This window comes from Streptomyces sp. NPDC097617 (genome assembly GCF_044761485.1).
Lineage (GTDB): Bacteria > Actinomycetota > Actinomycetes > Streptomycetales > Streptomycetaceae > Streptomyces.
Window position 1 is genome coordinate 1 of the sequence record NZ_JBIWCL010000019.1, and the last position, 57671, is coordinate 57671.

A 57671-nucleotide genomic window follows, 5' to 3' on the forward strand; every position below is an offset into this window, starting at 1 on the left:
GGGGCGCCCGCGCCCGACCCGTGCCCCTAGCCGCGCTGCGGGGCCCCCGCCCGCGCCCCCCCCCCCCCGCCCGGCGCCCCGGGGGGGGGGCCCCCCCCCGGGGGGGGGGGGCCCCCCCCCCCCCCCGGGGGGGGGGGGCGCCCGCCGCCGATCCGTACGCCCGGGCAGGAGCCGGGCGTCAGTGGGCCGGCACCGGGTCCGGCGCGGCCCCCGAGGCCGCGCCCTTCCTGACGCCGAGGTGGTTGAAGGCCAGGTTCAGCAGGATGGCCACCACGCAGCCGGTGCTGATCCCGGAGTCGAGGACGACCAGCAGGTCCTTCGGGAAGGCGTGGTAGAAGTCCGGCGCGGCGATCGGGATCAGGCCGATGCCCACGGAGGCGGCGACGATCAGGGCGTTCTCTCCCTTCTCCATGGCCGCCCCGGCCAGGGTCTGGATGCCGCTGGCCGCGACCGAGCCGAAGAGCACGATGCCGGCGCCGCCGAGGACCGGCAGCGGGACCACTCCGATGACGGAGGCCGCCATCGGGCACAGGCCCAGCAGGATCAGGATGCCGCCGCCCGCGGCGACGACGAAGCGGCTGCGCACCTTGGTCATCGCGACCAGCCCGATGTTCTGGGCGAAGGCGCTGCACATGAACCCGTTGAAGAGGGGGCTGAGCGCACTGCCGAGGGTGTCGGCCCGCAGGCCGCCCTCGATGGTCCTCGCGTCCGCCGGACGGCCGACGATCTTGCCCAGCGCCAGGATGTCGGCGGTGGACTCGGTCATGCAGACCAGCATGACGATGCACATGGAGATGATGGCGGCGACCTGGAACTGCGGGGCGCCGAAGTGGAAGGGGGTCGGGAAGCCGACCACCGAGGCGTTCTTGACGGCGTCGAAGCTGGTCATGCCGAGCGGCAGTGCGATGAGGGTGCCCGCGACGAGGCCGAGCAGGATGGATATCTGCTGGAGGAAGCCGCGCAGGAACTTGCGCATCAGCAGGACGATGACCAGGGTGGCGGCGGCCATGCCGATGTTCTGCATGGATCCGTAGTCGGTGGCGGTGCGGTTCCCGCCCTGCGACCAGTTGAAGGCGACCGGCAGGAGCGAGACGCCGATGAGGGTGATGACCGTACCCGTCACGACCGGTGGGAAGAAGCGGACGAGTTTGCCGAAGTAGGGGGCGGCGAAGAAGCCGAGGATCCCGGCGACGATGATCGCGCCGAAGATGACGGGGATGGCGTTCGCCCCCTCCCCCTTGCCGATCGCGATCATCGGGGTCACACCGGCGAAGGAAACGCCGTTGACGAAGGGGAGTTTGGCGCCGATCTTCCAGAACCCGAGGGTCTGCAGGAGGGTGGCGAGGCCGGCGGTGAAGAGCGAGGCGCCCATCAGGAAGGCGGTCTCGGTGGCGGAGAGTCCGACGGCGGGGCCCACGATCATGGGCGGGGCCACGACACCCGCGTACATGGCGGCCACGTGCTGGAGACCGCTCGTGAACATTTTCAGGGGAGGCAGGGTCTCGTCGACCGGGTGCTTCTCCTCCGGTACTACGACTGCGTCTTTGCGAAACCTGGGCGCCTGGGCCACGGCTTCCTCCGTTCGGTTGAACACGTCGGCAGGGACGTGGTGTCTTGGAGGTGGTGCGAAAGCGGTGCGAGTCGAGCCTGTATTCGGTTGTGGGTGGTGCTACCGCTGGTCCCTCGGCGTGCGGAATCGATTCGCCCAATCAATCGGTCCGCGCTGCGGTCCGGCTCCGGGTGCCCGGCCGGAGCCGGATCGTGAGCTGGAGGTGCCGTGGCAGTGGCGCGAGATGCGCGCCGCACGGCTGGTGGCACGAGTCACCGCACCCGGGGCGCCTTCGGATTTCCTCAGGCGCTACCCGGGAACGGCTGCCACGGACCCCGCTCGGGTCCGCGACTGCCGGCCGGGGGCCGTCCCCCCCGGCCGGACTCCGTGGGATCAGGCCTGCGCGGAGATCCGCGCGAGGCGCTGGGCCTCTTCCCGGGTGGACACGGCGATGGCGTCCTCGTCGGCGAAGAGGAGACGGTTGTTCTCGACGATCTGCTTGCCGTTGACGAACGACGCGGTGACCGGGGCCGCCGCACCGAAGACCAGGGCGGTGACCGGGTCGGCGATCGAGGAGTGCAGGAGGGTGTTCAGGTTCCACAGCACGAGGTCGGCGCACTTGCCGGCCTCCAGCGAACCGATGTTGTCGGCGCGGCCGAGGACCTGGGCGCCACCGTAGGTGCCGAGGCGCAGGGCCTGGCGCGCGTTCAGGGCGCGCTCGCGGTGGACCGGGTTCAGACGGTTGATCAGCAGCGCGTTGCGCAGCTCGGTGTGCAGCTCACCGGACTCGTTGGAGGCGGTGCCGTCCACGCCGAGACCGACCGGGACACCGGCGGCCAGCATGTCCGGGACGCGGGCGATGCCGGCGGCCAGACGGGCGTTGGAGGACGGGCAGTGCGCGACACCGGTCTTGGTACGGGCGAACGCGGCGATGTCGGAGTCGTTCATGTGGACGCTGTGCGCCATCCACACGTCCTCGCCGAGCCAGCCGGTCGACTCGAAGTAGTCGGTCGGGCCCATGCCGAACAGTTCCTTGCAGAACTGCTCTTCCTCGACGGTCTCGGAGCCGTGCGTGTGCATGCGCACGCCCAGGCGGCGGGCCAGCTCGGCGCCCTGCTTCAGCAGCTCGGTGGAGACCGAGAAGGGGGAGCACGGGGCCACGGCGACCTGGGTCATCGCGTCGAAGGAGGCGTCGTGGTACTTCTTCACGGTCGCCTCGGTGTCGGCGAGCGCGCCCTCGAGGGTCTCCACCGCGTGGTCCGGCGGCAGGCCGCCGTCCTTCTCGCTGCGGTCCATCGAGCCGCGGGCGAGGGTGAAGCGGACACCCATCTCGGACGCGGCGCGGATGATCGAGCCGGACAGGTCGCCGGAGCCCTTGGGGAAGACGTAGTGGTGGTCCATCGCGGTGGTCACACCGCCCTTGGCCATCGCGGCGAGGGAGCCCTGCGCGGCAGTGTACGTCATCTGCTCGTCGATGCGCGCCCAGGTCGGGTACAGCGAGACGAGCCAGTTGAAGAGGTTGTGGTCGGTGGCCAGCCCACGCGTGATCCACTGGTAGAAGTGGTGGTGGGTGTTGACCAGACCGGGGGTCACGAGGTGCCCGGTGCCGTCGATACGGCGAACCACGTTCTCGAGGTTCTCGGGGGCCTTGCCCGCGCCGATGAACTCGATCTTGTTGCCGGCGACTACCACGTGACCCGAGGCGTACTCGGTGTCGTTCGCGTCGACGGTCGCGATCGCACAGTTCTCGATGACGATGCGCTCGACCGCGCTGTCAAGGGCTGCCGATGCTGCCATGGGACTTCCTCGTGCTTTCAGTGGCGGTGGGGGCACGGCAAGGCCCGGGAGATTTGAGTGCCGGAGCCGGGGGCCTTGACAGCTGACAGTACTGCCGCCCCGTGTGATACGTCCGGGTGCCGATTCAGGAAGCTGGGTGGGTGTCGCCCGGTCCCGGGGCCACTGCGGAGCTCCGGGACCGGGCGGACCGTGTCAGAGGTTGGTCATGTCCACGGGGATGCGGGCGTCCACGCCGTCCCGGAGGACAGTGGCCTCGATCAGACCGTAGGGACGGTCCGCGGCGAAGTACACCTCGTTGTCGTTCTTGAGGCCGAAGGGCTCCAGGTCGACGAGGAAGTGGTGCTTGTTCGGGAGCGAGAAGCGGACCTCGTCGATCTCCGAACGGTGGTTGATGATGCGCGAACCCATCTGGTACAGGGTCTGCTGGAGCGACAGGGAGTAGGTCTCCGCGAAGGCCTGGAGCATGTGCTTCCTGGTCTCGGCGTAGGACTTCTCCCAGTTGGGCATCCGCTGCTCGTCGTCCGACCAGTTGAAGCGCCAGCGAGCCGACACCTGGGTGGCCAGGATGCGGTCGTAGGCCTCCTTCAGGGTCGTGTACTTGTCCTTCACGTAACCCCAGAACTCGGAGTTCGTGGAGTTCATGACGACGAGGTCCTTGAGGCCGGAGATGACCTCCCAGTTCGTGCCGTCGTACGTGATCTGGGTGACGCGGGTCTCCATGCCCTCGCGGACGAAGGAGTGGTTCACCTCGTCGGCGCCGATGAACTTGGAGTTCGCGTCCGAGGTCGCGATCCGGGACCAGGAGTACTCCTCGATCCGGATGCGCGCCTTCTGGATCGGCTCCTGGCTGCCCACGAACCAGCGCGCCAGGTGAATGCCGAACTGCTCGGCGGACTCGATGCCGTGCTCCTTGGCGAAGGCGTACACCGTGTTCTTGGTGGTGTCCGTCGGCAGGACGTTGGCGTTCGAGCCGGAGTAGTGGACGTCGTCCATGTCGCCGGAGAGGGCGACCGATACGTTCAGGTCCTTGATGTGGTGCGTGTCGCCGTCCCGCGTGATCTTGACGACGCGGTTCTCTGCTTTGCCGTACTGGTTCTGGCCCAGAATCGTGGCCATGCTAGCTCCCTCGGTAAACGGAGTAGCCGAACGGGTTGAGCAGCAGCGGTACGTGGTAATGCTCGCCCGGGTTCACCGCGAAGGTGATGGTGACCTCGGGGAAGAACGCACCGCTGTCCCTTACGCGGGGGGCGTCCTGCTGCGCCTCGGCTTGCTTCTTGAAGAAGTACGTCTCGGTCTCGAAATCGAGACGCACGTGAGTGGTGCCCTCCGGCAGCGCCGGCAGGTCCTTGCAGCGCCCGTCCGCATCGGTGGCGGAGCCGCCCAGGGCCGCCCACTCGCCGAAGAGGCCCGTGCGGGCCGACAGGGAGATGGCGACGCCCTCGGCGGGCTTGCCGATGCTGGTGTCCAGGATGTGCGTGGACACCGACGCGGTGGTCTCGGTGCTCATGATCGGGTTCACTCTCCTTCTACGAGTCGGGTCAGGCGGATCTTGTTGATCTTGACGAGCTCGCCGCGGGCGGTTTCCCGCTCCTGCTCCGGCGAGTTGTCGATCCGGACCTTGACCGCGTCCCGCATGAACTCACCGGTCGCACCGGTGGCGCAGATGAGGAAGACGTGGCCGAACTTGTCCTGATAAGCCAGGTTCAGCTCGAGGAGTTCGTTCTTGAGCTCCTCCGAGGCACCGGCCATGCCACGCTGCTCGCGGGCGGAGGTCGGGTCTCCCGGCTTCGGCCGGCCGATCGGCGCGTGGCCTCCCATCGCTTCGCCCAGGTCTTGCGCGGTGAGCTCCGCCATGGCGGCCTCGTTCGCGGCGAAAAGGGACTCTGCGGTGGTGAAGGGGCGCTGGGCGAGCAGTTTGCTCCCCCACGCCGAACTGGCGCACACCTCGTGCAGCTCGGCCGCGGCCGCGCTGTCGTCCAAGGTGTTGAACCGGGTGAGACCCGGGGTCGGACTCGAAGTCACGGTAGGCCTCCGTGGCCTGTTGTTGCTTTGACGGGCTGCGCATAGCTAACGCCCTCGACAACACGGCGTCAACACTTTGTTGAAACTTCCCGTACACAAAAGCCGCCGCCCGGGTGAATTGGGCGGCGGCTCGTCACATTGGGTCAGGCGGCGTTCACTCCTGGCTGCTCTTGCCCGTGTTCTTCGGAGTGCCGGAGTCCCTGTTCAAGTAGTTGTAGACGGTGAAGCGGCTCACGCCCAGGGCGCCCGCGACCGTTTCCACACCGTGCCGCACGGAGAAGGCGCCCCGCGCCTCAAGTATCCGTACGACGTCCTGCTTGGACTTCCGGTCGAGCTGCGCCAGCGGTACGCCGTACCGGCGCTCCAGGGCCGCCAGGATGTGGTCCAGCGAGTCCGAGAGCTGCGGCAGGCGCACGGCCAGCAGGTCCTGCCCCTCCCAGGCGAGCACGACGTCGTCGGGCTGCGCGAGGGCCGGGTCCATCAGCTCGCCGCCCATGGCGTCCACCAGCGGCTTGACCGCTGTGACGAAGGGGTGGTCGCGGGGCTCGGTCATGACACCTCCTCCCCGATCACATTGACCTGGAGCGAGACACGCGTGGCGCCGGCCTCCAGGGATTCGCGCAGCAGCGCCTCCACCGCGGCCAGCACCCGGTCGGCCTCACCCTCGGCGGTATTGCCGAACGGGCCGACGTCCACCGCGTCCAGCTGAGCCTTCCGGATGACCTCTCGGGCCGCCACGGCATGGGCAGGAGCCTCTTCAAGATCGAAGGGCTCGGTCGTGAACTCCACTCTCAATCGCACGCCGTCAAGCTACCCGGGCAGGAAGGGGCGGCGCGACAGCGCCTCCTTGAGGGGTGGCGGTCGGGCGACGGGCGGGGAGGATTTTTCGGGAGTCCGCACTTGACATCGGCGCGGAACCCCATGCAATCTTCCATCAGACAGAAAATAACTTCCGCAATACGGAAGGAGCGCACACCCCTCATGGGATACACGGACCAGCGCTTCGATGTGAACCTGTCGATCCTCTTCACGGAACTCCCGCTCCTGGAGCGCCCCGCGGCTGCCGCCGCGGCGGGCTTCACGGCGGTCGAGCTGTGGTGGCCCTGGATCGAGACACCCACCCCCGCACAGGAGGAGCTCGACGCTCTCAAGAAGGCTCTTGAGGACGCCGGCACCCAGCTCGTGGGTCTGAACTTCTACGCCGGCCGACTGCCGGGCCCGGACCGCGGTGCGGTCTCGGTCCCCGGTGCGGAGTCGGAGCGCTTCAACGCCAACATCAACGTGGCCGCGGACTTCGCGGCCTCGGTCGGCTGCAAGGCGCTGAACGCCCTCTACGGCAACCGCGTCGAAGGCGTGGAACCGGCCGTTCAGGACGAGCTCGCGCTGAAGAACCTGGTCGTGGCCGCTCAGGCCGCGGACCGCGTCGGCGCGATCCTCCTGATCGAGACCCTCAACAAGCCCGAGTCGCCGCTCTACCCCCTGGTGAGCGCGCCGGCCGGCATCGAGGTCGTGGACAAGGTCAACGAGGCCACCGGCCTCGGCAACGCCAAGTTCCTGCTCGACCTCTACCACCTGGCGATGAACGATGAGGACCTCTGCGAGGTCATCGAAAAGTACGCCGCCAAGACCGGGCACGTCCAGATCGCGGACAAGCCGGGACGCGGTGCCCCCGGCACCGGCGAGCTGCCCCTCGAGGAGCTGCTCGACCAGCTGAAGAAGGCCGGGTACGAGGGCTACATAGGCCTCGAGTACAAGGCCGCCGACGCTGCCGCCTCCTTCGCATGGCTGCCGGCCGAGGCCCGCGCCGCTCAGTAGGCGGACAAATTCCGGGCGATCAGCCAGGCATGTCACGCACTTTTCGTACAAAGCATTAAGAGAAGGACCCTCATCATGAGCAACCCCACTGCGCTCCCGTCCATTGCCTGGATCGGGCTCGGCATCATGGGCTCCCCCATGGCCGAGAATCTCCTGAAGGCCGGCTACCCGGTCACCGGCTTCACGCTGGAGCAGGACAAGCTGGAGCGCCTCGCCGCCGCCGGCGGCACCGCGGCCGGCTCGATCGCCGAGGCCGTCAAGGACGCCGACGTCATCATCACGATGGTGCCCGCATCCCCGCAGGTCGAGGCCATCTCCTACGGCGAGAACGGCATCCTGGAGAACGCGAAGTCCGGCGCCCTGATCGTCGACATGTCGTCGATCACCCCGCAGACCTCGATCGACCTCGCGAAGAACGCCGCCGCCAAGGGCATCCGCGTGATCGACGCCCCGGTGTCCGGCGGCGAGGCCGGCGCCATCGAGGCCGTCCTGTCGATCATGGTGGGTGGCGAGCAGGCCGACTTCGACGAGGCCCTGCCGGTCCTCGAGACCCTCGGCAAGACCATCGTGCTCTGCGGCCCGCACGGCTCCGGCCAGACGGTGAAGGCGGCCAACCAGCTCATCGTCGCGGTCAACATCCAGGCGTGCGCCGAGGCCGTCGTCTTCCTCGAGAAGTCGGGCGTGAACCTCGCCGCCGCCCTGGACGTCCTCAACGGCGGTCTGGCCGGCTCCACGGTCCTGACCCGCAAGAAGGACAACTTCCTGAACCGCGACTTCAAGCCCGGTTTCCGGATCGACCTGCACCACAAGGACATGGGCATCGTCACGGACGCCGCCCGCAACGTCGGTGCGGCCCTCCCGGTCGGCGCGGTCGTCGCCCAGCTGGTCGCCTCGCTGCGCGCCCAGGGTGACGGCGGCCTGGACCACTCGGCCCTGCTCCGTGCCGTCGAGCGCCTCTCCGGCGCTCAGATCTGAGCACTTCCCCTCCACCGGGGGACCTGAGTTTCCGGATGGCGCCGGCGCTGACACCTGTCCTGTCGCGCCCAAGCGTCGGCGCCGTCCGGATTACCACTCACTCTTCAACTTCGTTCAACAAACTGTTGACGTTTAGTTCTTGCCGAAATTAGGCTGTTCCGCATGACGGAAGACGCTTTCCGTCAGCAGTTACCCCGTACGGAAGGTCACCATGTCGAAGCGCACGCTGACGACCGAGTCCGGCGCCCCGGTCGCCGACAATCAGAACTCCGCCACCGCCGGCGTCGGTGGCCCGCTCCTGGTCCAGGACCAGCAGCTCCTGGAGAAGCTGGCCCGCTTCAACCGCGAGCGCATCCCGGAGCGCGTGGTGCACGCCCGCGGCTCCGCCGCGTACGGCCACTTCGAGGTGACCGACGACGTCACCGCGTACACCAGCGCCGCGTTCCTGAACACGGTCGGCAAGAAGACCGAGACCTTCCTGCGGTTCTCCACCGTCGCCGACTCCCTCGGTGGCGCGGACGCGGTCCGCGACCCGCGCGGCTTCGCGCTCAAGTTCTACACCGAAGAGGGCAACTACGACCTCGTCGGCAACAACACCCCGGTGTTCTTCATCAAGGACCCGATCAAGTTCCCCGACTTCATCCACTCGCAGAAGCGCGACCCCTTCACGGGCAAGCAGGAGCCGGACAACGTCTGGGACTTCTGGGCGCACGCCCCCGAGGCCACGCACCAGATCACCTGGCTCATGGGTGACCGCGGTATCCCGGCGTCGTACCGCCACATGAACGGCTACGGCTCCCACACGTACCAGTGGACGAACGAGCAGGGCGAGGCCTTCTTCGTCAAGTACCACTTCAAGACGAACCAGGGCATCCGCTGCCTGTCGGGCGAGCAGGCCGCCGAGCTCGTCGGCAAGGACGCCAACTCGCACCAGACCGACCTGCTCCAGGCCATCGAGCGCGGTGTCAACCCGAGCTGGACCCTCTACGTCCAGATCATGCCCGCCGCCGAGGCCGCCGAGTACCGCTTCAACCCGTTCGACCTCACCAAGGTGTGGCCGCACAGCGACTACCCGCTGCAGCGCGTGGGCCGCCTGGTCCTCGACCGCAACCCGGACAACGTCTTCGCCGAGGTCGAGCAGTCCGCCTTCTCCCCGAACAACTTCGTCCCGGGCATCACCGCCTCGCCGGACAAGATGCTCCAGGGCCGCCTCTTCGCCTACGCCGACGCCCAGCGCTACCGCCTCGGTGTGAACCACACCGTGCTGCCGGTCAACGCCCCGAAGGCGACGAAGGCCGACAACTACGGCCGCGACGGTGTCATGGCGCTGCGCAACGGCTCGCGCCACGACAAGAACTACGAGCCCAACTCGTACCGCGGTCCGGCCGAGACCGGTCTGGCGCTGGGCGCCCCGAAGGCCGTCTCCGGCTACACGGGCACCCACGAGGCCCCTGCCCACACCAAGGACGACGACTTCTTCCAGGCCGGTGAGCTCTACCGCCTGATGTCGGAGGCCGAGAAGCAGCGGCTGGTGGCGAACATCGCCGGCGGCCTGTCTCAGGTCACCCTCGAGGACGTCATCGTGAAGAACCTGGCTCACTTCCACGCCGCCGACGCCGACTACGGCAAGCGCGTCGAGGAGGCCGTCCGCGCCCTGCGCGACGCCTGAGCCGAATGGATGTACCGGGGGCCTGACGGGAGGTCAGGCCCCGGGTGCTGAGCCCGACCCGTGGACCCGGATGAGGGGTGGTACGCGGCGAGGGCAGGACGAGGACCGTGGCGAGCGTGCGAGCCAGTGCGGTGGTAATGGGTTCCGAGGCCCGTCTCTTGACCTGAGGGAGACGACGCCGGAGTTCTCGTCGCCCGCCCGCCACGGTCCCAGCCAATCCTCTCCGTGCAGGGGCTGCGCACAGAGCCCCTGCACGCGGAGGCACTTCCTCCCCACACACTCCGCCCGGCGGTGCGAACGTCCTGTCGCGCCAGCCTCGCACCGTCGGGCGGTAACAAACCAGAGCGCCGCGTCACGGACGGTCCCGTGACCCGGCGCTTTGTCATGTCCGGCGCCGCGCTGCGGCGTGCCGGATCCGGCCGTGGTCCGCGCGGGCCTGCTCGCCGAGGTCGCCGAGGACATCGGTGGCGGGCTCCTGGACGGCGGCGGCACCCTCCTCACCTCGGACGAGCCGCGGCACACGCCGTTCGCGACGGCATACGAGGTCACGGACGTACGGGACGCACCCGCGGCACCCCGGGCTCCCGAGATGCCCGAGGCACCTGAGGCACCCGGCACGACCCGGGAGTTCGTCATCGCCGCGACGGCCGGACCGACGACACTGAGGGCCGTACCCGTCGTCTCGTGGTGAAGAGACGCGCAAGGCCCCCGTTCCTCCTGGTGGAGGGACGGGGGCCGCTCTGTGGTGCGGGGTGATCAGACCTGCAGGGCCTTGATCGCGGTCGGGGCGTGGCCCGGCTCCGTCGCGAGCTCCTCGAACTCCGTGACGTCGCTCATGTCGACCGTCTTGCTCATCGCGATGTTGGTGATGCGCTCCAGGATCGCCTCGACGACAACCGGGACCTGGAACTCCTGGGCCAGCTTCTTGGCCTCCTCGAAGGCCTCGCCCAGCTTGTCCGGGTCGGTGACGCGGATGGCCTTGACGCCCAGGCCCTCGGCGACCTTGACGTGGTCGACGCCGTAGACGCCCAGCTCGGGGGTGTTGATGTTCTCGAACTCGAGGTTGACCTCGAAGTTGATGCCCAGGCCGCCCTGCGCCTGGCGGATCAGACCGAGGTAGGCGTTGTTCACGAGGACGTGGACGTAGGGGACCTTGTGCTGGGCGGCGACCGCCAGCTCCTCGATCATGAACTGGAAGTCGTAGTCGCCCGAGATCGCGACGATCGGGGTCTCCGGCTCCGCGGTGGCGGCGCCGATCGCGGCCGGGATGGTCCAGCCGAGCGGGCCGGCCTGGCCGCAGTTGATCCAGTTGCGCGGGCGGTAGACGTGCAGGAACTGCGCCGCCGCGATCTGGGAGAGGCCGATGGTGGTGACGTAGCGGGTCTCCGGGCCGAACGCCTTGTTCATCTCCTCGTAGACGCGCTGCGGCTTCAGGGGGATGTTGTCGAAGTGCGTACGGCGCTGCAGGGTCGCCTTGCGGTCCTGCGACGAGGCGGTCCAGGCGGAGAAGTCCGGCAGCTTGCCCTCGGCCTTGAGCTCCTTGGCGACCTCGATGAAGAGCTCCAGCGCGGCCTTGGCGTCGGAGGCGATGCCGAAGTCCGGGGCGAAGATCTTGCCGAGCTGGGTGGGCTCGATGTCGACGTGGACGAACTTGCGGCCCTTGGTGTACGCGTCGAGGTTGTAACCGGTGTGACGGTTGGCCCAGCGGTTGCCGATGCCGAGGACGAAGTCCGACTCCAGGAACGTGGCGTTGCCGTAGCGGTGCGCGGTCTGCACACCGACCATGCCGGCGGCCAGCTCGTGGTCGTCCGGGATGGTGCCCCAGCCCATCAGGGTGGAGATGACGGGGACGTTGACCAGCTCGGCGAACTCGACCAGGAGATCGGAGGCGTCGGCGTTGATGATGCCTCCGCCGGCGACGATCAGCGGTCGCTCCGACTCCAGCAGGAACTGCAGGGCCTTGGCGGCCTGGGCACGGGTGGCCTGCGGCTTGTAGACCGGCAGCGGGGAGTAGGTCTCCGGGTCGAACTCGATCTCGGTCAGCTGGACGTCGATCGGGAGGTCGATCAGGACCGGGCCCGGACGGCCGGAGCGCATCAGGTGGAAGGCCTCCTGGAACACGCCCGGGACCTGCGCGGCCTCCAGGACGGTCGTGGCCTTCTTGGTGACGGGCTTGGCGATCGAGGCGATGTCGACGGCCTGGAAGTCCTCCTTGTGGAGCTTCGAGACCGGGGCCTGACCGGTGATGCACAGGATCGGGATCGAGTCCGCGATCGCCGAGTACAGGCCGGTGATCATGTCGGTGCCGGCCGGGCCCGAGGTGCCGATGCAGACGCCGATGTTGCCCGCCTTGGCGCGGGTGTAGCCCTCGGCCATGTGCGAAGCACCCTCGACGTGGCGGGCCAGGGTGTGCGCGATGCCGCCCACGTTCTTGAGCTCTCGGTAGAACGGGTTGATCGCAGCACCGGGGACGCCGAACGCTTGTTCGACACCTTCGAGCTTGAGGATCTCCACTGCAGCGGCGGCGGCTGTCATACGAGGCATCGAGTTCTCCTGCGGGTCTGACGGTCAGGCTTTTCCGTAATCCGGAAGTTTTGTTCTGCTATACGGAACAAACTAAGCGGCGGCTCCTGCGACGTCAAGGCGGTAGGGGACCCCGGAACCCACCAAAAGCCGCATCCCGCTCGACGACTTGTACAAATCACTGATCCACCGGCGGGAATCCCGCGGAAATGGAGCGCATGCTCCCCCGGCGGTCGCCGGTGGTGGAGCATGTACCTACGCACAGCAACGGAGGGGGTCCAGGTCTCATGGCGGAAGCGGTACCGGTGCGCTGTCCGGCGTGCCTGCGCGAGAACGGCTACACCGCCCCGGTCTTCCCCTGCGCCTGCGGGAGCCCGGTGCATCCCCCGCTGGACCTGTCGGCGCCGCCGGTGCAGCTGACCCACCGGACCTGGTCGGACACCTGGGTGACGGTGCGCTGCACGTCATGCAGGCGGGAGAGCGAGTGGCCGCATCCGGAGCTGGGCTGCGGATCGTGCGGGACGGTGGTGCTGATTCCGGTGCATCCGCTGGAGCGGGTGGAGTCCGGGGGCGGCCCTGGGACGCAGACCCCGGCGGGTACGGCCGACCCGGCTACGGCGGATACGGCTCCGGCGGGTGCGGGCGGATCGGCGGCGGCCGCCGCCCGGCCGGATCCGGGGCAGGGGCCGGGGTCCGCGCCGGGGCAGGGGGCGGGGTCCGGGCCAACCGGGGCCGGGCCCACGGGCGGGCGCCACGCGCACATCCCGCCTCCGCCGGCCGCGCCGGTGCCGCGCCCCGCGTTCCGGCCGGTGACCATCCGTACCGCCCGCGACGCGGTGGCCACGGCCGCGCTGTACCTGCGCTGGCTCGGCTTCCGGGACGTACGGCAGCCCGACGGGCGTCCGATCCCCTCGGCGGCCGTGGACCTACGGGCCCCGGGCCTGGTCGCCCAGGTGGACCCGACCACCGCTCCGGCCGGCCTGCGGGCCGTGGAGTGCGTCTGGCTGAACGGGCTCACCGCCTCCGCGACCAGCGTCTACTTCTCCCTCGCCGGGTACACGAAGGACGCCCGGGCCCGCGCGGACGAGCTCGGCATACCGCTGTTCGTCATGGACCTGACCGGCATGCCGCAGCCGGTCAACGACCCGGCGGATGCCCTGGTCGGACCGGACGCGTAGGTTCCGCCCGGGGTGAGCCCGGCAGGATCAACGAGCTACCCCCTAAGCTCGGAGGCATTGCCTACTTCCTGCCCAGGAGAGCCCGATGAGCCTGTACGACATCCCGCTGACCACGCTGTCCGACGAGCCCACCAGCCTCGCCGCCCACAAGGGCAAGGCGATCCTCCTGGTGAACACCGCCTCACAGTGCGGGCTCACCCCGCAGTACTCGGGACTGACCCGCCTGCAGTTCGCGTACGAGGCAAAGGGCTTCACGGTCATCGGCGTGCCCTGCAACCAGTTCGGTGAGCAGGAGCCCGGCACCGCCGAGGACATCCAGACCTTCTGCGCGGCCGGTTTCGGCGTCACCTTCCCGATGCTGGAGAAGTCCGAGGTCAACGGCGAGAACCGGCACCCGCTCTACCAGGAGCTGGTGAAGACCCCGGACGCGGACGGCGCGACCGGGGACATCCAGTGGAACTTCGAGAAGTTCCTGATCTCCCCCGCCGGCGAGGTCGTGGCGCGCTTCCGCCCGCGCACCGAGCCCGAGGCTCCCGAGGTCATCGCCGCGATCGAGGCGCAGCTGCCGGCGTAGCTCCGCACGCCGTACGCGGCTGCCGTGCGCGGACGCCGTCCACGTACGGCAGCCGTGTACGGCGCCGCACGGGCTGCCGGCATCGATCGACAGCCCGTGGTCATCGGCGTGCTCCCTGCTCAGGCGAGGTCGGCCTCGTGGTACTCCGCCGAGGACCCGGCCGCGGTGAGTTCCCGCAGCTCCACCCGACGGATCTTGCCGGACACGGTCTTCGGGAGCTCGCCGAACTCGATGCGGCGGATCCTCTTGTACGGGGACAGCACCGCGCGGGAATGCTCGAACAGCACCCGGGCCGTCTCCGGCCCGGGCTCCCAGCCGCCCGCGAGCGTGACGTACGCCTTCGGGACCGCCAGCCGCAGCTCGTCCGGGGCCGGGACGACGGCGGCCTCGGCCACCGCCTCGTGCTCGAGCAGGGCGCTCTCCAGCTCGAACGGGCTGATCTTGTAGTCCGAGGCCTTGAAGACGTCGTCGGAGCGCCCGACGTAGGTGAGGTAGCCGTCGGCGTCGCGCGCGGCGATGTCCCCGGTGCGGTAGAGCCCGCCCGCCATGGCCTCGGCGGTGCGCTGCGGATCGTCGCGGTAGCCGGTGGTCACCCCGGCGGGCCGGGTGCGCAGGTCCACGCAGAGCTCCCCCTCGTCGGCGGACTCCTTGCCGGTGACCGGGTCCAGCAGCACGATCTCGTAGCCGGGCGCCGGACGGCCCATGGAGCCGGGCTTGACGGGCACCCCGGGGAAGTTCCCGACCTGGAGGGTGGTCTCGGTCTGGCCGAAGCCGTCGCGGATGGTGACGCCCCAGGCCGCGCGGACCTTCTCGATGACCTCCGGGTTGAGCGGCTCCCCGGCGGCGACGGCCTCGCGCGGGGGCCTGGCCAGGGCGGAGAGGTCGGACTGGATCAGCATGCGCCACACGGTGGGCGGGGCGCAGAAGGTCGTCACGCCGTGCCGGTCCATCTCGGCCATCAGGCGCTCGGCGTCGAAGCGGGTGTAGTTGTGGACGAAGACGGTGGCTCCGGCGTTCCACGGGGCGAAGAGGTTGGACCAGGCGTGCTTGGCCCAGCCGGGCGAGGCGATGTTGAGGTGCACGTCGCCGGGGCGCAGCCCGAGCCAGTACATGGTGGAGAGGTGCCCGATGGGGTACGAGGCGTGCGTGTGCTCGACGAGCTTGGGGCGGTCGGTGGTGCCGGAGGTGAAGTACAGCATCAGCGGGTCGGTCGCGAGGGTCTCGCCGTGTGGCGTGAAATCGCTGTCGGCGGTGTCCATGTCCGCCAGCCGCAGCCACCCGTCGGGGACCTGGCCGCCTGCGGCGATCCGGGTGTAGTCGCCCGGTACCTCGTCGAACTTGGCGGTGTCCTCGGTGCGCGCGATGACGTGGCGGACCTCGCCGCGCTCGACCCGGTCGCGCAGGTCGGCGGGGCCGAGGAGGGGAGTGGCGGGGATGACGACGGCGCGCAGCTTCATCGCGCCGAGCATGACCTCCCACAGCTCGCGCTGATTGCCGAGCATGACCAGGATCCGGTCGCCGGGAGCGACGCCCAGGTCGCGGAGCCAGTTGGCGGCGGCGCCGGACCGTGCGGAGAGCTCCTCGAAGGTCAGGCTGCGGCTGCTGCCGTCCTCCTCGACGATGCGCAGGGCGTCGGCGCCGTTCCCGGTGGCGATGCGGTCGAACCAGTCCAGGGCCCAGTTGAAGCGGTGGGGGCGGGGCCAGGTGAATCCGGCGTGTGCGGCCTCGTAGTCGCCGCGGCGTTCCAGGAGGAAGTCCCGCGCTGCCAGGAACTGGGCGGTGGCGCTGTCCCGCGTACTTTCGGTCGTCATGACAGGCATCGTGCCGCGTTCGGTGTACGGACCACCAGTGCGGCGTCAGCCGCGAGTTGACCGCTCACGGGCGGGCGAAGGACGGGGCGGGGCGGGCGCGGCGGGGTGGGCGGGCTGGGCAGGGCGGGCTTCAGGACCTGATCGCCCCGAACCGCACGCCCGCACCGGCCCCCTTCTCCCCCTCCTTCTCCCCCTCCTTCTCCCCCTCCTTCTCCCCCTCCGTCATCTCTTCCACCATCAGCCGGCCCTCGGCGACGATCTCCTCCTTGACCGACTTCGACACGCGGCCGAACAGCTCGACGGTCAGCTCCTGCCCCTCCAGCTTCCACAGGCCCGCGAGGAAACCGTCCACGAGCAGGGTGCGGTGCGCCTGGTTCCCGGTCCACGAACGTCCCTTGACCTCGGGCGCGACCACGCGGGTGCGGTCGGCGTGCGAGAGCAGCAGGTTGTCGAACTCCGGCAGGAAGCGCGGCGGCGCCGGGGTGTCCGCGTCGGGGCGGGGCGCGTCGGGGAGGTCGAAGAGCTCCACGCCGTTCTCGTCCTGGAAGACGGCCAGGCCCGGGCGCAGCCGCTCGAAGGCCTCGCGCAGCCGGGTCAGTCCCGCCCAGGTCTGCATGTCCTTGACGGAGGCCGGCCCGAAGGCGGCGAGGTAGCGCAGTACGACCTCGTCCACGGGCTGCGCCGCATCGCGGGCGGGCTGCGCCGCGCGTCCGAGCCAGTTGTCCACGGTGGTGAGCCGGACCTGGCCGCTGCGCCCCCACACCCCGCGGGGCGTGACCTGGACCAGCGGCAGCCGGCAGCGTGCGGCCACGGACAGGGACTGCGGGTCGGCGTCGGGCCATTCCCGGAGCAGTTCCTCGCGGATCTCGCCCATGCTGCGGGGCTCGTTCTCGACGAAGGCGCGGGCGCGCTCCGCCAGCCGGTCGAGGTCCACACCTACGAGCCCCTTGCGGAAGTAGGCGACCTCCCGGTCGCGGGCGGGCTGGACGAGGGGCCGCAGCGTCAGGGCGTCGTGCGCGGTGTGCGTGTGGATCGTCGACCGCATGGTGACCATCCGGACGACCTCGCGGGACTCCATGAGCCCGGCCAGCTCGGCGGGGCGGAAGCCGGCGAGCCGGGCGTGCAGCTGGAAGTACGGCGGCTTCGCGTTCTGCGCCTGCAGTCCGAGGAGGTGCGCGACCGCGTCCCGGGCGGACATCTCGGCGCGGCTCAGCAGCAATTGCCGGGCGAGCGTGGCACGGTTCAGAGCGCGGGTGCCGAGTACGGGATGTGTCGTCCTGGAAGCCATACCCACAAGCTAATACCCCTTGCGGACAGTTTCTGTCCGCAACTTCACCCCGAAGCCGGGGCGGCCGACATCAGGCGCCCTCCTCACCGGGCCTCCTTTTCCCCCTATATCCTGCCCCTTGCCCTTAAACACCCGTTCGACCGGGAGCTGACCTGCGATGTCGGAGCGCCCAGACCACCGCCCCTCGCCGTCCGCCGCGAAGCGCGCGGGGTGGCGCCGCACCGCCGCACCGCCCTCCGCCACCCCTCCGGAAGGACCCCCGGCCACAGCGCAGCCCGCACCCGCGGCGGCCGCCACTCCCCCGGACCACCGCAGCGTGATCGACTCGGCCGTCTACCGCGACGGCCGCCGGGTGGCCTCCCCCGCCACCCTGGCCGACACCTTCCGCAAGCTGCGCGAGGAGCCCGACGGGATGGCCTGGATCGGCCTGCACCGGCCCACCGAACCGGAACTCCACTCCCTGGCAGCCGAGTTCAACCTCCACGAACTCGCCGTCGAGGACGCCCTGGAAGCCCACCAGCGCCCGAAACTGGAGCGCTACGGCGACACCCTCTTCGTCGTCCTGCGGGCCGCCCGCTACCTCGACGCCCAGGAGGAGGTCGAGTTCGCCGAGCTCCACATCTTCGTCGGCCCTGACTTCCTGATCACGGTCCGCCACGGCGGCGCCCCGGACCTCTCGGCGGTCCGCCGCCGCATGGAGGCCAACCCGGACCTCCTCTCGCTCGGCCCGGAGGCCGCCCTGTACGCCATCCTCGACACGGTGGTCGACGGCTACGCCCCGGTCGTCGAGGGCGTCCAGACCGACATCGACGAGATCGAGACGGAGGTCTTCCGCGGCGACCCGTCGGTCTCCCGCCGCATCTACGAACTCTCCCGCGAAATCGTCGAGTTCCAGCGCGCCACCCGCCCCCTGGTCGGCATGCTCCACGGCCTGATGGCGGGCTTCGCGAAGTACGGCACGGACGAGGAACTCCAGCGCTACCTCCGCGACGTGGCCGACCACGTGACCCACACGAGCGAGCGCGTCGACGGCTTCCGCCAGGCCCTGACGGAGATCCTCACGGTCAACGCAACCCTGGTCTCCCAACAGCAGAACGCCGAAATGCGCGCCCTGGCCGAAGCCGGCTTCGAGCAGAACGAGGAAATCAAGAAGATCTCCTCGTGGGCGGCCATCCTGTTTGCACCCACACTCGTGGGAACCATCTACGGCATGAACTTCGAGGACATGCCGGAACTACGGTGGGCGGCCGGCTACCCCTTCGCAATCCTGCTGATGGCAGTGGTCTGTGTAAGCCTGTACGTCATCTTCAAGAAGCGCGACTGGCTGTAGCGATCCACCGCGCGAGCTTGATCGACTTAGCGCAAGCGAACCATGGAACAAGGCCTCAGAGGCCCCGTGGGGAGAATCTGGGGAGAATGCGCGGCAGAGGGTCGACCACGCTCAGCATCGCCGCCTCAACGGGGCGGCGCCCGGCGTAGTCGTCGCCTGCCGCGCTCCGCAGGAACTGGCCATTCGGTCCGCCCTGCATTTCCGCTACGTGACACACAGCCGGAAAGCCTAGGCGCAGGCCAGCGGGCCATCCGGTCAGTCGGCGAATCGCGAAGGCATGGCCGACTTGCACCCTTGTCGCCTGCACGATCATGACGATGCATCAGGTTCTGTCAGTGGCCGCAGCTACAACCAATCTGGAGGTTCGCATGGCGCGGACCGATGGGGAGGGAATCAGCATGCCGAAGGTTCCGGACGGATACGTGCGCGTACGAAGCCACCTCCGCCGCAAGCCGGGTCCGAAGTCCGCCAAGGGCCTGAGCGTCTGGGCCGTGGCCGGCCTGTGCGCGGTGGTGTGGCTCTGGGGCCAGGTCTTCGGGTTCGGCGGCAGCAGCACCGAACAGCAGCCTGCGCCGAAGCCCGCAGTCTCCGCGCCAGCGGCCGGGCAGTGACGGCCAGGCGGCGGCGAAGGATCCGCTGGCGACCGCGCAGTACCGCAGACCTACTGGGTGGGGCAGCCGTTGCCCTCGCGCTCACGGTCGCCCTGGCGCAGGCCGCATCGCGCCTCCTGACGAGGGCCGCCGCAGCCTGGCCGGTGCTCGTCCTGATCGGTCTCGCCCTCGCCGTCGGCTTGGCCTGCCTCCGGGTACGGGGCTCCCGTCGGCATCGCGCGGACAGCGCGAGGCTGGCCCGTCTACGCATCAGCTTGTCCGAATTGGACGCGATGGACGACCAGCAGTTCGAGTACGCGCTGCGCGACCTCCTCGTCCGCGACGGCTGGGCGGCCAGGAGGGTGGGAGGCGGCGGGGACCAGGCCGCGGACGTGATCGGCGTCCGGATGCCCCTCGGACGGATCGTGGTGCAGGCGAAGCACACCCGCGTCGGCGGCAAGGTCGGCTCGTCGGTGATGTACCAGGTGAACGGAACCGCGGGTCCCGCACACAGGGCGGACCACGCGGTCGTCGTCACCAACGGCGCGTTCACCCGCGACGCCATGGCCTGGGGCGACCGTCACGGCGTGCGGTGGGTGGACCGCGACCGACTGAACCACTGGGCCCACGAGGGCAAGGCGTTGCACGAACTCCTCGGCCTGCCCGCAAGACGCGCGCGCCTGCTGTGGCGTCGAGCGGCATGAGACTCAGCGGGTGACCCGCCAACGAGAACGGGTGGCACAGCATGTGCTGTGCCACCCGTTCTCAGGCAAGGGCAAGGTCTTCCGGGACGTACTGAGGGGCCACTCCGAGCAGTGCATCGACTGCCGCGCGGCCCTTGCCGCCGGCCTCGGGCATGAAGTGGGCGTAGTGGTCGAGGGTGATGGTCGGGCTGGAGTGGCCAAGCCACCGGGCGAGGGTGACCACGGACTCGCCCGCCTCGAGGATCACGGAGGCGTAGGTGTGCCGGAGGACGTGGAAGCCGTCCTTGCGGGACGCCTTCCAGCGCTGGCCCTTCTCCCGCGCGGGGATCACTCCGGCCTTCGCGAGGGTGGGCTTCCACACCTCGTCGTTGAAGATGTTGGCGCGGATCGCGTTGCCGTAGGTCGTGGCAAGGACCAGCGGGAAGGAGCGCTTCTCCCGATCGGCTTCGGGGCCGCCCCAGGGCAGCTCGACCTCAACAGCCGGATGCTGCAGAAAGTGTGCGCGCAGCTCGCTGGCCACCGAAGGCGGCATGTCGACGACGCGGGTCTTCCCGCCCTTGGGAAGGGTGAAGTACAGGCGCCCGTATAGGAGCTGGACCTGTCGACGGACGCGGATGAGGCCGCGCTCGAAGTCGACGTCCGCCGGCGACAGCCCGAATACCTCCCCCTGGCGCAGCCCACACCCGAGGGCGACGACGACAGCGATCCGGTACCGCTGGTTGATGACGTCCCGTACCCGCTGCGCGGTCTCCAGCAGCCACGCCTCCCGCTGGTCCTCCGGAGCCTTCGGCCAGCGCACCGACTTGGCGCGCATCGGATTGCGGACCAGACGCTTGTCGTCGATCGCCGTCTCGAAGACGTTCGAGAGGGTGGTGAGGATCTGCCGGGCGTAGCGCGGTGCGCACTCGCCTTCGAGCGTGGCGATGTAGCCGCGCAGGACGGACGCGGAGACGTCCCGCAGCGCCACCTCGCCGATGTGCGGAAGGACGTGGAGGCGCACGCGCTCGTCAACCCGCTTGACCGTGCCCGGTGCGCCCCGTACGCCCGCCTGCCAGTGGCGCGTGACGTAGTCGGCGAGGATGATGGAGCCGTCGCGCGGGTCGACGAACTCGCCCCGCTCGCTGTCGGTGCCCGCCCGCCGGAGCCACGCCTTGGCGTCCTCCAGGGTGTCGAACGACATGCCCCTGACGCCCGGGATGCCCGCGACCCGGTAGCGACTCCCCTTTCCGTACCGGGCGGTGCGCTCGCGCTTGCCGGTGACGGGGTCCTTCTTCTTGTTGATCCAGCGGTCTTCGATGTAGCCGGCCAAGTGTTTCCTTGCAGCTAGGACTCACCATCACGACCCCGGAATCCACGAGCGAGGGAGCTTGCCCAGGGTTCCGTCCCCGGCGTGAGGATCACCCTGCATATGTACCGCCGTCACCTGAGTGCGCGGAGCATGGTGGTGTACACCGGGGCGTCGGGGAACGGCTGCTGGTCACCGATGTGCTGGTACCCCCACCCCTCATAGAGGGCCTTCACCTTCGGGTGTCCGGGCTCGACGAGCAGCGTGACGCGTTCCTCGGTGCGGCCGGCCAGCAGTTCCTCGTGGATTCGGTGGGCCAGACCCGTGCCCCTCCAGGGAGCACGGACCATGATCTCGAAGAGGGCGAGGGTTCGGGTGCCGTCCTCGGTCGTGTCCGCCTCGGGAAGCGGCTGGAGCATGTGGGCCCACCAGCCGGTGTTCTGGGGCAGGGCCGCGGCGTAGGCGTAGCCGGCGGCCTCGCCACCGTCGTAGGCGACCACCGCCTCCCAGGACGGGCGGGAGGAGTGGCCGGTGAGACGACCCTCGAAGCGGTCGACGGAGAAAAACGGGTCCTCGCCGATCTCCTTCTCGTACACCTCGGCGTACACACCGACCAGGGTGGGACGGATGGCGGGCAGCCGGTCGGTGCCGTAGCGGTGGAGGGTGATCTCCGGGGCGGGCATGGTGCTCCTTGTCGCGTGACGGTTCAGGCGGTGCGGGTGCGGTCGTTCCACTGGCGGGTGACGGCGGACTTGGGGGCCGCCTGGTTGAGGGCGGAGGTGAAGCTGCCCAGGAGGTGGGGGACCCGGCCCGAGTCGGCGCCGGTCGGGGCGATGACGCGGGTGGCGGTGGCCACGGCCTGCTCGACATCACCCTGCGCGACCTGCGCGAGAGCCGCCTGGGACAGGTAGTAGGCGCGGTTGCGGTGCTGGTCGTCGCGGAGGTCGGCGATGCACCGGTGGGCATGGAACTCGGCCTTCTCAGCCTCGCCGAGCCGGTAGTGGGTGATTCCGGTCAGGCCGTGGAGCTCGCCCCGGGTGTAGAAGGCGACGGAGGACGGACGGGCCTCGGCGGGATCGGCTCGGTCGTAGGCACCGTGGGCCCGGTCCAGGGCGCGGAGTGCCCGGGTCTTGTCACCGAGGCTGGCGGCGGTCAGGGCGATGCGGGAGTGGGTCAGCGAGGCGTAGAGGGGGTCGGTGCGGTGTGGCCGGGTGCCGGTGCAGGCTTCGGCCGCGGCGAGGGCGTCGGCGTACCGGCCGCGCTGTCCGGCGAGCATGGCGGCGTACCGCCAGGTCTGGTGCTGGACCTGACCGTCTCCGGAAAGTCCCGCGAGCGTGACGGACTGCTCCAGGTAGCGCTGGGCCTCCCCCAGCCGGCGGGCGTCGATGGCGGAGAACATGGCGAAGGCCGTGAAGGACGCGGCGACGGCATAGAGGCGGGAGCGGACGCGCTGGCTGGCGGAGCCGTGCTGCTGGAGGCTGAGCGTACGGGCGGCGAGGTCGGCGGCGCGCTTCTCCAGAACGGGGCCACCGCCGTTCTGGTCGTCCAGGAGCCACAGTTCGGCCAGGAGGACGCGCAGGCGGTCGACGTCGGAGTGTCCGACGGTGGGTCGGGTGGCTGCGGTCGCGGTGCCGGTGGACACGGCGACGGCGGCGCCCGTGGCTACGGAAATGAAGCTTCGACGGCCAAGCACAGGGTCCTCCAGTCGTGCTGAGGGCGTTGCGGGGCGGGAGCGGGCACGGGGCACGAACCCCAGGTCGGTCCCAGGAAGCCCGGAGACGGCCTCCAGGGCCTGCCACTGGCGGTCCTGGGGTGAGCGGTTCTCTCCCGACAGCCATCGGTAGACCGTCCGTTCGGTGACGGCGCCGCGGTGGCCGGTGAGATCCGCCATCGCGTCGTTGACCTGCTCGGCAAGAGCGCCGGCACTGAGCCCGTGTTCCTTCATCCAGGTCTCTAATTCCGCGTTCCGCTTCCGCACCATGCAGTCACGGTAGAGGCGGGGCCGCCATCCGAGGTAGCGCAGGTCGGGATTTTTCGTCAGTGGTCACGCGAGTAGCTGCGAGCGGATTCGTCATGTCCAACACGGCTCGCACACGGGTTACTTGTCCGCACAGCCGAACCGGCAGCAGGCGGATGGGAGCGGAATCGTGACCGTACTCGCGCACGAAATGGCGGCAACCCCGGCGGAGGTGCCCACGGTCACCTCCGCCAACCAGAAGACCGTGATCGCCTCCGCGGCTGCCGCCGTCGCCGGGGACGTCGAGGCCGCCCTCACCCTCGCCGACCACCACCCGGCTGGGGAGGCGGCCGTACGGCTGCGGGAGCGGCTGCGCGGGCACATCCATACCCTCGCGGTGCCCGCCGAACGGTACGCGGACCTGCTGCCGGAGAGCCGGGAGAAGGACATCGCGGCCAGCACCGTGCGGTTCGCCCGCAAGGTCGCCCGGGACTGCGGGAGCGATCCGGCGATAGCGCTGCGGCTGCTGGCCAAGTCGGTGGCCCACCTCGCCCGGAACACGGACCTCCTGCGGCTTGTCTGAACCGCCTCCGGCGCCGGCCTGCCTGGGGCGTCGGCGCCGGAAGCCCTCCACCTGCCCGGCCGCAGCAGGTGACCGCAGCACCTCGCCGACACCGGTGAGGCGGGTCGGCTCCCCCGGATACGGGCGAGGAGCCGGCCACCATGCCCCGGCCCTGTCGGCCAGCCCCGTCCAACCTCGCCCTGGAGGCACCCGCGTGTACGCGATCGGCATGTGCGTCGATGCCCGCTACCTGCTACCCGCCCTGGTCACGCTCGGCTCGGTCGCCGACCACCTGCCGGTGGCCGACCGCCGCGAGAGCGCGGTACGGGTATTGACCAACGGCCTGTCCCCGGGGCAGGCCGCCGCGATGGAGTCCTTCGCCCGCCGCTGCGGATTCGGCTCCTTCGACCTGCGCTGGCAGGCCCCGCCGCCCGAGAGCGTCATGTCGGACACCGCCTACATCTCCGTCGCCACCTACCTGAGGTTCGGGTTCACCCCCGGCTTCCTCGACCGGCCGTTCCTGATCTACGTGGACGCAGACGTCCACGTACGCGCCGACGTCTCCGCGCCTCTGGACGGTCTGCCTGCGGACCGAGTCGGCGCGGTGCAGGACGAGTTCAACCTGGCCGTCGGCCAGTGCCCGGCACTGCCCGGGGCCGCCGAGCGCTGGCCCCACCTGGTCGGGCGCACCTACTTCAACGCCGGGATGCTGTGGGTCCCCGCGCCGATGCTCGCCCCCATGCGGGCAGGGGTCCAGGGGGCCCTGGTCTGCGGGCGGGAGTACATCAAGCACAACGACCAGTGCGCCCTGAACCTGTGGCTGCTGTCCTCCGGGACCGCGCACCCGGTCGGGCCGGTGTTCAACCGGTTCGAGGTGGACCGGTTCCTCCAGCGGGGGGACTGGGTCCGCCGGGTCCTCCGCCGCCCGGTCACCCGCCGGGACGGGCACGTGGTGCACTTCGTCGGGGGCCAGAAGCCGTGGATGCGTTCCTGCCCCGGCACGGAGGACGTGCGCACCTATCGGCAGCAGATGCATCGCACGCTGCGGCACCTGGCCGGGGCGGGTGCACGGTGACCGGCGGCACGGTCCTGGCGGTGGAGCGGGCCTGCGCTGAGCTGGCCGGGTCGGTTCCGGCCGAGACGGTCCGGGTCCGCAACGGACCAAAAACGGCCGTCTACCGCGTCCGTCTCGCCGACGGCCGCCCGGTGGTGGTCAAGCTGTTCGCGGTCGACGGCACCCACGGCGCTGTCGACGAGGCCCGCCTCCTGGCCGCCGTCACCGCCGCCGGACGGGTGCGGGTGCCAGCCGTGATCGGGTACGGGCCGGTTCCCGGCCTGACCGTCTCCGCCCTGGTCACCACCGATGCCGGAACGAGCACCTTGGGGGATGCCGTCCGAGCCGGGCAGATGCCGCGTCCGGCGGCACTGCTGAGGCTCGCCCTGCTGATGGCTGCCTTCCACAGCGTCAAGGCCCCGGCCGGGGTCCCCCTGGCTCCAGGCATCGGCCAGCAGGTCAGCGCTCTGGCCGCCCACTGCCCCAAGCAGGTCTTCGTCCGGCTCGCTCCCGCCCTGGAGGTCATCGCGGCCGGGGCACGCCTGGAACGACTCGTGTGGTGCCACGGAGACCTGCACCTGGAGAACGTGATCCGCGGAGGCGACCGACGCCTCACCCTCGGCGAACACGGCCAGCCCCGCCTCCCCGACTACCTCTTGGACTTCGAGGCCGCGACCGTGGAGGTCCCCGAGTACGACGTCGCCCAGACCCTCGTGACCTGCGACGCCCTGGAGCCGTCCGACCGGGTGTTCGTGGCCGCTGCCTACGGACGGCCCGTCGACACCCAGCTCCTCGACGCCTACGTGGCCTTCCAGGCCGTACGCGGCTGGACCTATGCCGCCCACCAGGAAGGCCGCGACCGTGACGCCTGGGCGGCCCGCCTGCACCTTGCCCTGTCCCCGCAATCAGGAAGGACCGCGCTGTGACCGACCCCGATCTGTCGGTGATCATCCCCGCCTACAACGAGGCCAAATACCTGCCCCGCTACCTGCCCACCGTCTTCGCTTCCCTCCGGGCCTGGGAAGCCCTCTCCGGCCTCGTGGGGGAGGTGATCGTGGTGGACAACGCCTCCACCGATGGCACCGCGACCGTCGCGAAGGAACTGAGGGTCAGGGTGGTGACGGAGCTGGTCCGCAGCATCGGCCTGGCCCGGAACACCGGAGCCCGCGAGGCCGAGGGCCGGATGCTGTTCTTCGTCGACGCCGACGTGGCCCTGCCGCTGGAGGGGATCACGGCCGCCGTCGCCGCTATGGACACCGGAGCCGTCGGCGGGGCGATCCCACCGCTCTACACCCCCGCCCGGTTCGGGGCCCGTCTGCTGTGCGCCTACTGGGACCACCACCGCTCCCGTCACGGGGGCGCCCAGGGCGTCAACCAGTTCTGCACCCGGGACGCCTTCAAAGCGGTACACGGCTACCGGCCGGACTACTTCATGAGCGAGGACATGGAGTTCTTCGCCCGCCTGACCGCCTACGGCCGCCGCACGGGCGGGCCGGTCGCGGTCCTCGAAGACCTCCGCGTGCGGCCCTCCACCCGCCGCTACGACGCCTGGTCCACGGCCCGGATGCTCTGGTGGCAGAACCCCGTGGTCGTCCGCCTCTGCCTGACCTCGCCCCGCTTCTGGCGCAACTGGTACGCCACCACCGTCCGATGATCGGAGAACCCCAGGTGACCCGCCTTCCCCTGCCGGACGCCGACGGCATCTACACCTTCCCCACCGACCTCCTGACCGCGCACCGGGCCTGGATGGACTCCCTGACCGGGGCGAAGGAGATCATGACGCTGACGGCGCCGCTGACCCTCGCGCCGTATGACAGCTCGGCCAGGGGCTTCAGGCCCGCGACATTCGGGCACTGGAAGAAAGCGATCCGTTTCAGTCCGGTGTACGGGTGTAGGAAGTCCAGATCGCGAAGGGGCGGGTTCCTGTCGATGTTCAGCACTCGGACGTCCGCCGGCGCCCAGGGGGTTGTCATCTCGGCACCGGAGAAATCCCCGATGAAGGCGACATGGTCGAGCGACGGCAGATGGTGCAGCTCCGCCAGCTCCTCCCGTGAGCGGATAGTGACAGCCTCGAGGTGGGTCATGTGCGCGAGGACTTCGTGGGCATAGTCGTGGGCGTCGAAGCTCTTCCAAGCATTGGACAGGGCCCACCATGCCGGATAGCTCGTGCGGAATTTCTTGAGCAGCGTCAGGGCAGCATCCCCACCGATGAGTTCGGCAGTCTCCACAACCGCTCGCGCTTCGTCTTCTTCGAGGCCCTCGGGGCCGGGGAGGACGTCGAGGATGACGGGGCCAACCGCGGCGAGGGTCCTGGCCTCCTCCTCGCTGCGTGGGGGGACAAGGGCCTTGGCGCGTTGCTCGACTTCCTGGCGTATTTCAGGGTCGAGTTCCGTGGCGTACTCGAGGCAGGCTGTCGCAAGTAGATGCAGGCGGGTGCGGTGCTTCTGAGTGCGGTCACCGCGGGCGATGAGGCGGCGCAGAAGGGTCGTGCGTTCGTTGGGACGGGCATGGGCGACGGCCATGCGCACGACGTCTTCCCACTGGTCGTCGTGAGCGTTGCGTACCAGGAGCGGGATGTCGCGAGCTTCGATGGCGGCTTTGGCTCCAAGGAAGTCCTGGAAGGTGCGGTGGACGAAGTCGATCATCTCGGCCGCAGGGGTGCGCAGGAGACCAGAGCGGGCGAGCAGATGTGCGAGCACGTCGGCCGCGTCGCCTTGCTGGGCAAGGTTCGGCATGGCAGGCAGAGCGTCGTCAATGAGCGCGAGTGCCGTTTCTCGGTCCAGTTCGGTCTGGCCGTTGCGGACGAGCCAGTAGGCCAGACGTTGCAGGAGCTGGATGTTCTGGTGCTCGGTGACTACGAGGTTCTCGGGGGCGTCGATGTCGCGTTCCCGGCCACGGCGGACCAGCAGCAGCGACAGGGCCGCTTCGTAGAGCTCCATACGGCCGTGAGGGAGGTGGCCCCGCCGGTCACGGTTCAGCGCGCAGACCAGGGCACAGAGCAGTGGAATAGTGGCGAGGCGGGCGAGGTCCCGCTGGGAGCGCACGGTGTCCTTCAGTGCCTCTTCCAGAGCGGCCAGGTGCTCAAATTCCTGCCCGGGGTCCGCACTGGCGCGCGCCGCTGTGTGCCAGCGGGTGACGAACACCGCCACGTCACGGGCGCTCATCGGCCGGACGGTCAGTTCGGTGAATCCGTGCCCTGCCAGCCACCCCTCCGGGACTGCGGATGGCCGAGTGGTCACCACGTAGGTCGCGCGCGGAAAGGCGGCCAGCAGTTCACGGAGCCACTGCTGGGCCTGAGCTCGCTGGGTCTGCGGAATCTCGTCGAGGCCGTCGATCAGCAGCAGGGCCCGCCCGTCATCCAGGACTCGGTCGGTCCAGCCCTGCGGCTGAGCTGCGTGCAGCGGGCAGCCAACCGCCCTCAGGTACTCCTGGGGCCCGGGCAGATCGCCGCCGCGCACCAGCGTCCGCAGCGGCAGCATGAACGGCACAAGCCCCTTCAAGTTCGCCAGTTCGACGGGCAGGTCCTCCCGGGAAGTCGCGAGGGCGAGCCACTGCAGCAGGGTGCTCTTACCTCCCCCCGCCATCCCCCGCACCAGAACTCGACGGAGGCCGGCCAACGCCTGCTCAGCTCGCTCGGTCTCCATCTGCGCCCCGGAGCCCACTGACGAGGCCAATCCCGAGTCAGCACTGAAACCGGCACTCCCGCCCTGGCCGACGGCCCGCGTCGACGTGGCGAATTCGAGGCTCAGGTAAGAGGCGCCCAGCGGCCACGACGCCCTCTCCGGGCGGGAGAGATCGAGCCCGATGACGGACAGCTGCCCGTGCCGCTGCTCCACATACCGCCTGTACCGCTCTTCGAACCGCGCGTCCACGTCCCCGTCGAGGCTGTTCTTGGGGGCCTGCTGTCGGGGCGGAGCCAGGACAGCAGGTAGCGCTTGGCGACGCAGTTTGAGCAGCGGGCCGGCCTCCGCGCCCAACGCCTGCGCCAGCGCTGCGACGGTGGCCTCACTGGGCACGGTAGGGCCGTTCAGCGCCTTGCTGACGGTCGTGTGCCCTAACCCCGCCCGCAACTCCAGCCCCGACATCGACAACCGGCGCTCGGCCCGCAACTGTCGCAACTGCGACTTCAGTTCCTCCAGCCCGTCCCGCATACCCCGGTGCTCCCCCTCGGCCAGTCCCGGCTTCTCGGTATCGACTCGTTCATCTTCGTTCACCCGAATGCCGCTGAACGCCGATCCCCGCATCTTCCTTCCACCGAACGCCCGCCACGGAAGGAAAGATCTCATGCCCCTGTCGCCGACCACCGCGATGCTGCTGACCCTCGCTCTGCTTGCCGCCGTCCTTCTGGCGCTGTTGGCCGCCGTCGGTGCTGGCCTGCTGACCCGCATGGACGGCGCTTCCACGCCGACCGCCTTGCTGCGGGCCGGCGTCGCCTTCGGCAGCACGCTCACCCTGATCACGGCCGTACTCGCCGTGGGGATCAGCGTGCTGAGGTAGCCGAGTCCGCCAATGCGACGACCCACGAGACCTACACGCCGGGCGTACCTAAGGCATGACGAAACGGGTGGCACAGCATGCGCTGTGCCACCCGTTTCCTCATGCCGTGGTGAGGTTCTCTGGGACGTACTGGGGAGCCACACCGAGCAGCGCGTCGACGGCCGCCCGTCCCTTCCCACCAGCTTCGGGCATGAAGTGGGCGTAGTGGTCGAGGGTGATGGTCGGGCTGGAGTGGCCGAGCCATCGGGCGAGGGTGACGACGGATTCGCCGGCTTCGAGGATGATCGAGGCGTAGGTGTGCCGGAGGACATGGAAGCCGTCCTTGCGAGATGCCTTCCAGCGCTTCCCCTTCTCCCGAAGGGGGATGACGCCTACCTTCGCGAGGGCGGGCTTCCATACTTCGTCGTTGAAGATGTTGGCCCGGATCGCGTTGCCGTACGTCGTGGGAACGTCCATACCGGCACATCATCGTGGACGAGGCACAGGATCTGCACGCCGCCCACTGAAAGCTACTCCGCGCGCTGGTCCCCGACGGCGACGACGACCTGTTCATCGTTGGCGACGCACACCAGCGGATCTACGACAACCGGACATCCCTGAGCGCCCACGGCATCAGGATCCGTGGCCGCTCCAAGCGACTGACCCTTAATTACCGCACCACCCGACAGATCCTCGCAGCCTCCCTGAACCTGCTCGGCGGCTCCACGTTCGACGACCTTGACGGGAATCCGGAACAGCTTCGCGGATACCGCTCCGTCCTGGCGGGAGCCCACCCCGAGACCAGCGGCTACCGCACGGCCGCGGAAGAGATGACCGCATTGGCCAAGCGCGTCGACAGCTGGCAGCAGGAAGGGATCAAGCCCCACGAGATCGCGGTCGTGGCCAGAACCCATGCGACCGCCGACAGCGCTGTTCAGGCGCTCCGTGACGCCAAGCTGGCCGCAGTGAAGGTCGAGGACTACCGCGTCCCCGACCCCGACGAAGGCGTCCACGTCATGACGATGCACCGCATCAAGGGACTCGAATACCGCGCAGTCGCCATCGTCGGGGCTGGCGCTCAACAAATGCCTCTGCCCAGCGCCATCACACTCGAGCGCGAGGACCGCCTCCAGCACGCCGCGGACCTCCGCCGCGAGCAGTCGCTCCTCTTCGTTTCCGCCACACGTGCCCGCGAGCAGCTGTCCATCAGCTGGTCAGGCCGACCGAGCCAGTTTCTGGAGCCTCACGCAACCTCCTGAGGGCAAGCGTCCGAAGCGTATTACCACCGCTCAAAACGATCCATCAAACGTCCTGCCAGCAGTCCCGCAATCAGCCTGGTCGCCGAGGTGGCCGTGGCGGTCAAACCGTCACGGCCCCCAGGTCTTGCCTGGCCAGCGCCTTCGGGCCGTACCCAGCTGCACGCGTTTGTCGAGCGGCATTCATACGGACCCGACCACCCACCGTGCAGGCTGCGGCTGTCGGTTGTCCGGGATCTCCAGCAGCTCGACCGACCGGGATGTACCTCCTTACCTACACCATCTCGCCAACGAGCACGGTGGCCCCAGCCTCCCCGCCCCACGGCCTGCCTTGGCCACCGGCCCGCTCTCCACTCGAACGGGGCAGCGTCTCAGGCTGTACCGACCACAAGCACGTGGGCCGAGGCGTCAGTGAAGACGCCGTGCTCGTCTGCGAGGCGCGCCGTCGCCACCGCGTCCGCGAGCAGCGCCCCCGCCGCTTCCTGGCCCGCGCAACGGCCAGCCGCGACTACGTAGGCCCACCCCGGGCCCTCGATCCCGTGCACCCGCACACCCGTGAGCCCTGCTTCGCCCGCCTCTTGGGCAAGCTCGTCAGCCGTATGAAAATGCGCCACGGTGAAGCCTCTACTGCCGTCGTAGGAGCCGGTACGGACCACCTCCGTGACCTCGCTGGCGAGCAGCTCCGGAGACAGGCCGGCGCTCACGGTGTAGTCCTGCATCAGGGAGTACCGGGAGATCCCCGCGGCCGCCACCACACCGCCTGGTACGACGACCCGGCTGGCCTCCCTCAACGCCGCGAGCCGGTCTCCGCGCTCCGCCAGGTGGTACAGCGGGCCCAGTAGCAGCACCGCGTCGAAGGTGCCGGCCTCCACGTCCAGGTCGCGGGCATCCCCCAGCTGGGCAACACACCGCGGCGCGCGCTCACGTGCCTGCTCCACGTGCTTTGGCACGGGGTCCAGGAGGAGCACCTCGTATCCCTCTTCGGTGAGCCAACCGGCATGCGTACCCGGACCACCGCCCACGTCCAGCACCCGAGCTGGTGCTGGAGGCAGGTAGCGACGTAACAGCTCCTGGGTCCGCTCGTACTCCAGACGGCCCGTCGCTGTGGAATGCAGCCGGGACGCCTCGTCGTACTCCGTGTAGAAGCCCGCGATCCGTGGGTCAATGGTCGTCATACCCGGCGAGAGTAGGGCCGGGCGAAGCAGCCCGTCACCCGGATATCCGGCGCCGGCGCCACTGCGGGTCCGCCTGGACCGCGAGGGGCAGAGGAGCGCAGAGGCTCCACCTCATTGGGTCTAACCGGAGTGGCCGGGAGCATGCTCCCGTGACCAAACTGGATCGTGCTGATCGACTACTGGCCACTGCTCGGTCTGCGGCTGACGACGCCCCGCCTGGAGCTGCGCCTGCCCCAATCGGACGAGCTGGCAGCACTGGCCGATCTCGCACGCGACGGCGTTCACGACCCGTCCCAGATGCCGTTCAGTAGTGGCTGGACCGACCTGCCCGAGACCGAACGGGCTCGCTCCGTAGTCCAGCATCACTGGCTGCGGCTCGGAAACTGGAGGCCGGAGGACTGGTCCATCAATCTGGCCGTCTTCCTCGGTGGCCGACCTGTGGGCATGCAGGCCATGGCGGCCAAGCGCTTCGCGCTGGTGCGTGAGGTCAACACAGCTTCTTGGCTCGGGCTGTCGTATCAGAGTCAGGGCATAGGCACAGAGATGCGGGCTGCGGTGCTCCACCTGGCATTTACCGGGCTGGGCGCCGAGGAGGCAACGACAGGGGCGTTCGCCGACAACGCGCAGTCCTTGGCTGTATCCCGCAAGCTCGGATATGTCCCGGACGGAATCGAACGGCGGGTGGTGCGCGGGGAGGTCGTGATCTTGCAGCGGCTTCGCCTCCCCCGGGGTCTATGGCGGCCAGCGCTCGCGAAAGGGACCGAGATCACGGGGCTGGTCCCGTGCCTGCCGCTGTTCGGATTGGTGGCCGGGGAGACCACAGACCCGTCCTGACCGTCTGGACATGGATTCGACTCCTGCTCATCCGATAGTCACACATGGCCAGAACTCGACTACACAGTAAGGGAATTACCACACCACCAAGGCCGATACCATCTACCGTCATGACGACCGCATCTCCTCGCCAGGGCGTACCCGACAAGCCCACACTCGACGGCCTCGAGGCCAAATGGGCTCCGACCTGGGACGAGCAGGGCGTATACGTATTCGACCGCACCGCGCCACGGGAGCGGGTGTACTCGATCGACACGCCGCCGCCCACCGTGAGCGGCTCCCTCCATGTCGGACACGTGTTCTCATACACCCAGACGGATGCACTCGCCCGCTTCCACCGGATGCGCGGCAAGGCCGTCTTCTACCCGATGGGCTGGGACGACAACGGCCTGCCGACCGAACGTAGGGTGCAGAACTACTTCGGCGTCCGGTGTGACCCCTCGCTGCCGTACGATCCGGACTTCACTCCCCCCTCGCCCCCGGGCAAGCAGCAGATCCCCGTGTCCCGCCGCAACTTCATCGAGCTGTGCGAGCGGCTCACGGTGGAGGACGAGAAGGTCTTCGAGAGCCTGTGGCGCCGGCTGGGGCTGTCCGTCGACTGGAACCACACCTACCAGACCATCGACAGCCGGGCCCGCGCCATCTCGCAGCGAGCCTTCCTGGCCAACCTCGCCCGGAGCGAGGCGTACCAGGCCGAGGCCCCGACGCTGTGGGACGTGACGTTCCAGACCGCTGTAGCCCAGGCCGAGCTGGAGGACCGCGAGCGGCCCAGCGCCTACCACCACCTGCTCTTCAGGTCGGATGCGGGAGCGGCGCTGGAGATCGCCACCACGCGGCCCGAGCTGCTGCCCGCATGCGTGGCCGTCGTGGCGCACCCGGACGACGAGCGCTACCAGAAGCTCTTCGGTACCACCGTGCGCACTCCGGTCTTCGGTGTAGACGTGCCGGTGGTGGCTCACCGCCTGGCCGACCCCGAGAAGGGCACCGGGGCGGCCATGATCTGTACGTTCGGCGACACCACCGACGTGGTGTGGTGGCGCGAGCTCGACCTTCCCACCCGCTCGGTGATCGGACGCGACGGCCGCTTCGTGCGCGAAGCGCCGGCTGCGCTGGAGTCCGAGGCCGCGAAGGCTGCGTACGCGCAGCTCGCCGGCGCGACCCCGCACACCGCCCGGGAGCGCCTGGTGGAGATGGTGCGCGCGGAGGGCAGCTTGGTCGGTGATCCGCGGCCCTTCAACCACATGGTCAAGTTCTACGAGAAGGGCGACAAGCCGCTCGAGATCGTCACCAGCCGCCAGTGGTACCTGCGCAACGGCGGACGAGACGTGGAGCTCCGGCAGAAGCTGCTGGAGCGCGGCCATGAGCTGAACTGGCACCCCGACCACATGCGCAACCGGTACCAGTCCTGGGTGGAGGGACTTGCCGGGGACTGGCTGATCAGCCGTCAGCGCTACTTCGGCGTACCGGTACCGGTGTGGTACCAGCTGGACGCCGACGGCATCCCCACCGACGAACTGATCGTTCCCTCGCGGGAGTCGCTGCCCGTGGACCCCAGCAGCGACACCCCTCCCGGCTTCACCCCGGACCAGCGGGACGTCCCGGGCGGCTTCAGCGGCGACCCGGACGTGATGGACACCTGGGCGACGTCCTCGCTGACACCGCAGATCGCCGGCGGCTGGGGCCACGACGACGACCTCTTCCAGCGCGTCTTCCCGATGGACCTGCGTCCGCAGGCCCACGAGATCATCCGTACCTGGCTGTTCTCCACCGTCGCCCGCGCCGAGCTGGAGCACGACGCGCTCCCCTGGGCCCATGCCGCCATCAGTGGCTGGATCCTCGACCCCGACCGCAAGAAGATGTCCAAGTCGAAGGGCAACGTCGTCACCCCGCTGGACCTTCTGGACCAGCACGGGTCGGACGCGGTGCGGTACTGGGCCGTATCAGCCCGGCCGGGAACGGACACCGCCTTCGAAATCGGCCAGATGAAGATCGGCCGACGTCTCGCCATCAAGATCCTCAATGTGTCGAAGTTCGTGCTCGGTCTGGGTGCGGCCGAGCGGCGGTCCGCCGTGACCAACCCGCTCGACCAGGCGCTCCTCGCGCGACTCGCGGACGTCGTGGACGAGGCGACGGCCCAGCTGGAGGGATACGACTACGCCCGCGCACTGGAGACCATCGAGCGGTGCTTCTGGGCGTTCTGCGACGACTACGTCGAGCTGGTGAAGACGCGTGCCTACGGCGGCGGAGGTGAGGAGGCTGCCGCATCTGCTCAGGCCACGCTGTCAACTGCCCTCTCCGTGTTGTTGCGGCTCCTCGCTCCCTTCGTTCCGTTCGCCACCGAGGAGGCGTGGAGCTGGTGGCAGCAGGGTTCGGTGCACCGGGCGCAGTGGCCCAGTGGAACGGAGCTGCGGGAACTGTCCCTGAAGGGGGACCCCCAGCTCCTGGACGTCGCCGCAGACGCCATCGCCGCCATCCGGAAGGCCAAGAGCGCAGCTCAGGTCTCCATGCGGGCTGAGGTCGCCCGAGTCACGGCGCGCGGGCCGGCTCCGCTGGTTGCGACACTTCGCCAGGTGAGCGGGGACGTGCAGTCCGCGGGAAACATCGGCGACGTGGAACTCGAAGTGGCTGAGAGTGAACTCCTCACCTACGAGATCACCATGTAGCTCGCATCAGACGAATGACGGCGTTGCCGCCCCTCGCACACTCGGGTGAGGGGCGGCAACGCCGTTTTGCTATGTAGGCCAAGAGAGTTGACCCGCCGGATCGATCCACAGTGGAGGGATTCGGCCATGTCGGGTAAGGGCGCCCAATGCACTGCACAAGGCGCAGACGTTCATACTAGAGTCTCCGCTCTGTGACATTCAGTCACCACACTTGTGTGCGCCAACGGCTGGGCGGCGCGCGGATGGGCCCCTGGGGCCTGCGTGTGCAACCGAAACTCCAGCCCACGGCTGACATGTCACGCACCACCCCGCAGCGTGTCTGGATCCACCAGTCCCTGCGGTCGACCTGTGGGAAGGTGCCTGTGAAAATCGCGGTGCAAGACCCCGGAAAGAACGCCACGTACATACTCGACCCGGAGCTGCTGGGCGAGTTCACGGTCGGACCTGCGCAGCTCGGTGAAGGCGCCGACGTCGTGTTCGTACTGCCGTCCAAGACGCTGTGCGAGCAGGTCCCCGTCGTCTCGGGGAGCGGCTCGGCCGACCCCTCCATCCTGATCTCCGACCCCGACGGTGACCGCCGGTGGCTGCTGACTCGCTCCGACCTGGAGCGCTTCGCGGCCGGCGACCAGCCGCCCACAGACGCGGTCTGGTTCTCGATGCCCGACGCGAGCGCCGGCATCTACGCCGCGGTTCCCCTGTTCCGCCGCGCCCTCGTACAGAACAGCTCCTGAGGCAACGGGCCCGCGGCAGCCACGGCTGCCGCGGGCTCCCGCCGTCCTTGATCCGGCACCTCACGAGGGACTTCGACAATGGACAGGGTTCGAGTATTTCCCGCACGGGCCATGGCTCCTCAGATTCAAGCCGACGCTCGATGGGTCGCCATCGACGCCGCAACCCGCCAGGCGTACGTCCTCTCCGGCAAGGATCGGGAGTGCGCGCTGCTGTCCTGGATCGCCCAAGGCGCGGAACGCGAGGCGAATGAAGAGTTCGAAGCGGCCGCGACAGCCCTTGGCATATCCGGCTCCTGGGAAAGTCCGGAGCCTCCCGACTTCCTGGCCCACTACCGCCGCCTCAACCTCGACTACCCCTTCCTGGACTACAGCGTCGAGACGAGCCACGAAGCCGACCAGGCACTCATGGACGGCTACGCGGCGCACGGAGCACCGCCACCGGTCACGACACAACGCCCCGGTTCGAGCACCGTGTTGCCCGAGGCGCCGCTCCCGGACGGTCCTGCAGGTCTTCCGAGCGCTGACCTTCTGGCCGCATGGCTGGCCTCGGCCGGCCGGATCACCGGCCGACGCCAGGGCCGACACGGCCCCATCGTCCTCAAGACAAGTCCCTCCGGCGGCGCCCGGCACCCCACGGATCTCGGCGTAATCGTGAGTGACGGATGGCCGGCGCCCTTGCGGGGCTCCTGGTGGTACGACGGCGACCATCACGCGCTGGTACGCGCGGAGGCCGGGTTGCCGCTGACAGCGTCCCTCCCACCGTTCGGTGTGGCGTTCGTCCTGTCCAGCCACGTCGAGCGGGCCATGTGGCGGTACCGGGACGTGCGGGCCTTCCGTCCGGTGCTCATCGACGCCGGCCACGTTCTGGAAACGCTGGACCTGACGCTTCACTCCACCGGCTGGTCCACCTCCTGGCTTCCGATGCCGGCGTTCACCGGCCCCGACCCCGTTCTTGGGCTGCTCCTCGCCACTCCAGAACCCGCTTTCGTCGAAGGCGAGTTCATACCGACTCCGCAGTCCGGACCCTCGGTATCGAGCGCCGAGTACCGCACCAACCCGCTTCTGTCCCTCGTCCCCCGGGTGGACGGCCTCTACGCCCGGGTCCACTCCGAAACGCAGGACCTGACGGCGCTCACGCCCGAAGCCGTCACCGCCCTCGCCTACGCCAACCCCAGTACGCGGGGTGACCGGCCTTCCGGGCCAGCCGAGATCTGCCGGAGCAGCGGCGTATCCCTGGCAGAGGTGGAGAAGCTGATCTCGGCTCGGGCACTTCTCCCTGCCGAGGAAGCCCTGGCGCTGTGGGAGCAGGTACGACCCTGGATCGAGTCCAGCTGGTTCCCGTCGTTGCTGGTTCACGCCGAGGCAGCCGGCGAAGCGCGCCTGAAGAAACACCGGACGACCACCACGGCCGACGCGAAGCCGCCGCTGCCATGGTCCCAGCTGCCTGCTGCCCTTGCCGCGCGTCGCACCCACCGCTCCTTCTCCGAGCGTCCGCTGTCCAGCGGAGCAGTGGACACTCTGCTCGAGATCCTGACGACCGTACGGAGCGAAGTCCGGCTGAGCCTGCTGCACCCGAACCACGTCCTGGGCGCAGGCACATACAAGCTCGACGTCGAGGGCTGGATCCGGGTCGGGCCGGCACCAACCACCGAGGCGATTCAACGCGCCGCCATCGGCCAGACCTGGACCGCCGGCATATCGGCGGTCGCGTGGCTCGTGCCTCGACCGGCGGAGCCGGGCGCCGTGTCATGGCAGGCCGCGCTCATCCAGTGCGGACGCGACGCACAGCGCATCGCCCTGGGCCTGGCCACCGATCCGTCATGCGGGGTCTTTCAGAGCCCTGCCCTGGTCGAGCATCTGCTGGAGCCGCTGACGGGACTCGGCACGGCCCACGACGGTGCGTACCTGGTGGGCGTGGGAACCACCCGGAGCGGCGGAGCGGGTGGAAGTGACACAGGTGATCACTGATCCTGCCTCGTGGGTTGCCCTCGAACGACCAGACGGTACGTGGGACGTTGTCGAGAACGCGACGAGCACCATCTACCAGGTCAGCAGCGCCCTCGGCACCCGGCTGTGGCAGCAGGACGAGCTGTGGCCGATTCCGCTGCACCAGGCCCTGGACACGGCCTCCGGCCAGGCCCCTTCCAGCGATCCGGAGGAGGCGCCGTTCGTCGACCTTGCCCTCGCGGGTGCCATCGTCCGCTACCACGCGGCCGACCCCGCTGTACTGAACCAGCTCCGGACCGGTCTCGCGGTCGCAGTACCTGACCGCCGGCGGACGGCAGATGTCATCGTACGGCTCGGCTCCGAGGCTCGGGCTGACATGCTGCACCGCTCGTTCGCCGGTGACCGGCCCGGTGTCTATTACCGCATGCCCGGCGATCCCCGGTGGCATGCTCTGACGGGCGACCTGCCCGCCCTGCCCCCGCTCGCTACTCCCCCATACAGCGACCGATTCATCGCGCTGCACGCTGCACTGCTCGTACTGCCCTCAGGCCAGGGCCTCCTCGTCTGCGGCAACCAGAAAGCCGGCAAGACGACCGCCGCGCTCTGGGCCCGGGACGCCGGGCTCGCCTCCATCGCCACCGACGAGGTCGCGCTGTTGGACTCGCTGACCGGCGTGGTCTTCGGTGTACCGCTCGCGGTGGCCGTACGGTCCGGCGACCAGCGGACTGCGGTGCCACTCCCACCGGGATCGACCACATACCGCGGCGCAGTTTTGCCCGCTGCTGTGGTGATCCTCGTGCTGGCGGAACCGCTGAGCCCATCGGGCTCCGTCGAGACGGCCGATAGCGAGGAGGAGGCGATGTCCTGGCTGGCGGAGCATCTCCGTGACGGGGGAGCAAGCCCGGCCGCCCTGCATCGGAGTAGCCGTGGGCTGGTCTCCGGGATCCCGGTACACCGCCTCGGCGTATCCCCTTGGCCCGGACTCGTCGCCGACTTCGAGTCCGGCCTGTCCTACGTGCTCAAGACCTTGGAGCGTTGCCCATGACATCACACTCCGTGCATCGACTGGACGAAGTCGACCGACTGGCCATCCGCGAGGGCGGCCTGCCCGATGACCTCGCATCCCTCATCGACACGGCCAACAGCGCTGCCGTCAAGCGTACCGCCGCACGCCTCCGGCCTCTTCTCGGAGACACCGTGGTGACGGGGCTCGGGCGGCCTTGCGAGGCCCCTTCCCTCGGAAGCGCCGGCAATGACTTCGGGCGGCTGCCCGGCCGTACGGAGTTCGAACGCTGGCTCACGGCCGAGCCGCGCCTGGTAGCCGGACCCGGTACGGGAGCCAACTCGGACATGGAGCTCCGTGATGCCGACGGGAAGCTCCCCGGCGAACGATTCGGCAACCGGCTGGAGCCGGACTCCGACACCTTTCAGATGGACATTCACCGGGTGCGGCGCGCGCTGAACGAAGGAGTCACCCTCGGGATTCGGCAGTTCGACCGCTGGTCGCCAGCCCTGGCATCGCTGATGGACGACATCGTCGCCGTGTCCGGAGCCGACGTGTTCACCAAGCTGTTCATCTCTGCCGGCACTACCAGTGTCACCGGCTGGCACTCGGACCGCCAGGACGTCATCGCCCTGATGCTCTGGGGCAGCAAACGCTTCCAGCTGGGCGGCTGGGACACCCCCGAAGGAGGCCCGGCTTCCAGCATCGTCCTCGATGAAGTGCTCAAGCCCGGGGACTGCCTGCTCTTCCCTGAGGGCCACCCCCACCAGGCAGTCCCGCTCGGCGACGACAGCGGGCTCCTCTCGATCGCCCTCCTCCGCCGTGACAACTGGATCTCCCGGGACCAGGTGCCCACCCATCTCGGCGTCTCCGAGTTTCCGCCGAGCGAGGTCACCTACCGCCGGCTACTCCGCTCAAGGCTGCCGCTCGCCACGGAGTCGCCGTACCTCGCCGACAGCACGCAACTCCGCACGCGGATACCAGGAGGCGTCGAGCTTCTCGGCTCCACCCCCGACGGGCAAGTCGCGTTCGCCGCGGCGGGCGGTGTCTTCGCCGCGAGCCCGGACACCACAGCCCTGCTCGCCGCTGTCCACGCATCGTTCCCGGTCACGCTGGGCGAGGTGTCCCTGTCCGGGGACCGTGAGGCAGCGGCCCAGCAGACTCGCTCCCTCTTCGAGATGGGGCTGGTGATCACCACGCCGTAGCTTCATACGCACAGCCTGCGGCTCCCCGCTCGAGTACCGCGTGTAGGATCCACGTCTCCGCGAGCAGTAGACCTGCGGAAATTTCAGAATCCGGGCTCGATGAGAGGTGGCTATTGTCGGTGGAAGGTGAGCAATCCTCGCCTGCGGTGCCGATCCAATGCCCACTCTAAGTAACGAATCTTCCGAATCGGGCATGCTGTCGGGGCGGTAAGACCCCAGCTCTGCACAATGGGCCACGCTGCCGCAGACTGGAACTCGGGGCGACCAGGCGAGGCTGCCGATGACATCTGACAAGGCCCCGAAGGCGGAGTCGGGCAAGAGCCGGAAGACCAGCAAGATCGCTGAGAAGCCGACGAAGGGTAAGGCGGCGAAGCAGGATCGCCTGCCTGGCAGGTCCGCTTCCTCTGGTACGCGGGAGTCCCAGTCGAAGGAGACTGGCTCAGGCCAGGGTTTCCGCGCGGGGCACCGGGCATCTCAGTCCGTGGTGAAGGAGATGCCGGTGAAAGCGAAGTCGGCCTCGCCCAGGAATGTGCGGCAGCTGCGGCCGCGCAAGCCGGCGCATGAAGGGTGGGGCCCGTTCTACGACCTTGCTGGAGCTGCCGAGCTGCTGGGCCGGCCGCTTCCGGTGCGTCCCAGGACACCGCGGCCGAGCTGGCCCGGCTGCGGGCGGACAATGCCCGGCTGCTGAAGAACGAGAAGGAATGGCAGCTGGAGCGGGAGATCCTGCGCCGGGCAGCCGCGTATTTCGCCCGGGAGATGAAGTGAAGACCGCCGCTTGGGACTTCGTCTCCACCCACGCCGAGAAGTTCGGCACCAAGCGGATATGCCGGGTGCTGGACGTCTCCCGCTCCGGCTGCTACCGGTGGATCGCCGGCGCCGAGGCGCGGGCCGAGCGGCAGGCCGCCGATGACGCCCTGGTCGCCGAGATCCGCGAGATCCACGCCGAACACCGCGGAAACTACGGCGCGTTGCGCATCCATGCCGAACTGCGCGGCTTCGGCCACACCGTCAACCGCAAGCGCGTCGCGCGTCTGATGCGCAAGCACCACATCGTCGGCCGCCACCTGCGCAAGAAGAAGCGGACCACGATCGCAGACCGGCTTGCGCCGCCGGTGCCGGATCTGGTCCAACGGGACTTCACCGCTGGGGCTCTGGACGAGAAGTGGTGCGGCGACATTACATACGTGCAGGTCGGCGCCGTGTGGCTCTACCTCGCCTGCGTCATCGACATCCGCTCGCGCCGAGTGCTCGGTTACTCGATGGCCTCGCACATGCGGGCCGGACTCGTCATCGACGCGCTCCAGGCCGCGGTCGCGGCCCGCGGCGGCGACGTATCCGGGGTGATCCTCCACGCGGACAGAGGCTCGCAATACACGTCGTCCGCGTTCGCGCAGGTCTGCGACCGGTACGGCATCCGCAGGAGCATGGGCAAGGTCGGCTCGAGCTACGACAACGCCCTCGCCGAGAGTTTCTGGCAGGGGCTGAAGAGGGAGACGATGCACCAGAGGCTGTTCTCGACGATGCTGCAGGCGAGGCTGGAGATCTTCCAGTGGCTCACCTACTACAACGCCCGCCGGCGCCACAGCGCGCTGGGCTACCTCTCCCCGATGGAGTTCGAACAGCAGCACCACACGACAGGTAAACTCCAACTCGCAGCATGACCCCTGTGTCCACACTCCGGGGGTCACCTCAGGTGTGACGCCGTCCCCGCCGGTCACGTGGATCGGGCAGGACAGCCAACCGGGCCGCCGCGCCGTGAAGTTCACGCTGTTCACGCGAGGGCGACTTGATCAGACAGACGGTGGCAGACTGGCGGCACATCGGAGCTCCGGTGATCGGGCGACTTGGTAGGTCCCCTTGATCATCGGAGCTTCGTTGCGTACGGAACTCCCGTAGTGAAGGTTCGTCACGCCCCTGTGACCTGCTGGTTCTCGAAGCCACCAGGACTATGAATCAGCCCTGGCCGTGGGGAGTCCCTGGGGGGGGTACCCGGCCGGAGTGCTGTGAGGAGCTGCCACGGTGACGGTTCCGACCAATGCGCCCCCGTCCCAGGCGACCCAGCACTCGCCTTTGGTCAGGCGGTGCTGTGTGTCCTGCGGACTTTGGTAGGAGGCGAAGAAGACCCGCCCGGCAGCGGCATGGTCTGCATAGGCGCGGTGGAGCAGGAAAGTCAGCTGCTCCACCGAATCACCGTCGCGGAAACGCCTGAACTGCACAGTTGCGGACGGACCCACTTCCGTCGAGTTGATGTCCATCCGCGCAGTCAAGCTCACTTCGCTGTCCGCCGTCGCCCCTGATCACCCCGGCATGTCGGGCCGGGGCGATCTTGACGCCCTGGTCGCTCGGTCGGCACCTCAATGCCACCGTCGAGCGTGGCTCTCGGACCGGCTGATCGCGGCAAGGGACACGTCGGCGACGGCCAGGGCGCTGCGTGATTCCCGACCGCCGTCCGCCCGCCCAGCGCCGCCGTCCCACCGCACTCGGGTGCCTGATGGTGAACCTTGCCCCTCACACGTCAGTGGGTCACCGACCGGACCGGCGTACGCGGGCGGCTGTCCGGCCGGACAAGGAGGGGCCGGTTCCAGCCGCTGCCTCAGCAGGCGTGCGGTCGGGGGACGATGTTCCAGACCTGCTTGCCGATGTCCGAGGTCGATCGTTGCTGATGGCCGACCACTCCTGAACTGAATCGGGTCAGGAAGGTCGTCGAGGCCAGGTTCATCAGCCTTCCCTCGAAGCAGTCATACCTCCACACCTGACCTCCGTCGTTCCGGTCGCAGGCCGACATGTAGACCTTCCCGCCCAAGACGTTCCGTTCGGAATCCAGGCACTCGCCGGTGGACCAGTTCTTGAGCAGGAAGAACGCGTCGGAGTAGTCGACCATCCGCCAGTTCCCGCGGAGGTTGTCCGTGTCGCACCTCTCCGTGTCGACCTGGTTGGTGGAACCCGGAACAGCGGTGAGGCAGTCCCCTCGGGCGGACTGGATGCGAACCCGGTTCTCGTCCCAAGTACCCGTTGCGTGGGCCGTTGAGGCGAGAGCGACCTGGGAGAACGCCACCAGGGTGGCACCCAGTCCAACGAGCATGGCGCGAGTGGTTGTGTTCCTTCGGGGCATGTTCATGAAAACTCCAGATGTCTTGCGCGTGGTGAAGCATGAAGTGGTGTGCGCAGGGATGGTGCGGCGACGAATCCGCCCCACCCTCCGGTAGCTGTAGGAGCATGCTGCCGAGCGCGAACATAGGATCGGCAACTGCTCATTTCACAGGCCGTTTTCTTTTTCAGTTCGGTCGTGAGCTGCTCGAGTGGGCCGGGGTCATTCCGATTGGTCACACGGATCGTGAGAGGCCTGGAGGCCTACGGTGCGAGCAAGCGGGGCACGCCCAGACCTCTCGCGGACGCGCTGGGCGCCGGCGCACCGCCCGGGACGGCACGCGCAATGCAGATGCGGGCGCTGAGTCGCGCTCCCGCTTCGTAGAACATGTACTCCGTGCCGTTCTCGGAGCCGAAGGACGGGGCCGCGACGCGCCCCCGGTCGGAAGCGATGGGCGAATGGAAGACGCCCAAGTGGTTCTCCTGCCGGAAGTCGTTGCCGACTTCGGTGAGTCGCATCCGGCCGTCGTTGCCGTGATAGGCGATGTACGTGGTCGCGTTGCGCTTGACCACGGTCGGACCGGAGATGTCGGTGAGACCGTCCCCTTCGGGGTTCACCAAAGGGGTCGCGCTGAACTGCCAGTTGTCCCATCCGTTGGGAGACCAGCCGTAGAAGATCCGCCGCCCGCCCTTAACTCCCATGAAGACCATGACGTACTTGTTGTTGCGTCCGGGCAAGACGTGCTCGAAGACCCGGGCGTAGGAAGTCTCCGATGTACCCGGCACCAGGCGCGTGCTGAGGATCGGCTTCTCGTCGACGAAGTTGATGCCGTCGCGCGAGCGGGCAACGCGGGTCACGGTGTTCTCGCCGTGGAAGTAGCAGAAGAACTGCTGCGTGGCTGCATCCCAGACGACGTGCGGGGACGACACGTGACTGACCGTCGTGCCGTTCAGGTGCCTGTCGATCACGGGGTTCTCACGGTAGTCGCTGAAGGGCCCCTCCAGCGAGTCGCCGAAGGCTACGCAGATCCCGCCGGGGTTCTCGTGCGGGGCGTAGTAGAGGTAGTACTTGGAGCGTGGATCACTGATCTTGTCGAACACGCCCCGGATGCTCGGGAAGATGAACTCGCCGGTACGGTTGTAGTTCAAGGGCATCGCCAGTGCGTCGCGCAGGTATCGGTAGGTCGGCATTCCAGCCGGGCCGGCAGCGCGAGCGGGGGGCGCGAGTGCGGTAGCGGCGCCGCCCGCGATTGCCACTGCGCTCAGCGCGACCCCGCCCCGCAGGACGTCACGCCGACCCCATGTCGGACGGTTGCGTTCGGGTCCCTTCATTCCCTCTCCTCCTCAGAGCCGTTTCGTCGCCCTCTCGCAGTCCGTACGGTCAGGAGGGGGCGGTTCGCGGGGGTCTGACAGCCGACCGGCTGCCAGACCCCTTCAGGTGCCGACTACTCGTTCGTGAACGACGCGACCACCCAGCGCTGCGACGTTGCCTCGTCCTTGCAGTCCTTGGCCGCGACCTCAGCGGTGCCTCGGCCTGTGGCACTGCCGATGGTCAGGCATTTCTTGCTCTCGAAGTTCTGAATCCGGACCTGGTCGCGGAAAGCACCAGGGGCCTTCTGGGCGAGCTTGTGCGCCCACTTCTGCGAGTCCTTTCCGGTGACACACTTCGCGATGAACACGTTCCCACCGCTGTCGCTCTCGAGGCAGCGCAGGTTGTCTCCGGAACTTGCGCCCCTAGAAATGATCTTGTCGCGGAGGAAGTTCCACGACTGGACGTTCTCGTTCACGCCTCCGATTCTCGCGAAGACCTCACCCTTGCCGCTGGGGCCCACTCCTCCCGCGGTGAGCGAAAGGTTGGACTTCGGGTTCGCGTAACTCCTCGTGACCCCCACCTTCTGGGCCGTGGTCCGCACCAGCGTCTCCTCCTTCTCGCTGCCGGGCTTGGAGTCCGCGAGAGCGGGAACCGCGACCGCCACCCCCGCGATCACTGCTGCTGCCGTGCCGAGAATGACCCACCGCTTCGCGCGTCGGGGCGACTGAGGCCCCGTCCGGTCCGCGTGCACATCCGTCATGAACTCTCCTGTGCTCGTGCTTGATTCACCTGGGCGGCAAGAATTCGCGTGCCTGCCTCCGTTCATGGACAACGGGCACCGCGCAGATCGGTTCAAGGACCGGAAGCCGGATTCGCCGGCAAGCTCACGGTCGTTCAGCGACTGAGGAGAGTCCGGAGCGCCCCGGCGATCTCGGAGGGCTTCTCCTCCGCCATGAAGTGACCAGAGGTGACCGTCCTGTGCTCCAGGTCGGACGCCCAGGAGCCCCACAGGGCGGCCGCGTCGAAGCCGAGGAACGCGCCCCAGTCCTGCTGGAGCACGGTGACCGGCATCTTCAGCTGGTTCCCGGCAGCGCGGTCCGCCTTGTCGTGCTCGATGTCGATACCGGCGGAAGCCCGGTAGTCGGCGACGATCGAGGGCACCGCGCCCCGGCAGGCATCCAGGTACGCGGTGCGGACGTCAGCGGGAATCGCCTGCGGGTCGTTGGTCCAGGTGTCCAGGAAGTAGCCGAAGAACGCGTCCGGGCTCGCCTCGATCATCTGCTCGGGCAGACCGGGCGGCTGGGCCATCAGGTAGAGGTGGAAGCCGACCGCCGCGCTGACACCGTGCAGCACCTCCCACATGTCCAGGGTGGGCAGCACGTCCAGGCTGGCGAGGTGAGTGATTCGGTCCGGGTGGTCGAGTCCGGCGCGGAAGGCCACCAAGGCACCACGGTCGTGCCCGGCCAACGCGAATCGGTCGTGTCCGAGGGCGTCGGCCAGGGCCACGACGTCGGCCGCCATGGTGCGCTTGGCGTAGACGGTGCCGTCGGTCTCGACGGGCTTGTCGCTGTCGCCGTAGCCCCTCAGATCGGGGCAGATCACGGTGTGGTCGTGCGCGAGATCGGCGGCGACGTGCCGCCACATCAGATGGGTCTGCGGGAAACCGTGCAGCAGCACGATCGGGGTCCCCGTGCCGACGACGGCCGCGTTCAGGGACACTCCGTCGGCGACCTCGATCCGCTGGTAGTCGAACGTGCTGGTGGGAGGGGCCATGAGTGGGCTTCTTTCCGTGGGCGGGCTGGTGTCTCCACCCTGGAGGCCCCGGATGAGCATCGAATGAGCGACCTATAACTTGGCACCGGAGGGCGAGCGGGAAGGCGGTCAGGTGTGAATGTCACATTCGGGATGCTCGGGCCGGTGACGGCCTGGGACGACGAGGGCGGACCGATCGCTTTGAAGGGCCCACGGCACCGCGCCGTGCTGGCCCGGCTGATCGTCGCCCGGGGCCGGGTCGTCCCCGTCACCCGCCTGGTGGACGACCTGTGGGAAGTACCGCCCGCTGACGCGGTCGGGACCGTCCGTACGTTCGTCTCCGCGCTGCGGCGAGCCCTGGAACCAGAGCGCCGGCCCCGCACGCCGGCTCGCCTCCTGGTCACCGAGGGTCCTGGCTATGCGCTGCGCGTCGAGCGCGGCTCCGTCGACAGCTGGTGTTTCGAGCAGGCGGTCGCCGCCGCGCGCACCCTGCCGCCGCAGCAGGCGCTCGACCGGCTCGCTGAGGCTCTGGGCTACTGGCGGGGCCCGGCCCTCGCGGATTTCCCCGAAGAGGCCTGGGCCCGCACCGAGCGTTCCCGCCTCGGCGAGCTGAGGCTGCACGCCCTGGAGTGCCAGGCGGAGGTCCGCCTGGCACTCGGTCGTGGCGCGGACGCGATTCCGGATCTGGATGCGCACGTGGCCGAGCACCCCTGGCGCGAGGACGCGTGGCGACTCCTGGCCCTCGCGCTGTACCGCACGGGCCGCCAGGGCGACGCGCTCGCGGTGCTGCGCCGTGCACGCAAGATCTTGGTCGAGCAACTGGGGGTGGATCCCGGCCCGGGACTGCGCCGCCTGGAGGCGGACATCCTTGCCCAGGAACACCACCTCGACCGGACTCCCGGGACGATCTCTGCGGCGGACACCGTGTGGGCGGAGGCGTCGGCCGCCTACGACCGCACGCTGGCATCCGGCGCCCGGGCACGGCTGGAATCGACCGTCGGCCTGCTGCGCAATCTCGCCGTGACGGGTGGCGGCGGCCTGGAGGTGGCCCGTAGGCACCGCTCGGCCGTCATCGCGGCGGCCGAAGAGCTGAGGGACCCGGACCTGACCGCGCGCGTGATCGGCGCCTATGACGTTCCGGCGATCTGGACGCGGGTGGACGACCCCCGGCATGCGGCGGACGTCGTGGCAGCGGCGGAGCGCACCTTGAAGACCCTCCGGCCCGGCGGGCACGACGTGGCACGAGCCCGGCTGCTGGCCACGATCGCCCTGGAGTCACGCGGGAGCGCTTCGGCGCGCGGGCTGCAGGCGGCCCGGCAGGCCGAGCAGATCGCCCGCGACCTGGACGACCCCGCCCTCCTGGCGTTCGCGCTCAACGGCGTGTTCATGCAGACCTTCTACCGGGCGGGCTTGTCTCCGCTCCGCGACAGGATCGGCACGGAGCTGATCACCCTGGCCGCGAGGCATGGGATGGTCACGTACGAGGTGCTCGGGCACCTCATCCGCCTCCAGGCGCGCAGTGCCCTGGCCGACTTCCCGGGAGCGGACCGCCACGCGACGGCGGTGGACCGCCTGGCCGAGCGGAACGAGCTGCCGCTGGCGGGAGTGTTCACCCAGTGGTACCGGGCGCTGGGACGCGCGGCGACCGGGCCGGCGCCAGAGGCGGAAGCCGCCTTTCGGGAGGCCGCGGCCCGGCTCCACGGCGTCGGCATGCCCGGCCTGGAACATGGGCTTCTGCCACTGGCCCTGCTGTGCTTGCGGATGCGGCACGGGCAGAGCCCGCCGGACGCACAGTACGCGCAGATCTACGCACAGGCCGACTGGGGGCCGCACGAGCCGTGGGTGGCTCCCCTGCTCCTGGTCGCCCAAGGCCTCGGGGACAAGGCCACCGCGGTTCTGCGAAAACTCCCGGATCCTCCTCCCGGCCTGCTGTTCGAGGCCCTGTGGTCCGTGGTGGCGCGAGCGGCGCTTGCCGTGTCGGACCGGGCCACGATGGAACGCGCTCACGCCGCGCTCACGCCGGCCCGGGCCGAACTTGCCGGCGCCGGCAGCGGTCTGCTCACCAGCGGCCCCGTCGCGGGGTACCTCGGCGAGCTCGCCGCCGCGCTCCGGAAGACGTGATGACCTGCGTCGGGCCCGCCCGCCGCGCCAACTGAGCAGTAAAGCGGGCTGGTAGGTGAGCAGTTCTCCGGCGGATGGTGAGGCATCTTCCCAACGCAAGGAGTTCCAGTGGCCAACGTGGTAATCATCGGCTCAGGCCCCGTCGGCCTCACCGCCTCGATGCTTCTCGCCGCAGACGGACACCTCGTCACCGTGCTCGACCGCGACGCCACCGCCGCGCGAACGATCGAGGCAACGGTTGGCGGCGACTGGCGTCGGCCCGGCGTCAAGCAGTTCGGGCACACGCACATCCTGATGCCGGCCGGCCTCCTCCTCCTGGAGAAGGAGCTGCCGGCCGCCGTCGACCGCATACGCGAGGCGGGCGGCAACACGTACAACATGATCTCCGGTGCCTGGAGCGTGGCGGGTGTCGGACCGCGGCAAGCGGGGGACGAGCGCTTCGAGACCGTCACTGCCCGGCGCCCGGTGCTGGAGGCCACGCTCCTTGCAACTGCCACCGATACGCCAGGAGTGCACATCCTCGGCGGGACCAGGGTGGTGTCCTTGCTCGTCGGAGAGTCCCAGACGTCCGGCCGCCCGCACATCGTCGGCGTCATGACCGATTCCGGAGTGCGCGTCGAGGCCGACCTCGTCGTCGATGCCTCCGGGCGGCGCACGGAGGTGCCCGACCTGCTCGCACAGGTGGGTGTCGAGCCCGAAGTCGTCCGCGAGGAAGCGGGCTTCCGCTACTACACGCGCTACTTCCGCGCCGATGAGCGGGGGGTGCCGGCTCCCCGGCCCTGGCCCCTCTCCCACCACAACAGCATTTCCGTCGTCACCGCGCCGGGAGACGGCGACACCTGGTCGGCGACGCTGGTTACCTCGGACCGGGACCAAGAGCTCCGTCCGCTGAGTCGCGTGGAGGTGTGGGACCGCGTGCTTGCGCTCTATCCCCAGGCCGCCCACTGGAACCGCGGCATCCCGTTGACCGACGTCCATGTCATGGGCGGGACCCACAACACCCGGCGTGGCCTGGTCGTCGACGGGCAGCCGATCACCACGGGCATCGTGGCGATCGGGGACGCGCGGATGACGACCAACCCCCAGTTCGGTATGGGCATGACGACCGGGCTGCGCCATGCGGCGCTGCTGCGTGACGTGCTCCGCCTGCTCGGCACCTCCGATGCCGTAGAGCTCGCCCTGCGCGTCAGCCGTGAGATCGACGACGAGTGCGGGGCCATGTGGGAGGAGGACTCCCATTGGAGCCGGCACCGCATCGCGGAGATCGATGCCGAGATGCGCGGCGAGCACTACGAGACGGATGATCCGGGCTGGGCGCTGCGCACGGCCGTGGACTCCGTCCTCCTGAAGGACCCTGAGATCCTGCGCGCCATGGGCGACGTCGGCTCGATGCTCGCATCCGCGGACGAGGCCTTCATGAAGAGTGGCCTCGTGGAGCGGGTCATCACGCTCTCGGCAGCAGCCCCCCGCTACAGCGCACCGGGGCCGAACCGGGAGGAGATCCTCGCCGCGGTGCGCGACGATCAGCAGGGCGGCTCCGCCTCATAGGCCTTCCGCTGCCCACCGGTCGGTCCCGGTGCCGCCCCTTCCCGACGGGCGGCGTCCCGGGCGCGAGGGCGAGCTACTCGGTCGGGACCGCGCCCCGGAGGTTCTTCGGCGCGGCGCGCCGGCCGCGGGCGGTGCTGTCCGGTTGGTGGCGCATGTGGTCGCGGACCCGGGTCATGATGCCGCCGAGCGCTTCCACATCGTCGTCGCCGAGCGGGGCGAAGAGCAGGCGCCGGGTGACGTCGATGTGGCCGGGCAGGACTCGGCCGACCCGGGCGAGGCCCTCCTCCGTGAGGGTGACCATCGTGGCGCGCTGGTCACTGGAGGAAGGCTTGCGGGTGATCAGTCCGGCCTTCTCCAGGAGTCCGGCCTGGTGGGTGAGCCCGGAGCGGCTGTAGACGACGCCGTCCGCGAGATCGGTCATGGTCAGCGGTCTGCCGGCATCGGCGAGGCGCGCGAGCAGCTGGAACTGGACGTAGCTGAGGTCACCTTCCCCCTGGAGCTGCTGCTCGACGGCGCGCTGGAGCAGGCTCACGGCCTCCATCAGCGCGAAGTACGTCCCAAGCTGCTCGGGCCGGAGCGCGCCGGTGTCCGGGGTGCTGTCGGGAGTCATCCGCCCATCTTAAGTACTTCGACATCGAAGCGTATCCCTGAATCGCATGGCGCACGTCACACCCTTCAGCGATATTGCTTCGGGATCGAAGCATGTTTAGAGTGGCAACAGTCGCTTCGACATCGAAGCAATTTCTGGGAGGCAGTCATGAAGGCAGTGCGCTACGAGCGCTACGGCAGCAGCGGGGTCCTGCGCGTCGAGGAGGTGGACCGTCCGGCGCCGGGCGCGGGGCAGGTGCTGGTGAGGGTGGCCGGCACCACGTTCAACCCGGTCGACGCGGCGATCCGGGCCGGATATTTGCAGGAGGTCTTCCCGCTGGACCTTCCCCACGTGCCGGGGATCGACGTGGCCGGGACGGTCGCCGGGCTCGGAGACGGTGTCGAGCGGTTCGCCGTGGGCGACGCGGTGGTCGGCTTCCTGCCGATGAACGGGCCCGGAGCGGCCGCCGAGTATGTGGTCGCCCCCGCGAAGGTGCTGGCCGCGGCGCCGAAGGCGGTCGGCCTGGCCGACGCGGCGGCGCTGCCGTCGGTCGGTCTGACCGCGTGGGAGGCGTTGTTCGAGTACGCCGGGCTCGCCGCGGGCCAGTCCTTGCTGGTGAACGGGGCAGGCGGAGCCGTCGGCGGGTACGCGGTCCAGCTCGCCGTGCGGGCCGGGGCCGTGGTGACCGCGACCGCGAGCCCGTCCCACGCCGACCGGTTGCGCGGCTATGGCGCCGGCCGGATCGTCGACCACACCGCCACGCCCCTCGCCGAGGCCGGGGTGGGGGCCTTCGATGTAGTACTCAATCTGGTGACGACTTCACCTGCCGAGACCGCGGAGCTGGTCGGCCTGGTGGCCGACGCCGGCGTGCTGGTGTCCACGACCACCGACGCGGACCCGGATCCCGCACGGGCGGTACGCACGGCACGGGTGTTCGCCCGCAGCGACGCGGACCTGCTCGCCGAGTTGGTCGCCCTTGTCGACTCCGGCGACCTGCACCTCCACATCGCCGACCGGCGCCCGCTGGCCGACCTGCCTGCGGTCCACACCGCGGCCGCCGAGGGCCGGCTGCCCGGCAAGACCGTCATCACCGTCTGACCGCGGTCGCCCGGCCGCCGGCCGGGACGGCTCGCTGATCCACCTTCCATGCCGTGTACTTCCGGCCGTTCCAAGGAGATGTCGTCTTGTCTTTTACCTTCGACCCGCAGGTCGCCGAAGCGCTCGCCCCGATGGCCGCCGCCATGGCCGACGCCACACCCCCGCCGGTCGGCGACGTCGCCGCACGCCGCGCCGTGCTGGAGGGGCTCATCGGCCACACCGACACCGCCCAGCCCACCCCCGACGACGTCACCTCCACCGGCTACCGCCTGACCACCTTCGACGGCGCCCAGATCGATCTGCGCTGGTACACCCGCAAGGACAAGGCCGCCGTCGGCGAGCCCGGCCCGGCCGCGGTCTACCTCCACGGCGGCGGCATGATCCTGGGCCACATAGGCCTGTTCGACGGATCGATCTCCCGCTACGTCTCCGCCAGCGGCACCCCGATCCTCGCCGTCGACTACCGGCTAGCCCCCGAGCACCCGCACCCCGCCCCCGTCGAGGACTCCTACTCCGCCCTGATCTGGCTGCACGATCACGCCGCCGAACTGAACGTCGACCCCGCCCGCATCGCGGTGTTCGGCGACAGCGCCGGCGGCGGCCTGGCCGCCGCGGTCTCCATCCTCGCCCGCGACCGCCAGGGCCCGGCGATCGCCAAGCAGATCCTCGTCATGCCGATGCTGGACGACCGCAACCTGACCCCCGACCCGCAGCTCGCGCCGTTCGTGCTGTGGTCCTGGGATGACAACCGCACCGGCTGGGAAGCACTCCTGGGCGACCGGGCGGGCGGGGCCGACGTCCCCGCGCATGCCGCCCCCGCCCGGATCGCCGACCCCGCCGGCCTCCCGCCCGCCTACATCGAGATCGGCCAGCTCGACATCTTCCGTGACGAAGCCCTCACCTACGCCCTGCGCCTGAGCCGGGCCGGCGTCCCCGTCGAGTTCCACCTCCACCCCGGCGTGCCGCACGAGTTCGAAAGCATCGCCTTCAACTCCGACGCCGCCGGGCGCGTCATCACCGACCGTGTCCGAGCGCTCGGCTCCCTGTGAGCCGGAGACCCGGGCGCCGGACCCGACCCGCACTGCCCAAACGCTGGACACACCGCTGCTCCTGACGTCCTCGCTGAACGCCCGGGCCCCAGGGCCCGCCCGCATCGACGCCGCAGGCCGCCCCACACCGGTGCGGCGGCCTGCGGCCCGACCCCAAGGATGCCGCCATGACGATCCCCTACCTCGCCCAACGGGACGAGCAGCAGACACTCGAATGGATCGGCGGTGGACTGTTCACGATCCTCCTCGACAGCCAGGCCACCGAAGGACAGTTGACCGTCGGCCGATTCGACGTCCCCAAGGACGAAGCCCCTCCGTTCCATCTCCACACCCGCGAGGACGAAGTCTTCCTCCTCCTCGCAGGCGAAGCGCTGGTCTGGGTCGGTGACGAACGCCACGAACTGTCCGAGGGCGGCGTCATCTACCTGCCCCGCAACATCCCCCACGGCTACCGCATCACCTCCGACCGCGCCGACCTGCTGGTCATCGCCACCCCGGGCGGCATGGAAGAGATGTTCCGGCACGCCGGACGCGACATCACCACCCCCCGCCCGGACGGCTTCGAGATCACCAAGGACAAACTCGCCGAAGCCGCCGCTCTGCGCGGCAACACCATCGTCGGCCCGCCCCGCTGAACACGGCCGCGCGTGGCGCTCAGAGCCGGCCGCTTCCGGCTGACCGGCCCGACCTCCGCTCCTGCGGCCACAGCCACAGCGGGTCCTCAGAGTTCCGTCCAACAGGACTACCCGCGGGACCCGAACCGGATACTGACCTTGTCGAGTACGGCCTTGGCCGTATCGCCGAGGTAGGGGCCGGCCAGCCAGACCGACGGGTCGGGGCCGACGGACGTGTTCGACACGAGAGCGGGCCGTCCGTCCGTGCCGACCACGAACCAGCCACCGCCGGAGGAACCGCCCGTCATGGTGCAGCCCACCCGGTACAGCGTCGGTTCACGGTCCTTGAGCGACAGGCGGCCCGGTTTGCCCGCGCAGGAGTGCATCGTGGCCCCGTCGAACGGCGGTGCCGCCGGGTACCCCCATGTGCCGACGAGGTTCACGTCCTGCACCGCCAGGCCGTTGAAGGCGACCGGGAGCGCCGAGCCCACGGTCTCCTCCAGTGACCGGGCACCAGACCCGGGAGCGGGTGCGACGTGCAGTACGGCGAAGTCGAACGCCGCCCCGTTGCCGCCTTCGGACGTGCCCTCGTCGATCCACTGGTCCGAGGTGGCGGCCCAGTCGGCCCACCAGGTACCGAACGGTGCCATCTGTCCCGCGGAGGCGCGCTCGAGCGCATCCGCCGGAAGCGCCTTGTCGTTGAACGAGGGCACGAAAACGATGTTGCGGAACCAGCCGCCCTCACGCCCGGCATGGACGCAGTGGCCCGCGGTCCACACAAGGTTGGAGCGGCCCGGACGGGCGGGGTCCCGCACGACGGTGCCGGAGCAGGTCTGTGGTCCGTCCGGGCTGTCGAAGTGACCCCGCTCCACAGCAGCTTCCGGGGCCGGGAGCAGGCGACCTACTGGCCGGTAATCTGTGAATCTTGGGCGGCCTGCCGGGTCCTCCCATACGGTTGAGCTGCGAGGTGACCAAGGGGGAATGTGTGCGTCAGCGTGGTGCGCTAGGGGATGTGCTGGAGGCGGCGCGCGACCGGGCGTTCGTCGGCCGGAACATGGAGCTGGCGTTGTTCCGGTCCGCATTGGCGGGCGAACCCGGAGCCTGCCCCGTTCACTTCCTGCACGGGCCGGGGGGAATCGGCAAGTCGACCCTTCTACGTCGGCTGGCTCGTGAGGGACTTCGGGCAGGGCGCGCCGTGATCGAGGTGGACGGCCGGACGGTCGCTCCCACTCCGCAGGGATTCACTGCGGCTGTCGGGGACATCCCGGCGGAGCCCGGAGTGGTGCTCTTGGTGGATACCTTCGAACGCTGCCAGGGCCTGGAGGGCTGGCTGCGCAACGAATTCCTCCTCGGCCTCCCCGTGGGCAGTGTGGTGGTGCTTGCCGGGCGCGGCGCGCCGGACGCCCGCTGGACCTCGGATCCCGGGTGGTCGCAACTGTTGCGCGTGACGTCCCTGCGGAACCTGCCCCCCGACGACGCCGCCCGGTTGCTGCACGCGCGCGGCCTGCCGGAGGGGGCTCATCAGGCAGTACTGTCCTTCACCGGCGGCAACCCCCTGGCCCTCTCGCTGGCGGCGGCCGTGGCCGTCAGGGAAGAGGGCGGAGTCGACTCCGGCTGGAAGCCCAGTCAGGACGTCATCGCCACCTTGCTGTCCAAGCTGCTCGGTGACATTCCCACCCCGGCGCACCGCAGGGCCCTGGAGATCTGTGCGCACTCCTACGTCACCTCGGAGTCACTGCTCCGGGCCCTCGTAGGCGAACAGGCTCCCGGGTTGTTCGCCTGGCTGCGCCAGCAGCCCTTCATCGAAGCGACGGACGCGGGCCTCTTCCCCCACGACGTGCTCCGTGAGGCACTCGAAGCCGATCTGCGCTGGCGGGACCCCGACGGCTTCGCCGACATGCACAGAGCCGTTCACCAGTACCTCGTCGAGCGGGTACGCAAGGTTTCCGATGCGCAGTTGCTCCAGGCCACCAGCCCCCTCATCTACCTCTACCGCAAGGAAGCCTCGGCCAACTTCCACAAGTGGCGTGACGGGGACCACGTCAAGGACGAGCCGTACGTGGAGGAAGACCGCGAACGTGTGCTGGAGCTGGCCGAAACCGCGGAAGGCGGGGAGTCCGCGAACATCTGCCGGTACTGGCTCGACCAGCAGCCCGAGGCGTTCCGCGTCTACCGTTCCACTCAGACGGGTGAGATCGTCGCGTTCTTCGCGTGGCTGCGCCTGCGAGAGCCACTGGGCACCGGCATCGACCCGATCGTCGATGCGGCCTGGGCACATGCCCGGTCGGCCGCACCACTCAGGGCCGGCGAGTACATCGCTCTGGCCCGATTCCATGTCCACCCACCGGTGTACCAGCGCACCTCGCCACCCATGGATCTGATGCACTGGCGGGGGCTGGGCGAGATCTTCCGGGCCGACCGGCAGGCCTGGACGTTCGTCGTCAAGCGCGACGACGGGCACTGGGACGCGTACATGCACCACTTCGCGATGCCGTCCGTCGGCCGCCGGCCCCGCGTCGGTCCGCACCCGTACGTCCTGTTCGGCCACGACTGGCGGGCGCAGCCTGTCGGACCATGGCTGGAGGAGAGGTCGAACACGATCCTGGCCCACAAGCTCAGGCGCGGCGCATCGTCCCCCTCCGGGGAACACGCGGAACTTGTGGTGCTCTCCAGGCCGGAGTTCGACACTGCAGTGCGCGACGCCCTCCGTGCGATCCGACGCCCGGACGCGCTCGCCCGCAACCCCCTCAATCACAGCCGAGTGCTGACCCAGAGCGCCACGACTCTGTCCGCGTTGCTCACCAAGGGCGTCGATGCCCTTCGGGAAGGGCGCTCGGGCGACAAGCACCACCGTGCCCTCACCACGACGTACCTCGCGGGCACCCCGACCCAAGAGGCCGCAGCAGAGCGTCTCGGACTGCCGTTCAGTACCTACCGCAGGCACCTCACCAGCGGAATCGAGCATCTCATCGACCTGCTGTGGCGTAGCGAACTCAACGGAACCGCGGTCGTCGCAGAAGACCCGGCGTGACTCTTACGGCAGGCGCCCGGTGACACCCGGGCGGAACGGCTTCAGGAGTGGGTGATGCCCGTCGCGCGGAGGGTGTCGCGCAGCGCCCGCAGGGCGTAGTAGCTGCGTGACTTGACGGTTCCCGTAGGCACGCCGAGGGCTTGGGCGGCTTGGGCGACACTGTAGCCGCGGTAGTAGACGAGAGCGATGACGTCGCGATGGGAAGGTGTGAGCCGGCCGAGCGCGTCGAGGATGACCTGGCTGGTGAGTATCGAGTCGATGGCGTCATCGACAGGCAGGTTGAGGTCGTCGGCGGGTGGGGATTCGGGCGGCCTGACGGCACGGGCGCGGTAGTGGTCGATGGCGAGGTTACGGACGACGGTGAACAGCCACGGGCGGATGGAGACGGGGTCGGTGGTGGTGGTGAAGTTCCTCCAGGCGCGGGCAGCGGCTTCCTGGAGAAAGTCTTCGGCCTTGTGCCAGTCGCCGTTGAGGAGGCGGGCCGCGTAGCGCAGAAGGGGTGTGGCGTGGTGGTGGTAAACGGCGTGTACGAAGTCCTCGCAGGGGTCGGACTGCGGGAAGGTGGCAATGGCACCGGGTATCGGTGTTCCGGCTTCCGAAGTCCGCCTCATGTACTGACACCCTTTGCTTGATCAATGGACCGGTTGCGTGACATTGCGCATTCCTGTTCGGGGCCGGGGTACGCCGGGCTTCGGACCGGCGTACCAGTGCTGCGGCTCGCCGGTGTCGTCCACACCTACGTGACGCTTCTGCGGGCGAGGGCCTCGACCAGCCGCGCACGGGACGGACCAGTCCGGATGGAGGACTCCGCGTCGGCCGAGATCAGTGAGAATCGGACCTGCAGGTCCCGCGCCAGCGTCACCGGGGTGCCCGGGGTGGCGTCATGCCGGGCGATCTCGTCCTCCGGCACCGCGGCGGGGGGAGAGGGATTCCCCGACGTGCCTCCGTTTCGCGCCTGGAGCCGTTCCTCCCAGTCGGTGATCCGATGGTGGAGCGGTGACAGCAGTTCCTGCGTGAGACGGTCGAAGCGCACCACAGTGTCCTCGACACCGGCCTGGCGCAGGGCGTCCCTCAGCAGGACGGTGTGCAGCAGTCCCATGGACGGCCCCAGACCGAGCAGGGGATTGACCGCCGCCCACGCGTTTCCGACGCTCACCGTTCCGGTTGCCACCGGTCGACCGCCGAGAACGAACCGCCGGTAGCTGCTCTCCACCCGAGGTGTGACCCATACACCGGGCCAAGGCTTCCCGGTGAGGGGAGGCAGCAGCGGTTCGTAGAGCTTTGCAGCCCGGCTCCACGCGGACGCCTCGGCGAGCGGGTAGAGCTGGAGGTCCTCGTCGCTGATGCCCAGGGTCATCGAGCAGGTCCCCCGGCCCGCCGCCACCGACGCCACAGTGACGCCGTCGAAGTGGCGCAGGGACCATCTTGCGGTGCCGGGGCACGTCCCGGGTGAGTCGAAGCGCCGTGTGTAGAGGCGCATACCGCTGTCCTGTCGCT

General features: G+C 69.3%; 51 protein-coding genes and 1 pseudogene (1 of these 52 running past the window's edge). 28 read left to right on the forward strand and 24 right to left on the reverse strand.

What is annotated here, in order from left to right; all coding sequences use genetic code 11:
• Nucleotides 1–178 precede the first annotated feature (178 nt).
• From ACIQZO_RS26585 to ACIQZO_RS26615, 7 genes are all read right to left on the reverse strand, one after another.
• Entirely contained in the window at nt 179–1570 is a 1392-nt protein-coding gene (locus ACIQZO_RS26585) for a nucleobase:cation symporter-2 family protein (protein ID WP_403630995.1), read from the reverse strand.
• A gap of 372 nt (nt 1571–1942) precedes the next feature.
• Nucleotides 1943–3346, reverse strand: coding sequence for an 8-oxoguanine deaminase (locus ACIQZO_RS26590; protein ID WP_403630624.1), 1404 nt, complete (start codon nt 3344–3346; stop codon nt 1943–1945).
• A 192-nt stretch (nt 3347–3538) separates the two neighbouring features.
• Nucleotides 3539–4462 carry a factor-independent urate hydroxylase gene (gene pucL / locus ACIQZO_RS26595; protein ID WP_403630627.1) on the reverse strand — a complete coding sequence of 308 codons (924 nt, stop codon included), beginning with the start codon at nt 4460–4462 and terminating at the stop codon, nt 3539–3541.
• A 1-nt stretch (nt 4463) separates the two neighbouring features.
• The gene (uraH, locus tag ACIQZO_RS26600) at nt 4464–4853 is read right to left on the reverse strand and encodes a hydroxyisourate hydrolase (RefSeq protein ID WP_403630629.1); all 390 of its coding nucleotides are present in this window, start codon (nt 4851–4853) and stop codon (nt 4464–4466) included.
• A gap of 8 nt (nt 4854–4861) precedes the next feature.
• The gene (gene uraD / locus ACIQZO_RS26605; protein WP_403630632.1) at nt 4862–5368 is read right to left on the reverse strand and encodes a 2-oxo-4-hydroxy-4-carboxy-5-ureidoimidazoline decarboxylase; all 507 of its coding nucleotides are present in this window, start codon (nt 5366–5368) and stop codon (nt 4862–4864) included.
• A 154-nt stretch (nt 5369–5522) separates the two neighbouring features.
• Entirely contained in the window at nt 5523–5921 is a 399-nt protein-coding gene (locus tag ACIQZO_RS26610) for a helix-turn-helix domain-containing protein (RefSeq protein ID WP_403630635.1), read from the reverse strand.
• Complete coding sequence (locus ACIQZO_RS26615) at nt 5918–6169, reverse strand: thiamine-binding protein (protein WP_403630638.1); 252 nt, start codon at nt 6167–6169, stop codon at nt 5918–5920. Before ACIQZO_RS26615 ends, ACIQZO_RS26610 begins: the two co-directional genes overlap by 4 nt.
• A gap of 180 nt (nt 6170–6349) precedes the next feature.
• On the opposite strand from ACIQZO_RS26615, the gene ACIQZO_RS26620 reads away from it, so the two are divergent.
• The 4 genes from ACIQZO_RS26620 to ACIQZO_RS26635 all read left to right on the forward strand — a co-directional run bounded on the left by ACIQZO_RS26620 (nt 6350) and on the right by ACIQZO_RS26635 (nt 10518).
• Nucleotides 6350–7183 (forward strand): TIM barrel protein, encoded by an 834-nt coding sequence (locus ACIQZO_RS26620; protein WP_403630640.1) that lies wholly within the window; start codon nt 6350–6352, stop codon nt 7181–7183.
• Between the two features lie 75 nt (nt 7184–7258).
• Nucleotides 7259–8158: a 2-hydroxy-3-oxopropionate reductase gene (locus ACIQZO_RS26625; RefSeq protein WP_403630643.1), complete on the forward strand. Its 900-nt coding sequence runs from the start codon at nt 7259–7261 to the stop codon at nt 8156–8158.
• Nucleotides 8159–8369: 211 nt separating this feature from the next.
• Nucleotides 8370–9827, forward strand: a complete 1458-nt coding sequence (locus ACIQZO_RS26630; protein WP_403630646.1) for a catalase — start codon at nt 8370–8372, stop codon at nt 9825–9827.
• A gap of 421 nt (nt 9828–10248) precedes the next feature.
• On the forward strand, nt 10249–10518 hold the full coding sequence (locus tag ACIQZO_RS26635) for a hypothetical protein (RefSeq protein WP_403630649.1): 270 nt from the start codon (nt 10249–10251) through the stop codon (nt 10516–10518).
• Between the two features lie 65 nt (nt 10519–10583).
• Here ACIQZO_RS26635 and gcl read toward each other — a convergent pair whose 3' ends face one another.
• On the reverse strand, nt 10584–12371 hold the full coding sequence (gene gcl / locus ACIQZO_RS26640) for a glyoxylate carboligase (protein ID WP_403630652.1): 1788 nt from the start codon (nt 12369–12371) through the stop codon (nt 10584–10586).
• Between the two features lie 266 nt (nt 12372–12637).
• Here gcl and ACIQZO_RS26645 point away from each other — a divergent pair, with 266 nt between their 5' ends.
• Nucleotides 12638–13528 carry a hypothetical protein gene (locus tag ACIQZO_RS26645; protein ID WP_403630654.1) on the forward strand — a complete coding sequence of 297 codons (891 nt, stop codon included), beginning with the start codon at nt 12638–12640 and terminating at the stop codon, nt 13526–13528.
• A gap of 85 nt (nt 13529–13613) precedes the next feature.
• The gene (locus ACIQZO_RS26650) at nt 13614–14102 is read left to right on the forward strand and encodes a glutathione peroxidase (protein WP_403630656.1); all 489 of its coding nucleotides are present in this window, start codon (nt 13614–13616) and stop codon (nt 14100–14102) included.
• 119 nt (nt 14103–14221) lie between these two features.
• Here the strand turns inward: ACIQZO_RS26650 and ACIQZO_RS26655 are convergent, their stop codons facing one another.
• Nucleotides 14222–15913, reverse strand: a complete 1692-nt coding sequence (locus ACIQZO_RS26655) for an AMP-binding protein (protein ID WP_403630659.1) — start codon at nt 15911–15913, stop codon at nt 14222–14224.
• A gap of 130 nt (nt 15914–16043) precedes the next feature.
• Complete coding sequence (locus ACIQZO_RS26660; RefSeq protein ID WP_403630662.1) at nt 16044–17201, reverse strand: winged helix DNA-binding domain-containing protein; 1158 nt, start codon at nt 17199–17201, stop codon at nt 16044–16046.
• Nucleotides 17202–17358: 157 nt separating this feature from the next.
• Between ACIQZO_RS26660 and ACIQZO_RS26665 the strand changes: the two genes are divergently transcribed.
• The 3 genes from ACIQZO_RS26665 to ACIQZO_RS26675 all read left to right on the forward strand — a co-directional run bounded on the left by ACIQZO_RS26665 (nt 17359) and on the right by ACIQZO_RS26675 (nt 19825).
• The gene (locus ACIQZO_RS26665; protein WP_403630665.1) at nt 17359–18531 is read left to right on the forward strand and encodes a magnesium and cobalt transport protein CorA; all 1173 of its coding nucleotides are present in this window, start codon (nt 17359–17361) and stop codon (nt 18529–18531) included.
• Between the two features lie 398 nt (nt 18532–18929).
• Nucleotides 18930–19142, forward strand: a complete 213-nt coding sequence (locus ACIQZO_RS26670) for a hypothetical protein (protein WP_403630667.1) — start codon at nt 18930–18932, stop codon at nt 19140–19142.
• A gap of 53 nt (nt 19143–19195) precedes the next feature.
• Entirely contained in the window at nt 19196–19825 is a 630-nt protein-coding gene (locus tag ACIQZO_RS26675; RefSeq protein WP_403630998.1) for a restriction endonuclease, read from the forward strand.
• A 61-nt stretch (nt 19826–19886) separates the two neighbouring features.
• Here the strand turns inward: ACIQZO_RS26675 and ACIQZO_RS26680 are convergent, their stop codons facing one another.
• The 3 genes from ACIQZO_RS26680 to ACIQZO_RS26690 all read right to left on the reverse strand — a co-directional run bounded on the left by ACIQZO_RS26680 (nt 19887) and on the right by ACIQZO_RS26690 (nt 23091).
• The gene (locus ACIQZO_RS26680; RefSeq protein ID WP_403630670.1) at nt 19887–21134 is read right to left on the reverse strand and encodes a tyrosine-type recombinase/integrase; all 1248 of its coding nucleotides are present in this window, start codon (nt 21132–21134) and stop codon (nt 19887–19889) included.
• A gap of 110 nt (nt 21135–21244) precedes the next feature.
• Nucleotides 21245–21793 (reverse strand): GNAT family N-acetyltransferase, encoded by a 549-nt coding sequence (locus tag ACIQZO_RS26685; protein ID WP_403630673.1) that lies wholly within the window; start codon nt 21791–21793, stop codon nt 21245–21247.
• 23 nt (nt 21794–21816) lie between these two features.
• Nucleotides 21817–23091 carry a Tat pathway signal protein gene (locus tag ACIQZO_RS26690; RefSeq protein ID WP_403630676.1) on the reverse strand — a complete coding sequence of 425 codons (1275 nt, stop codon included), beginning with the start codon at nt 23089–23091 and terminating at the stop codon, nt 21817–21819.
• 166 nt (nt 23092–23257) lie between these two features.
• On the opposite strand from ACIQZO_RS26690, the gene ACIQZO_RS26695 reads away from it, so the two are divergent.
• The 4 genes from ACIQZO_RS26695 to ACIQZO_RS26710 all read left to right on the forward strand — a co-directional run bounded on the left by ACIQZO_RS26695 (nt 23258) and on the right by ACIQZO_RS26710 (nt 26337).
• Nucleotides 23258–23650 carry a hypothetical protein gene (locus tag ACIQZO_RS26695; RefSeq protein WP_403630678.1) on the forward strand — a complete coding sequence of 131 codons (393 nt, stop codon included), beginning with the start codon at nt 23258–23260 and terminating at the stop codon, nt 23648–23650.
• A gap of 193 nt (nt 23651–23843) precedes the next feature.
• Nucleotides 23844–24704, forward strand: coding sequence for a glycosyltransferase (locus ACIQZO_RS26700; RefSeq protein WP_403630680.1), 861 nt, complete (start codon nt 23844–23846; stop codon nt 24702–24704).
• Complete coding sequence (locus tag ACIQZO_RS26705; RefSeq protein ID WP_403630683.1) at nt 24701–25609, forward strand: phosphotransferase; 909 nt, start codon at nt 24701–24703, stop codon at nt 25607–25609. Before ACIQZO_RS26700 ends, ACIQZO_RS26705 begins: the two co-directional genes overlap by 4 nt.
• Nucleotides 25606–26337: a glycosyltransferase gene (locus ACIQZO_RS26710; RefSeq protein WP_403630685.1), complete on the forward strand. Its 732-nt coding sequence runs from the start codon at nt 25606–25608 to the stop codon at nt 26335–26337. The genes ACIQZO_RS26705 and ACIQZO_RS26710 overlap by 4 nt, the downstream gene beginning before the upstream one ends.
• 49 nt (nt 26338–26386) lie before the next feature.
• Here the strand turns inward: ACIQZO_RS26710 and ACIQZO_RS26715 are convergent, their stop codons facing one another.
• Nucleotides 26387–28927, reverse strand: coding sequence for an NACHT domain-containing protein (locus ACIQZO_RS26715; protein WP_403630688.1), 2541 nt, complete (start codon nt 28925–28927; stop codon nt 26387–26389).
• Nucleotides 28928–28967: 40 nt separating this feature from the next.
• On the opposite strand from ACIQZO_RS26715, the gene ACIQZO_RS26720 reads away from it, so the two are divergent.
• Nucleotides 28968–29180: a hypothetical protein gene (locus tag ACIQZO_RS26720; protein ID WP_328301540.1), complete on the forward strand. Its 213-nt coding sequence runs from the start codon at nt 28968–28970 to the stop codon at nt 29178–29180.
• Between the two features lie 99 nt (nt 29181–29279).
• Here ACIQZO_RS26720 and ACIQZO_RS26725 read toward each other — a convergent pair whose 3' ends face one another.
• Nucleotides 29280–29636 (reverse strand): tyrosine-type recombinase/integrase, encoded by a 357-nt coding sequence (locus ACIQZO_RS26725; RefSeq protein ID WP_403630691.1) that lies wholly within the window; start codon nt 29634–29636, stop codon nt 29280–29282.
• Nucleotides 29637–29818: 182 nt separating this feature from the next.
• Here ACIQZO_RS26725 and ACIQZO_RS26730 point away from each other — a divergent pair, with 182 nt between their 5' ends.
• Nucleotides 29819–30418, forward strand: a complete 600-nt coding sequence (locus tag ACIQZO_RS26730; RefSeq protein ID WP_403631001.1) for a 3'-5' exonuclease — start codon at nt 29819–29821, stop codon at nt 30416–30418.
• Between the two features lie 368 nt (nt 30419–30786).
• Here the strand turns inward: ACIQZO_RS26730 and ACIQZO_RS26735 are convergent, their stop codons facing one another.
• Entirely contained in the window at nt 30787–31590 is an 804-nt protein-coding gene (locus ACIQZO_RS26735) for a class I SAM-dependent methyltransferase (protein ID WP_403630693.1), read from the reverse strand.
• A gap of 165 nt (nt 31591–31755) precedes the next feature.
• On the opposite strand from ACIQZO_RS26735, the gene ACIQZO_RS26740 reads away from it, so the two are divergent.
• The 7 genes and pseudogenes from ACIQZO_RS26740 to ACIQZO_RS26770 all read left to right on the forward strand — a co-directional run.
• The gene (locus tag ACIQZO_RS26740) at nt 31756–32424 is read left to right on the forward strand and encodes a GNAT family N-acetyltransferase (RefSeq protein WP_403630695.1); all 669 of its coding nucleotides are present in this window, start codon (nt 31756–31758) and stop codon (nt 32422–32424) included.
• Nucleotides 32425–32534: 110 nt separating this feature from the next.
• Nucleotides 32535–35087, forward strand: coding sequence for a valine--tRNA ligase (valS, locus tag ACIQZO_RS26745; protein ID WP_403630697.1), 2553 nt, complete (start codon nt 32535–32537; stop codon nt 35085–35087).
• A gap of 374 nt (nt 35088–35461) precedes the next feature.
• On the forward strand, nt 35462–35818 hold the full coding sequence (locus ACIQZO_RS26750; RefSeq protein ID WP_266949493.1) for a hypothetical protein: 357 nt from the start codon (nt 35462–35464) through the stop codon (nt 35816–35818).
• A 111-nt stretch (nt 35819–35929) separates the two neighbouring features.
• Nucleotides 35930–37786: a hypothetical protein gene (locus tag ACIQZO_RS26755; RefSeq protein ID WP_403630699.1), complete on the forward strand. Its 1857-nt coding sequence runs from the start codon at nt 35930–35932 to the stop codon at nt 37784–37786.
• Entirely contained in the window at nt 37776–38810 is a 1035-nt protein-coding gene (locus ACIQZO_RS26760) for a hypothetical protein (protein WP_403630702.1), read from the forward strand. Before ACIQZO_RS26755 ends, ACIQZO_RS26760 begins: the two co-directional genes overlap by 11 nt.
• Nucleotides 38807–39973 (forward strand): JmjC domain-containing protein, encoded by a 1167-nt coding sequence (locus ACIQZO_RS26765; RefSeq protein ID WP_403630704.1) that lies wholly within the window; start codon nt 38807–38809, stop codon nt 39971–39973. Before ACIQZO_RS26760 ends, ACIQZO_RS26765 begins: the two co-directional genes overlap by 4 nt.
• 618 nt (nt 39974–40591) lie before the next feature.
• Nucleotides 40592–41634 (forward strand): annotated as a pseudogene (locus ACIQZO_RS26770) (IS3 family transposase); the annotation flags it as partial.
• Nucleotides 41635–42566: 932 nt separating this feature from the next.
• Here the strand turns inward: ACIQZO_RS26770 and ACIQZO_RS26775 are convergent.
• From ACIQZO_RS26775 to ACIQZO_RS26790, 4 genes are all read right to left on the reverse strand, one after another.
• Nucleotides 42567–43055 carry a ricin-type beta-trefoil lectin domain protein gene (locus ACIQZO_RS26775; protein WP_403630707.1) on the reverse strand — a complete coding sequence of 163 codons (489 nt, stop codon included), beginning with the start codon at nt 43053–43055 and terminating at the stop codon, nt 42567–42569.
• Nucleotides 43056–43324: 269 nt separating this feature from the next.
• Entirely contained in the window at nt 43325–44251 is a 927-nt protein-coding gene (locus ACIQZO_RS26780; RefSeq protein WP_403630710.1) for a hypothetical protein, read from the reverse strand.
• A gap of 254 nt (nt 44252–44505) precedes the next feature.
• Nucleotides 44506–45132 carry a ricin-type beta-trefoil lectin domain protein gene (locus tag ACIQZO_RS26785; protein WP_403630713.1) on the reverse strand — a complete coding sequence of 209 codons (627 nt, stop codon included), beginning with the start codon at nt 45130–45132 and terminating at the stop codon, nt 44506–44508.
• Between the two features lie 134 nt (nt 45133–45266).
• Entirely contained in the window at nt 45267–46145 is an 879-nt protein-coding gene (locus ACIQZO_RS26790; RefSeq protein ID WP_403630716.1) for an alpha/beta fold hydrolase, read from the reverse strand.
• A gap of 114 nt (nt 46146–46259) precedes the next feature.
• Between ACIQZO_RS26790 and ACIQZO_RS26795 the strand changes: the two genes are divergently transcribed.
• Both ACIQZO_RS26795 and ACIQZO_RS26800 read left to right on the forward strand, forming a co-directional pair.
• Entirely contained in the window at nt 46260–48245 is a 1986-nt protein-coding gene (locus tag ACIQZO_RS26795; protein WP_403630718.1) for a BTAD domain-containing putative transcriptional regulator, read from the forward strand.
• Between the two features lie 108 nt (nt 48246–48353).
• On the forward strand, nt 48354–49793 hold the full coding sequence (locus ACIQZO_RS26800; RefSeq protein WP_403630720.1) for an FAD-dependent oxidoreductase: 1440 nt from the start codon (nt 48354–48356) through the stop codon (nt 49791–49793).
• A gap of 73 nt (nt 49794–49866) precedes the next feature.
• Here the strand turns inward: ACIQZO_RS26800 and ACIQZO_RS26805 are convergent, their stop codons facing one another.
• Entirely contained in the window at nt 49867–50403 is a 537-nt protein-coding gene (locus ACIQZO_RS26805; RefSeq protein ID WP_403630723.1) for a MarR family winged helix-turn-helix transcriptional regulator, read from the reverse strand.
• A gap of 147 nt (nt 50404–50550) precedes the next feature.
• Between ACIQZO_RS26805 and ACIQZO_RS26810 the strand changes: the two genes are divergently transcribed.
• The 3 genes from ACIQZO_RS26810 (at nt 50551) to ACIQZO_RS26820 (ending at nt 53164) form a co-directional block, all read left to right on the forward strand.
• Nucleotides 50551–51480: an NADP-dependent oxidoreductase gene (locus ACIQZO_RS26810; protein ID WP_403630726.1), complete on the forward strand. Its 930-nt coding sequence runs from the start codon at nt 50551–50553 to the stop codon at nt 51478–51480.
• Between the two features lie 86 nt (nt 51481–51566).
• Nucleotides 51567–52529 (forward strand): alpha/beta hydrolase, encoded by a 963-nt coding sequence (locus ACIQZO_RS26815; RefSeq protein ID WP_403630728.1) that lies wholly within the window; start codon nt 51567–51569, stop codon nt 52527–52529.
• 167 nt (nt 52530–52696) lie between these two features.
• A complete protein-coding gene (locus tag ACIQZO_RS26820) occupies nt 52697–53164 on the forward strand; it encodes a cupin domain-containing protein (RefSeq protein ID WP_403630730.1) in 468 nt (155 codons plus the stop codon).
• 107 nt (nt 53165–53271) lie between these two features.
• Here ACIQZO_RS26820 and ACIQZO_RS26825 read toward each other — a convergent pair whose 3' ends face one another.
• Nucleotides 53272–54015, reverse strand: coding sequence for a trypsin-like serine peptidase (locus tag ACIQZO_RS26825; RefSeq protein ID WP_403630732.1), 744 nt, complete (start codon nt 54013–54015; stop codon nt 53272–53274).
• Between the two features lie 419 nt (nt 54016–54434).
• Between ACIQZO_RS26825 and ACIQZO_RS26830 the strand changes: the two genes are divergently transcribed.
• Complete coding sequence (locus ACIQZO_RS26830) at nt 54435–56174, forward strand: ATP-binding protein (protein ID WP_403630735.1); 1740 nt, start codon at nt 54435–54437, stop codon at nt 56172–56174.
• 41 nt (nt 56175–56215) lie between these two features.
• Here ACIQZO_RS26830 and ACIQZO_RS26835 read toward each other — a convergent pair whose 3' ends face one another.
• On the reverse strand, nt 56216–56785 hold the full coding sequence (locus ACIQZO_RS26835; protein ID WP_403630737.1) for a sigma-70 family RNA polymerase sigma factor: 570 nt from the start codon (nt 56783–56785) through the stop codon (nt 56216–56218).
• 125 nt (nt 56786–56910) lie between these two features.
• Nucleotides 56911–57671, reverse strand: the 3' portion of a protein-coding gene (locus ACIQZO_RS26840) for a hypothetical protein (RefSeq protein WP_403630739.1). The gene runs 376 nt beyond the window's last position; only the last 761 of its 1137 coding nucleotides appear in the window; its start codon lies off the right edge, out of view; its stop codon occupies nt 56911–56913.

Coding starts and splice junctions, on each gene's coding strand:
- ACIQZO_RS26590 (WP_403630624.1), bottom strand. CDS start 3,346: ATGGCAGCATCGGCAGCCCTTGACAGCGCGGTCGAGCGCATCGTCATC.
- pucL (WP_403630627.1), bottom strand. CDS start 4,462: ATGGCCACGATTCTGGGCCAGAACCAGTACGGCAAAGCAGAGAACCGC.
- uraH (WP_403630629.1), bottom strand. CDS start 4,853: ATGAGCACCGAGACCACCGCGTCGGTGTCCACGCACATCCTGGACACC.
- ACIQZO_RS26610 (WP_403630635.1), bottom strand. CDS start 5,921: ATGACCGAGCCCCGCGACCACCCCTTCGTCACAGCGGTCAAGCCGCTG.
- ACIQZO_RS26620 (WP_403630640.1), top strand. CDS start 6,350: ATGGGATACACGGACCAGCGCTTCGATGTGAACCTGTCGATCCTCTTC.
- ACIQZO_RS26625 (WP_403630643.1), top strand. CDS start 7,259: ATGAGCAACCCCACTGCGCTCCCGTCCATTGCCTGGATCGGGCTCGGC.
- ACIQZO_RS26630 (WP_403630646.1), top strand. CDS start 8,370: ATGTCGAAGCGCACGCTGACGACCGAGTCCGGCGCCCCGGTCGCCGAC.
- gcl (WP_403630652.1), bottom strand. CDS start 12,371: ATGCCTCGTATGACAGCCGCCGCCGCTGCAGTGGAGATCCTCAAGCTC.
- ACIQZO_RS26645 (WP_403630654.1), top strand. CDS start 12,638: ATGGCGGAAGCGGTACCGGTGCGCTGTCCGGCGTGCCTGCGCGAGAAC.
- ACIQZO_RS26650 (WP_403630656.1), top strand. CDS start 13,614: ATGAGCCTGTACGACATCCCGCTGACCACGCTGTCCGACGAGCCCACC.
- ACIQZO_RS26655 (WP_403630659.1), bottom strand. CDS start 15,913: ATGACGACCGAAAGTACGCGGGACAGCGCCACCGCCCAGTTCCTGGCA.
- ACIQZO_RS26660 (WP_403630662.1), bottom strand. CDS start 17,201: ATGGCTTCCAGGACGACACATCCCGTACTCGGCACCCGCGCTCTGAAC.
- ACIQZO_RS26665 (WP_403630665.1), top strand. CDS start 17,359: ATGTCGGAGCGCCCAGACCACCGCCCCTCGCCGTCCGCCGCGAAGCGC.
- ACIQZO_RS26670 (WP_403630667.1), top strand. CDS start 18,930: ATGCCGAAGGTTCCGGACGGATACGTGCGCGTACGAAGCCACCTCCGC.
- ACIQZO_RS26685 (WP_403630673.1), bottom strand. CDS start 21,793: ATGCCCGCCCCGGAGATCACCCTCCACCGCTACGGCACCGACCGGCTG.
- ACIQZO_RS26690 (WP_403630676.1), bottom strand. CDS start 23,091: ATGGTGCGGAAGCGGAACGCGGAATTAGAGACCTGGATGAAGGAACAC.
- ACIQZO_RS26715 (WP_403630688.1), bottom strand. CDS start 28,927: ATGCGGGGATCGGCGTTCAGCGGCATTCGGGTGAACGAAGATGAACGA.
- ACIQZO_RS26720 (WP_328301540.1), top strand. CDS start 28,968: ATGCCCCTGTCGCCGACCACCGCGATGCTGCTGACCCTCGCTCTGCTT.
- ACIQZO_RS26725 (WP_403630691.1), bottom strand. CDS start 29,636: ATGGACGTTCCCACGACGTACGGCAACGCGATCCGGGCCAACATCTTC.
- ACIQZO_RS26735 (WP_403630693.1), bottom strand. CDS start 31,590: ATGACGACCATTGACCCACGGATCGCGGGCTTCTACACGGAGTACGAC.
- valS (WP_403630697.1), top strand. CDS start 32,535: ATGACGACCGCATCTCCTCGCCAGGGCGTACCCGACAAGCCCACACTC.
- ACIQZO_RS26755 (WP_403630699.1), top strand. CDS start 35,930: ATGGCTCCTCAGATTCAAGCCGACGCTCGATGGGTCGCCATCGACGCC.
- ACIQZO_RS26765 (WP_403630704.1), top strand. CDS start 38,807: ATGACATCACACTCCGTGCATCGACTGGACGAAGTCGACCGACTGGCC.
- ACIQZO_RS26775 (WP_403630707.1), bottom strand. CDS start 43,055: ATGCTCGTTGGACTGGGTGCCACCCTGGTGGCGTTCTCCCAGGTCGCT.
- ACIQZO_RS26780 (WP_403630710.1), bottom strand. CDS start 44,251: ATGCCGACCTACCGATACCTGCGCGACGCACTGGCGATGCCCTTGAAC.
- ACIQZO_RS26785 (WP_403630713.1), bottom strand. CDS start 45,132: ATGACGGATGTGCACGCGGACCGGACGGGGCCTCAGTCGCCCCGACGC.
- ACIQZO_RS26790 (WP_403630716.1), bottom strand. CDS start 46,145: ATGGCCCCTCCCACCAGCACGTTCGACTACCAGCGGATCGAGGTCGCC.
- ACIQZO_RS26805 (WP_403630723.1), bottom strand. CDS start 50,403: ATGACTCCCGACAGCACCCCGGACACCGGCGCGCTCCGGCCCGAGCAG.
- ACIQZO_RS26810 (WP_403630726.1), top strand. CDS start 50,551: ATGAAGGCAGTGCGCTACGAGCGCTACGGCAGCAGCGGGGTCCTGCGC.
- ACIQZO_RS26820 (WP_403630730.1), top strand. CDS start 52,697: ATGACGATCCCCTACCTCGCCCAACGGGACGAGCAGCAGACACTCGAA.
- ACIQZO_RS26835 (WP_403630737.1), bottom strand. CDS start 56,785: ATGAGGCGGACTTCGGAAGCCGGAACACCGATACCCGGTGCCATTGCC.